The sequence below is a fragment of the Burkholderia sp. AcTa6-5 genome (genome assembly GCF_017815075.1).
GTDB lineage: Bacteria > Pseudomonadota > Gammaproteobacteria > Burkholderiales > Burkholderiaceae > Burkholderia > Burkholderia sola.
Window position 1 is genome coordinate 1 of sequence record NZ_JAGIQE010000014.1, and the last position, 56,680, is coordinate 56,680.

At 68.3% G+C, this 56,680-nt stretch carries 56 protein-coding genes (1 of these 56 cut by a window edge); 39 read left to right on the top strand and 17 right to left on the bottom strand.

The annotated features are described in order from the left end of the window. Positions 1-192 precede the first annotated feature (192 nt). From moaD to fdhD, 5 genes are all read right to left on the bottom strand, one after another. Positions 193-450, bottom strand: coding sequence for a molybdopterin converting factor subunit 1 (gene moaD / locus J8I33_RS19335; RefSeq protein WP_050014048.1), 258 nt, complete (start codon positions 448-450; stop codon positions 193-195). Between the two features lie 51 nt (positions 451-501). Beyond that, the gene (locus J8I33_RS19340; protein ID WP_050014047.1) at positions 502-1,074 is read right to left on the bottom strand and encodes a molybdenum cofactor biosynthesis protein MoaE; all 573 of its coding nucleotides are present in this window, start codon (positions 1,072-1,074) and stop codon (positions 502-504) included. A gap of 47 nt (positions 1,075-1,121) precedes the next feature. Then, positions 1,122-2,246 (bottom strand): GTP 3',8-cyclase MoaA, encoded by a 1,125-nt coding sequence (moaA, locus tag J8I33_RS19345; protein ID WP_209938736.1) that lies wholly within the window; start codon positions 2,244-2,246, stop codon positions 1,122-1,124. A gap of 217 nt (positions 2,247-2,463) precedes the next feature. Then, a complete protein-coding gene (gene glp / locus J8I33_RS19350) occupies positions 2,464-3,678 on the bottom strand; it encodes a gephyrin-like molybdotransferase Glp (protein WP_209938738.1) in 1,215 nt (404 codons plus the stop codon). Next, the gene (fdhD, locus tag J8I33_RS19355; protein WP_209938740.1) at positions 3,675-4,547 is read right to left on the bottom strand and encodes a formate dehydrogenase accessory sulfurtransferase FdhD; all 873 of its coding nucleotides are present in this window, start codon (positions 4,545-4,547) and stop codon (positions 3,675-3,677) included. Before fdhD ends, glp begins: the two co-directional genes overlap by 4 nt. 423 nt (positions 4,548-4,970) lie before the next feature. Here fdhD and J8I33_RS19360 point away from each other — a divergent pair, with 423 nt between their 5' ends. From J8I33_RS19360 to J8I33_RS19375, 4 genes are all read left to right on the top strand, one after another. Next, positions 4,971-6,371 (top strand): cytochrome ubiquinol oxidase subunit I, encoded by a 1,401-nt coding sequence (locus tag J8I33_RS19360; protein ID WP_050014043.1) that lies wholly within the window; start codon positions 4,971-4,973, stop codon positions 6,369-6,371. 2 nt (positions 6,372-6,373) lie between these two features. Then, on the top strand, positions 6,374-7,381 hold the full coding sequence (gene cydB, locus J8I33_RS19365; RefSeq protein ID WP_050014042.1) for a cytochrome d ubiquinol oxidase subunit II: 1,008 nt from the start codon (positions 6,374-6,376) through the stop codon (positions 7,379-7,381). Between the two features lie 117 nt (positions 7,382-7,498). Continuing rightward, positions 7,499-8,419 carry a bestrophin family ion channel gene (locus J8I33_RS19370; protein WP_089490307.1) on the top strand — a complete coding sequence of 307 codons (921 nt, stop codon included), beginning with the start codon at positions 7,499-7,501 and terminating at the stop codon, positions 8,417-8,419. A gap of 93 nt (positions 8,420-8,512) precedes the next feature. Further along, positions 8,513-8,926: a VOC family protein gene (locus J8I33_RS19375; protein ID WP_209938742.1), complete on the top strand. Its 414-nt coding sequence runs from the start codon at positions 8,513-8,515 to the stop codon at positions 8,924-8,926. 9 nt (positions 8,927-8,935) lie between these two features. Here the strand turns inward: J8I33_RS19375 and trpS are convergent, their stop codons facing one another. Together trpS and J8I33_RS19385 are read right to left on the bottom strand one after the other, a co-directional pair. Next, positions 8,936-9,949, bottom strand: coding sequence for a tryptophan--tRNA ligase (trpS, locus tag J8I33_RS19380; protein ID WP_209938749.1), 1,014 nt, complete (start codon positions 9,947-9,949; stop codon positions 8,936-8,938). A 209-nt stretch (positions 9,950-10,158) separates the two neighbouring features. Next, complete coding sequence (locus J8I33_RS19385) at positions 10,159-10,314, bottom strand: hypothetical protein (RefSeq protein ID WP_162838121.1); 156 nt, start codon at positions 10,312-10,314, stop codon at positions 10,159-10,161. Positions 10,315-10,529: 215 nt separating this feature from the next. Between J8I33_RS19385 and J8I33_RS19390 the strand changes: the two genes are divergently transcribed. The 5 genes from J8I33_RS19390 (at position 10,530) to J8I33_RS19410 (ending at position 13,881) form a co-directional block, all read left to right on the top strand. Continuing rightward, a complete protein-coding gene (locus J8I33_RS19390; RefSeq protein WP_245172230.1) occupies positions 10,530-11,456 on the top strand; it encodes a DUF6396 domain-containing protein in 927 nt (308 codons plus the stop codon). A 344-nt stretch (positions 11,457-11,800) separates the two neighbouring features. Then, on the top strand, positions 11,801-12,442 hold the full coding sequence (locus J8I33_RS19395) for a hypothetical protein (protein ID WP_209938756.1): 642 nt from the start codon (positions 11,801-11,803) through the stop codon (positions 12,440-12,442). Between the two features lie 79 nt (positions 12,443-12,521). After that, a complete protein-coding gene (locus J8I33_RS19400) occupies positions 12,522-12,854 on the top strand; it encodes a RebB family R body protein (protein ID WP_050014037.1) in 333 nt (110 codons plus the stop codon). A gap of 148 nt (positions 12,855-13,002) precedes the next feature. Then, positions 13,003-13,377, top strand: a complete 375-nt coding sequence (locus J8I33_RS19405; RefSeq protein WP_089490310.1) for a RebB family R body protein — start codon at positions 13,003-13,005, stop codon at positions 13,375-13,377. Between the two features lie 177 nt (positions 13,378-13,554). Continuing rightward, entirely contained in the window at positions 13,555-13,881 is a 327-nt protein-coding gene (locus tag J8I33_RS19410) for a RebB family R body protein (RefSeq protein ID WP_050014036.1), read from the top strand. An 81-nt stretch (positions 13,882-13,962) separates the two neighbouring features. Here J8I33_RS19410 and J8I33_RS19415 read toward each other — a convergent pair whose 3' ends face one another. Next, on the bottom strand, positions 13,963-14,772 hold the full coding sequence (locus J8I33_RS19415; protein ID WP_245172232.1) for a Crp/Fnr family transcriptional regulator: 810 nt from the start codon (positions 14,770-14,772) through the stop codon (positions 13,963-13,965). A 272-nt stretch (positions 14,773-15,044) separates the two neighbouring features. Between J8I33_RS19415 and J8I33_RS19420 the strand changes: the two genes are divergently transcribed. The 8 genes from J8I33_RS19420 (at position 15,045) to argE (ending at position 21,171) form a co-directional block, all read left to right on the top strand. Beyond that, positions 15,045-15,602, top strand: coding sequence for a sigma-70 family RNA polymerase sigma factor (locus tag J8I33_RS19420; RefSeq protein ID WP_050014034.1), 558 nt, complete (start codon positions 15,045-15,047; stop codon positions 15,600-15,602). A 114-nt stretch (positions 15,603-15,716) separates the two neighbouring features. Next, entirely contained in the window at positions 15,717-16,010 is a 294-nt protein-coding gene (locus J8I33_RS19425) for a RebB family R body protein (protein WP_050014033.1), read from the top strand. A gap of 35 nt (positions 16,011-16,045) precedes the next feature. Then, positions 16,046-16,633 carry a hypothetical protein gene (locus J8I33_RS19430; RefSeq protein ID WP_235356219.1) on the top strand — a complete coding sequence of 196 codons (588 nt, stop codon included), beginning with the start codon at positions 16,046-16,048 and terminating at the stop codon, positions 16,631-16,633. A gap of 233 nt (positions 16,634-16,866) precedes the next feature. Then, positions 16,867-17,313, top strand: coding sequence for a hypothetical protein (locus J8I33_RS19435; RefSeq protein ID WP_050014031.1), 447 nt, complete (start codon positions 16,867-16,869; stop codon positions 17,311-17,313). Positions 17,314-17,499: 186 nt separating this feature from the next. Then, positions 17,500-18,822, top strand: coding sequence for an NAD(P)/FAD-dependent oxidoreductase (locus J8I33_RS19440; protein ID WP_209938759.1), 1,323 nt, complete (start codon positions 17,500-17,502; stop codon positions 18,820-18,822). 69 nt (positions 18,823-18,891) lie between these two features. After that, positions 18,892-19,341 carry a RidA family protein gene (locus tag J8I33_RS19445; protein WP_050014029.1) on the top strand — a complete coding sequence of 150 codons (450 nt, stop codon included), beginning with the start codon at positions 18,892-18,894 and terminating at the stop codon, positions 19,339-19,341. Continuing rightward, on the top strand, positions 19,338-20,015 hold the full coding sequence (locus tag J8I33_RS19450) for a DUF1028 domain-containing protein (RefSeq protein WP_050014028.1): 678 nt from the start codon (positions 19,338-19,340) through the stop codon (positions 20,013-20,015). The genes J8I33_RS19445 and J8I33_RS19450 overlap by 4 nt, the downstream gene beginning before the upstream one ends. Next, entirely contained in the window at positions 20,008-21,171 is a 1,164-nt protein-coding gene (gene argE, locus J8I33_RS19455; protein ID WP_209938761.1) for an acetylornithine deacetylase, read from the top strand. Before J8I33_RS19450 ends, argE begins: the two co-directional genes overlap by 8 nt. Before the next feature lie 66 nt (positions 21,172-21,237). Here argE and J8I33_RS19460 read toward each other — a convergent pair whose 3' ends face one another. Further along, positions 21,238-22,161, bottom strand: coding sequence for a LysR substrate-binding domain-containing protein (locus J8I33_RS19460; protein ID WP_124557616.1), 924 nt, complete (start codon positions 22,159-22,161; stop codon positions 21,238-21,240). A gap of 393 nt (positions 22,162-22,554) precedes the next feature. Between J8I33_RS19460 and J8I33_RS19465 the strand changes: the two genes are divergently transcribed. Beyond that, positions 22,555-23,976 carry a cytosine permease gene (locus J8I33_RS19465; protein WP_089490315.1) on the top strand — a complete coding sequence of 474 codons (1,422 nt, stop codon included), beginning with the start codon at positions 22,555-22,557 and terminating at the stop codon, positions 23,974-23,976. A 135-nt stretch (positions 23,977-24,111) separates the two neighbouring features. Here the strand turns inward: J8I33_RS19465 and J8I33_RS19470 are convergent, their stop codons facing one another. The 5 genes from J8I33_RS19470 to J8I33_RS19490 all read right to left on the bottom strand — a co-directional run bounded on the left by J8I33_RS19470 (position 24,112) and on the right by J8I33_RS19490 (position 32,133). Then, the gene (locus J8I33_RS19470) at positions 24,112-26,391 is read right to left on the bottom strand and encodes an FdhF/YdeP family oxidoreductase (protein ID WP_089490316.1); all 2,280 of its coding nucleotides are present in this window, start codon (positions 26,389-26,391) and stop codon (positions 24,112-24,114) included. Between the two features lie 122 nt (positions 26,392-26,513). Then, positions 26,514-29,357, bottom strand: coding sequence for an AAA family ATPase (locus J8I33_RS19475; RefSeq protein WP_089490317.1), 2,844 nt, complete (start codon positions 29,355-29,357; stop codon positions 26,514-26,516). A gap of 516 nt (positions 29,358-29,873) precedes the next feature. Beyond that, positions 29,874-30,143 (bottom strand): hypothetical protein, encoded by a 270-nt coding sequence (locus J8I33_RS19480; protein WP_050014023.1) that lies wholly within the window; start codon positions 30,141-30,143, stop codon positions 29,874-29,876. Between the two features lie 102 nt (positions 30,144-30,245). Next, entirely contained in the window at positions 30,246-31,061 is an 816-nt protein-coding gene (locus tag J8I33_RS19485; protein WP_209938767.1) for a family 1 encapsulin nanocompartment shell protein, read from the bottom strand. After that, positions 31,054-32,133 (bottom strand): Dyp-type peroxidase, encoded by a 1,080-nt coding sequence (locus J8I33_RS19490; protein WP_089490318.1) that lies wholly within the window; start codon positions 32,131-32,133, stop codon positions 31,054-31,056. Before J8I33_RS19490 ends, J8I33_RS19485 begins: the two co-directional genes overlap by 8 nt. Before the next feature lie 436 nt (positions 32,134-32,569). Between J8I33_RS19490 and J8I33_RS19495 the strand changes: the two genes are divergently transcribed. The 5 genes from J8I33_RS19495 to J8I33_RS19515 all read left to right on the top strand — a co-directional run bounded on the left by J8I33_RS19495 (position 32,570) and on the right by J8I33_RS19515 (position 36,009). Beyond that, complete coding sequence (locus J8I33_RS19495) at positions 32,570-32,947, top strand: LysR family transcriptional regulator (protein ID WP_089490319.1); 378 nt, start codon at positions 32,570-32,572, stop codon at positions 32,945-32,947. Beyond that, positions 32,944-33,396 (top strand): phosphate-starvation-inducible PsiE family protein, encoded by a 453-nt coding sequence (locus J8I33_RS19500; RefSeq protein ID WP_050014020.1) that lies wholly within the window; start codon positions 32,944-32,946, stop codon positions 33,394-33,396. The genes J8I33_RS19495 and J8I33_RS19500 overlap by 4 nt, the downstream gene beginning before the upstream one ends. Before the next feature lie 87 nt (positions 33,397-33,483). Next, positions 33,484-33,939, top strand: a complete 456-nt coding sequence (locus J8I33_RS19505; protein WP_089490320.1) for a DUF1269 domain-containing protein — start codon at positions 33,484-33,486, stop codon at positions 33,937-33,939. A 35-nt stretch (positions 33,940-33,974) separates the two neighbouring features. Continuing rightward, positions 33,975-34,223, top strand: a complete 249-nt coding sequence (locus J8I33_RS19510; protein WP_006498393.1) for a hypothetical protein — start codon at positions 33,975-33,977, stop codon at positions 34,221-34,223. A gap of 361 nt (positions 34,224-34,584) precedes the next feature. After that, entirely contained in the window at positions 34,585-36,009 is a 1,425-nt protein-coding gene (locus J8I33_RS19515; protein WP_209938770.1) for a PLP-dependent aminotransferase family protein, read from the top strand. 25 nt (positions 36,010-36,034) lie between these two features. Here J8I33_RS19515 and J8I33_RS19520 read toward each other — a convergent pair whose 3' ends face one another. Continuing rightward, a complete protein-coding gene (locus J8I33_RS19520) occupies positions 36,035-36,775 on the bottom strand; it encodes an NAD(P)-dependent oxidoreductase (protein ID WP_209938772.1) in 741 nt (246 codons plus the stop codon). 233 nt (positions 36,776-37,008) lie between these two features. On the opposite strand from J8I33_RS19520, the gene J8I33_RS19525 reads away from it, so the two are divergent. The 4 genes from J8I33_RS19525 to J8I33_RS19540 all read left to right on the top strand — a co-directional run bounded on the left by J8I33_RS19525 (position 37,009) and on the right by J8I33_RS19540 (position 40,739). After that, positions 37,009-38,538, top strand: coding sequence for an FAD-dependent oxidoreductase (locus tag J8I33_RS19525; protein WP_209938773.1), 1,530 nt, complete (start codon positions 37,009-37,011; stop codon positions 38,536-38,538). A gap of 262 nt (positions 38,539-38,800) precedes the next feature. Next, positions 38,801-39,022 carry a hypothetical protein gene (locus tag J8I33_RS34525; RefSeq protein WP_245170060.1) on the top strand — a complete coding sequence of 74 codons (222 nt, stop codon included), beginning with the start codon at positions 38,801-38,803 and terminating at the stop codon, positions 39,020-39,022. Positions 39,023-39,165: 143 nt separating this feature from the next. Further along, positions 39,166-40,371, top strand: coding sequence for a zinc-dependent alcohol dehydrogenase (locus J8I33_RS19535; protein ID WP_050014013.1), 1,206 nt, complete (start codon positions 39,166-39,168; stop codon positions 40,369-40,371). Between the two features lie 44 nt (positions 40,372-40,415). Continuing rightward, positions 40,416-40,739 carry a four-helix bundle copper-binding protein gene (locus J8I33_RS19540; protein WP_175975264.1) on the top strand — a complete coding sequence of 108 codons (324 nt, stop codon included), beginning with the start codon at positions 40,416-40,418 and terminating at the stop codon, positions 40,737-40,739. Between the two features lie 10 nt (positions 40,740-40,749). Here J8I33_RS19540 and J8I33_RS19545 read toward each other — a convergent pair whose 3' ends face one another. Then, positions 40,750-42,342: an ATP-binding protein gene (locus tag J8I33_RS19545; RefSeq protein WP_124653543.1), complete on the bottom strand. Its 1,593-nt coding sequence runs from the start codon at positions 42,340-42,342 to the stop codon at positions 40,750-40,752. A 268-nt stretch (positions 42,343-42,610) separates the two neighbouring features. Here J8I33_RS19545 and J8I33_RS19550 point away from each other — a divergent pair, with 268 nt between their 5' ends. From J8I33_RS19550 to J8I33_RS19600, 11 genes are all read left to right on the top strand, one after another. Then, positions 42,611-42,973, top strand: a complete 363-nt coding sequence (locus J8I33_RS19550) for a chemotaxis protein (protein ID WP_209938775.1) — start codon at positions 42,611-42,613, stop codon at positions 42,971-42,973. A gap of 184 nt (positions 42,974-43,157) precedes the next feature. Further along, entirely contained in the window at positions 43,158-44,021 is an 864-nt protein-coding gene (locus J8I33_RS19555; RefSeq protein WP_209938777.1) for a BON domain-containing protein, read from the top strand. 46 nt (positions 44,022-44,067) lie between these two features. Continuing rightward, positions 44,068-46,887 (top strand): ABC transporter transmembrane domain-containing protein, encoded by a 2,820-nt coding sequence (locus tag J8I33_RS19560; protein ID WP_245172235.1) that lies wholly within the window; start codon positions 44,068-44,070, stop codon positions 46,885-46,887. Next, the gene (locus J8I33_RS19565; RefSeq protein WP_034196537.1) at positions 46,829-47,356 is read left to right on the top strand and encodes a hypothetical protein; all 528 of its coding nucleotides are present in this window, start codon (positions 46,829-46,831) and stop codon (positions 47,354-47,356) included. Before J8I33_RS19560 ends, J8I33_RS19565 begins: the two co-directional genes overlap by 59 nt. A 226-nt stretch (positions 47,357-47,582) precedes the next feature. Beyond that, positions 47,583-48,332: an SDR family oxidoreductase gene (locus tag J8I33_RS19570; protein ID WP_124593727.1), complete on the top strand. Its 750-nt coding sequence runs from the start codon at positions 47,583-47,585 to the stop codon at positions 48,330-48,332. Further along, positions 48,323-48,934, top strand: a complete 612-nt coding sequence (locus J8I33_RS19575; RefSeq protein WP_050014010.1) for an HAD-IIIA family hydrolase — start codon at positions 48,323-48,325, stop codon at positions 48,932-48,934. Before J8I33_RS19570 ends, J8I33_RS19575 begins: the two co-directional genes overlap by 10 nt. Next, a complete protein-coding gene (locus tag J8I33_RS19580) occupies positions 48,931-50,133 on the top strand; it encodes a glycosyltransferase family 9 protein (RefSeq protein WP_209938779.1) in 1,203 nt (400 codons plus the stop codon). Before J8I33_RS19575 ends, J8I33_RS19580 begins: the two co-directional genes overlap by 4 nt. 3 nt (positions 50,134-50,136) lie before the next feature. After that, a complete protein-coding gene (locus tag J8I33_RS19585; protein WP_124653532.1) occupies positions 50,137-51,879 on the top strand; it encodes a carbamoyltransferase C-terminal domain-containing protein in 1,743 nt (580 codons plus the stop codon). Further along, positions 51,879-52,880, top strand: a complete 1,002-nt coding sequence (locus J8I33_RS19590; protein WP_209924469.1) for a glycosyltransferase — start codon at positions 51,879-51,881, stop codon at positions 52,878-52,880. Before J8I33_RS19585 ends, J8I33_RS19590 begins: the two co-directional genes overlap by 1 nt. Continuing rightward, entirely contained in the window at positions 52,877-53,965 is a 1,089-nt protein-coding gene (locus J8I33_RS19595; RefSeq protein WP_209938781.1) for a glycosyltransferase family 9 protein, read from the top strand. Before J8I33_RS19590 ends, J8I33_RS19595 begins: the two co-directional genes overlap by 4 nt. Further along, positions 53,955-54,905: a glycosyltransferase family 4 protein gene (locus tag J8I33_RS19600; RefSeq protein WP_050014005.1), complete on the top strand. Its 951-nt coding sequence runs from the start codon at positions 53,955-53,957 to the stop codon at positions 54,903-54,905. The genes J8I33_RS19595 and J8I33_RS19600 overlap by 11 nt, the downstream gene beginning before the upstream one ends. A 27-nt stretch (positions 54,906-54,932) precedes the next feature. Here the strand turns inward: J8I33_RS19600 and J8I33_RS19605 are convergent, their stop codons facing one another. Beyond that, complete coding sequence (locus J8I33_RS19605; protein WP_209938784.1) at positions 54,933-55,970, bottom strand: sigma-54 dependent transcriptional regulator; 1,038 nt, start codon at positions 55,968-55,970, stop codon at positions 54,933-54,935. A gap of 346 nt (positions 55,971-56,316) precedes the next feature. Here J8I33_RS19605 and J8I33_RS19610 point away from each other — a divergent pair, with 346 nt between their 5' ends. Then, positions 56,317-56,680, top strand: the 5' end (the start) of a protein-coding gene (locus J8I33_RS19610) for a sigma-54 dependent transcriptional regulator (protein ID WP_209938786.1). Its footprint extends 1,004 nt past the window's final position; only the first 364 of its 1,368 coding nucleotides appear in the window; it begins with the start codon at positions 56,317-56,319; the stop codon falls past the right edge of the window.

A 56,680-nucleotide genomic window follows, 5' to 3' on the forward strand; every position in this document is an offset into this window, starting at 1 on the left:
GATGAACCGCCGTATGCGGAACCGCACGTACGGTGGTGTGGGAGGGCTGAGGGGGTGACCCCTCTCCCTACCCGATGTTCTTCGTTGCGTTTTGGCGCACTTCGTTACCCACTCATGCTGCTTCCGTTACGCGCTCGATGCATCGAGCGCGGCGAAATGACTGCATGCGAGCCCACACCCCCGCGCGTCGCATCATCCCCCCGTCACCGGCGGAAAGAACGCGACCTCGCTATCCTCCCGCACGACGAAGTCCCCGGTCACCATTTCGAGGTTCACGGCCGCCCGTACGGGGCGGTCCATCCGCAGCGCGTCCGCACTGCGCGCGTCGCGGGCGGCCAGCGTGCCGCGTAGCGCGTCGACGGTGAGTTCGCGGGCATCGATCTCGACGGCTTCTTCATCGATTGCCAGTTGTTCGCGAATGCTTGCGAAGTATTTGATCGTCAGTTTCATTGGATTGTCTTCAGAAGGAACAGCGGAATCGGAGACACGAAGCGAACGCAATCACCCCCAGCGTCGCATCGCCTGGTCGTCGTGCGCCTTTGCCTCGACCCACCCGGATTCCCCGTCGTGCCGAATCTCCTTCTTCCAGAACGGCGCATGGGTCTTCAGGAAATCCATCAGGAATTCGCACGCATCGAACGCGGACGCGCGATGCGCGGCGGCCACCACGACCAGGACGACCGGCTGGCCGAGCGGAATGCGGCCGACGCGGTGCACGATCCTGACCGCTTCGAGCCGCCAGCGCGCGCTCGCCTCCTCGACGATGCTCCACAGCGCCTGTTCGGTCATCGTCGGGTAATGCTCGACTTCCAGTGCGACGACGTCGTCGACATCGCCTTCCTTGCGCACCACCCCAAGAAAATTCACGACAGCACCGACATTCGGATTGCGAACGATCGGTGCAAGCTCCGCGCCCGCGTCGATCGGCGCATGCTGCACGCGTACTTCGAAGCCGGCGGCAATCGCGGGCGCCGATTCGGGCTGAGTGCCGGCCGCATCGACGGGCGGCGCGGGGTTGCCGGCATGCAGCGGATCGTCCGGCAGCCCGGCGCGGGATTCGGTGAAAGTCGTCATGACAGGTTCTCCAGTAGGCGGCGCATCCGGTGTCGCGCGGCGGCCCTTCAGCCGCCGACGAGCGACATGCGCACGGTCGGATAGGTCTTGCCCGGCGCGCGGGCCGGCCGTGCGGCCCGGCGCTCGGAATAGCGGTCGTCGCGCCGCGTCCAGCGTTCGCGCACGGCGGTGGCGAGGTCGGCGATCGACGCCGCATCGTCGAGCCACGGCCGCAGGTCGGCACCCTGCGTCGCGAACAGGCACGTATAAAGCTGGCCGTCGGCCGACACGCGGGCGCGCGAGCACGTGCCGCAGAACGGATGCGACACGCTCGCGATGAAGCCGACTTCGCCTGCTCCATCGATGTGCGCGCAACGAATCGCGGTGGCGTCGTGCCCCGGCTCGCCGACGAGCACGAGCGGATAGTGCGCGTCGATCAGTTCGCGCATCCGCGCGGCCGGCACGACCTTGTCGCCGGACCAGAAGCTGGCGCCGCCGACGTCCATGTATTCGATGAAACGCACGGCCACGCCCGTGTGCCGGAAGTGCCGCACGAGCGGCAGGATCTGGTCGTCGTTCACGCCGCGCTCGATCACCGCATTGACCTTGACCGGCGCGAGCCCGGCCGCGTGCGCGGCCTCGATGCCGGCCAGCACGCGCGACACCGGCACGTCGGCGTCGCTCATCCGGCGGAACACAGTGTCGTCGAGCGCATCGAGGCTCACGGTCACGCGCGACAGCCCCGCGTCGCGCAGCGTGCGCGCCTTCGCGGCGAGCAGCGAGCCGTTGGTCGTCAGTGCGATTTCGACGGGCTTGCCGTCGACGGTCGTCAGCGCGGCGAGCCGTTCGATCAGCGCTTCGAGGTGACGGCGCAGCAGCGGCTCGCCGCCCGTGATGCGGATCTTCTCGATGCCGAGCGATGTGAACGCGCGGGCGATCTTTTCCAGTTGCGCGAACGACAAGCGCTCGGACGACGGCATGAACGCGTAGTCGGCGCCGAAGCTTTCGCGCGGCATGCAGTAGCCGCAGCGGAAATTGCACTGGTCGATGACGGACAGGCGCAGGTCGCGCAGCGGACGGCCGAGCGTGTCGGACGGGCGGAGGAAAGCACCGGGCGATGCGTCGCCGGATGAAACGGCGGCGGCCGGCGCGGCGGAAACGATGGCATTCACGATCGGGTCGTCGGCCTGCATGTAGTAAGCGGAGGGGCGTCGCCGCTCGGCCGTGCGTGTGCCGACGTATCGGCGCACAGGTCGTGACGAGCCTCATCGTGAGCATAGTCCGCCGGGTTGGGCCGGCAGAGACACAATCGCGCCCGAATCGCAGGAATACAGTTCGCCGCCCGGGACGCGCGACAGGCGCGGCGAGCGAGGCGAACGCGCCGTATCGGGTGGAGAGTCGACTTCACGCTCATGCGAGCCAGCGCGCGAATTCGTAGTACGGAACCGCGTCGCCGCGCGCGATGGTGCGCCCGGCCGGCAGCCGCGCGAGCCCGCTTGCCTGCACCAGCGACTGCAGCGTGCCGGCGCCTTGCTGACGCAGCGTATCGAGCACGGGCGCACCGTTTGCGTCCACCGTACAGCGCACGCGCACGAAGCGCTCGCGCTGCGCATCCGGCTCGAAGCCGGTGTCGATCGGCAGCGACGGCACGACCGGCACGCACGCGTCGCGCCCCTGCAGGCGGCGGATCAGCGGCGCGACGAACAGTGCGAACGTCGTCATCGCGGCGCCCGGATTGCCGGGCAGCAGCACGACGGGCCGCGTATCGAGCCGTGCGAGCGCGACCGGCTTGCCGGGCTTCATGCGCACGCCGGCGACGACGAACGACGCGCCGAGCGCGGCCAGCGTGGGGCGCAGCAGGTCCTTGTCGCCGACCGACGCGCCGCCGACGCAGATCACGAGGTCGCACTGCGCGTGCAGGTCGCGCAGCGCCCGATCGACGGCGGCCGCCGTATCGGCCGCGTGCACGCTCATCGCGACGTTGGCGCCGGTTCCCGCGACCAGCGCGGCGAGCATCGGCGCATTGCTGTTGTAGATCTGCTGCGGCGCGCGCGGCTCGCCGCACGCGACCAGCTCGTCGCCGGTCGTCAGGATGCCGACGCGCAACGCCGCGCGCACGTCGATCCGCGCGAACCCCTGCGCGGCGGCCACGCCGACGTGCATCGCGCCCATCCGCACGCCGGCCGGCACGAGCAGCTCGCCGGCACGCACTTCCTCGCCGCGGCGGCGAATGTGCGACCCGCTGCGCTGGGGCACGTCGAACGTGACACCGCCGTCCTGTTCGTGCGCATGCTCCTGCATCACGACGGTGTCGGCGCCGGGCGGAATCAGGCTGCCGGTGAAGAGGCGCGCAGCCGTGCGCGGCGCGAGCGGCGCCGGCGTATCGCCTGCATAGCAGCGCTGCGCGACACGCAGCGGCTCGCCGTGCGCGAGGTCCGTATGACGCACGGCGTAGCCGTCCATCGCGCTATGGTCGGCCGGCGGCTGGTCGAGCACGGCCGTCAGCGGCGCGGCCAGCACGTGGCCGGCCGCTTGCGCGATCGGCACGGACCGGGTGCGATCGAGCGTCGCGAACGCGCCGGCGAATTGCTGCTGCGCGGTATCGAAATCGGACAGGTGCTTCATGACGAATGGGCCGGGTGCGCCGGTGCAGGCGCCGGTGAGTTGAAGGAAGCGACCGCGGGCGACACGTATTCGACGAAGCCGTCGTTGCGGCAGAAACCGAGCAGCCGCACGCCGGCTTCGCGGGCGACGTCGATCGCGAGCGCCGTCGGCGCCGAGATCGTCGCGATCATCGGGATGCCGACCCGCGCGGCCTTGCGCACCAGTTCGTAGCTCGCGCGGCTCGACAGGAACACGAAACCCGCGTGCAGGTCGGCGCGGCGGCGCGCGCGCTGCCCGATCAGCTTGTCGAGTGCGTTGTGGCGGCCGACGTCCTCGCACACGTCGAGCACGGCGCCGTTGTTATCGCACCACGCGGCCGCGTGGATGCCGCCGGTCTCGCGCATCAGCGTCTGCCGCGCCGGCAACGCACGCGCGGCGCGCGCGATCGCGTCGCCGCCGATGCCCGCGGCCGTGCCGGCGGCTGCGATACGCGGCGGGTGCAGGTCGAGCTGCGCGATGCTTTCGATGCCGCACACGCCGCAGCCGGTGCGGCCGGCGAGCGCGCGGCGGTGGGCCTTCAGCGCCATGAACGCCTGCTGCGACACGGTCAGCCGCACTTCGGCGCTGCCGGACCGGCACTCGCTTTCGATGTCGAAGACGTCCGACGCGCGCTCGACGATGCCTTCGCTCAGCGCGAAGCCGAGGCCGAACGCGTCGAGGTCGATCGGCGTCGCCATCATGACCGTGTGCGAGATGCCGTTGAACACGAGCGCAACCGGGGTTTCGTCGACGACGCGATCGACGGTGTCGAGCGCGTCGCCGGCGCGATGGCGCGTCACCCGACACGCGGTGCTGCCGGTCGGATCGTCGCGGCGGATGCAGGACTCCATGCAGGTTTCTCCAGGGCGGGGCGGCCGGCGGGCCGGCCGGGCCCGGCGTGTGCGCCGAACCACGGGAATCGACGCCGCCGGGCGGGCGGCGAAGGGCGCGCGACCGCCGCGGGCAGGCGTTGGACAACATGTTAAGTGGAGTGAACAGTGCGCCCGGGATACAGCGCCGCCACACGAAAAGCAGTACAGCTGAGCGTCCCGTCGGCATGGTAACTATTTTCCGTGCACACATCTTCGGCGGTGCAAGCAGCACAGTTTCAGCGCACGTTCGATTGATTGCGAGTATCGTTGCAAACGCGATATCGTCGTCCACGCTTCGATGCCGTGCGAGCCGCCGTTCGGGTTCGCATGTGTCGTCGCCAAGCCGTCGCGCGATTTCCTGCTTCGAGCGTACGTCCTCACAACCACGAGCAAATTACGGTCATGGAAATCTTCGATGCGTTCCATCTCGCCCGATTGCAATTCGCATTCACGGTGTCGTTCCACATCGTGTTCCCCGCGATCAGCATCGGCATGGCGAGCTTCCTGGCGGTGCTGGAATGGCGCTACCTCGTCACCGGCGACGCCGCCTACAAGTCCATGTTTCAGTTCTGGTCGAAGATCTTCGCGATCGGCTTCGGGATGGGCGTGGTCTCCGGCGTCGTGATGGCGTACGAGTTCGGCACCAACTGGTCCGGGTTCTCGCGCGTCGCGGGCAACATCACCGGGCCGCTGCTCACGTACGAAGTGCTGACGGCGTTCTTCCTCGAAGCCGGCTTCCTCGGCGTGATGCTGTTCGGCTGGCAGCGCGTGAGCCCGCGCGCGCACTTCTTCGCGACGCTGATGGTCGCGGTCGGCACGCTGATCTCGACGTTCTGGATTCTCGCGTCGAACAGTTTCATGCAGACGCCGCAAGGCTACAAGATCGAGAACGGCCTCATCGTGCCGGTCGACTGGTTCAAGATCATCTTCAATCCGTCGTTTCCGTATCGTCTCGCGCACATGACGATCGCGGCGTTCATCGTCGCGGGCTTCATCGTCGCCGCCTGCGGTGCGTGGCACCTGCTGAAGGGGCGCCGCGACGAGCCGGTGAAGCGCAGCTTCTCGATGGCGCTGTGGATGCTGCTGGTGCTCGCGCCGATCCAGATCTTCGTCGGCGACGCACACGGGCTGAACACGCGCGAATACCAGCCGGCGAAGATCGCGGCGATCGAAGGGTTGTGGGAAACGGAGAAGGGCGGCACCGCGCTGAACCTCGTCGGGCTGCCCGACATGCAGGCCGAAACCACGCGCTATGCGATCCAGGTGCCGCACCTCGGCAGCCTGATCCTCACGCACAGCTGGGACGGCGAGATCCGCGGGCTGAAGGAATTCGCGCCGCAGGACCGCCCGTATTCGCCGATCATCTTCTGGACCTTCCGGATCATGGCCGGCCTCGGGATGCTGATGCTGCTGACCGCGCTGCTTGGGCTGCTGCTGAGAAAGGGCGGACGCCTGTACGAGACGCGCTGGTTCCAGTGGTTCGTGGTCGCGATGGGGCCGTCGGGCATCGTCGCGCTGCTGGCCGGCTGGATCACGACCGAGGTCGGGCGGCAGCCGTGGACCGTGTACGGCGTGCTGCGCACCGTCGATTCGGTCGCGCCGCTCACCGCGCAACAGGTCGGCGTGTCGCTGCTGATCTTCGTGGTCGTGTATTTCCTCGTATTCGGAACGGGTATCTACTACATGATGAAACTGATGAAGCGCGGGCCGGCTGCGCAGGCCGGCTACATCGAGCTGCACCGGCATCCGGGGCTGCGCAAGAGCGCGCTGTCCACGCCGCTGAACGTGACGGAGGCGGAGTAATCATGCATATCGATCTTCCTGTCGTGTGGGCCGCGATCATCGGCCTCGGCGTATTCATCTACGTGATGCTGGACGGCTTCGATCTCGGCATCGGGCTGCTGTTTCCGTTCTTCGATGCGAAGGCCGAGCGCCAGGTGATGCTCGACACCGTCGCGCCGGTGTGGGACGGCAACGAGACGTTCCTCGTGCTCGGCGGCGCGGGCCTCTATGGCGCGTTCCCGGTCGTGTATTCGACGCTGCTGCCGGCGAACTACCTGCCGCTGGTGCTGATGCTGGTCGGGCTGATCTTCCGCGGCGCGGCGTTCGAGCTGCGTGCGAAAGCGACCCGCACGCAGCACATGTGGGATCTCGCGTTCATCGGCGGCTCGGCGCTCGCCGCGTTCTGCCAGGGGATCGTGCTCGGTTCGCTGCTGCAGGGCATCAAGATCGAGAACAACCAGTTCGCGGGCGGGCCGTTCGACTGGCTGTCGCCGTTCAGCATGATGTGCGGGATCGGCGTGCTCGTCACCTATGCGACGCTCGGTTGCGGCTGGCTGATCCTGAAGGTCGACGGCGAACTGCAGCGCAAGATGCGGTTGCTGATGAAGCCGCTCACGGGCGTGCTGCTCGCGGTGATGGGCGTGGTCAGCCTGTGGACCGTGATCGGGCTGCCGGCCGTCGCGCACCGCTGGTTCGGCAGCGGCAACCTCGGCTGGTTCCTGCCGGTGCCGATCCTCGTCGTCGCATGCGTATGGGGCATCTTCTACGCGGTGAAGCGTGCGCACGAGGCCACGCCGTTCCTGCTGACGCTCGCGCTCGTGTTCCTCGGCTACACGGGGCTCGTGATCAGTATCTGGCCGAACATCGTGCCGCCGTCGCTGTCGATCTGGGATGCGTCGTCGAGCCATTCGAGCCAGTTGTTCGCGCTCGTCGGCACCGTGATCGTGCTGCCGATCATCCTTGTGTACAACGCGATGCAGTACCGCGTGTTCCGCGGCAAGGTGCGCGAGGGCGACATCGGCTATCACTGAGCGGCACGGCACTCGATGCGAAAGCGGCCCGCCACGCGCGGGCCGTTGCACATCAGGTGCGGGCGCAACGGGTTGCGTATTCCGGTTCCCTATTCCTTTGCCAGTCGAGAAAACATCATGATCGTCCGACCCCGACAGAACTGGCTCCGGATGCTGTTCGTATGGAACGGCTCCGTGCTGCAGTCGATCATTCCGCAGCTCGTGTTCATGGCGATCGTCAGCACGCTGGCGGTCTTCACGAACGGCCGAATCTTCGGCGAGAAGATTCCGCTGAACACCGCGCCGTTCACGCTGTTCGGGCTCGCGCTCGCGATCTTCCTCGGGTTTCGCAACAACGCGAGCTTCGAGCGCTTCAAGGAGGCGCGGCATCTGTGGGGCAACCTGCTGATCGCCGCACGCGCCGTGACGTCGCAACTGCATCGCTACCTGCCCGACAGCGTGAGCGACGCCGAGCGCAACCGGCTCGCCGATCTGCTGATCGCGCTCGCGTATGCGCTGAAGCATCAACTGCGCCATACCGATCCGAGCGCGGACCTGCAGCGCATTCTCGGCGCGGAGCGCACGGCCGCGCTCGGCGGCAAATGCTACAAGCCGGTCGCGATCCTCGACGAACTGCGCGGCGGCATCGTGCGTGCGCTGGGGCGCGCGCCCGGCAGCGACGCGACCTGCTGGATGTTCGAGACGCAACTCGACGCACTCGGCAAGTCGGTCGGCGGTTGCGAGCGCATCCAGTCGACGCCGATCCCGTTTTCGTACAGCGTACTGCTCCATCGCACCGTGTATGCGTATTGCGTGCTGCTGCCGTTCGGGCTCGTCGATTCGACGGAGTTCTTCACGCCGCTGATCTGCGTGTTCATTTCCTACACGCTGATCGCGCTCGAGGCGATCGCGAACGAAGTGGCCGAGCCGTTCGGCCTTGCGCCGAATGCGCTCGCGCTCGATGCGATCACGCGCACGATCGAGCGGTCGGTGCTCGAACTCGGCGATCGGCCGATGCCCGAGGAATTCGTGCCGGCGTCGACGTATCAGATCACGTAGGCGGCGGGGTCGGTAGTGTAGTCGTCGGTAAGGTTGCTCGGCCCGAGCGGGGGCGGTTGTGTAGACTCGTGCTCGTTCAATGGAGCCCGCACCATGCAATTGCTTGATCACGTGTCGATCGGCGTGCCGGATATCGACCAGGCACGCCCCTTCTACGATGCCGTCATGGCTGCGCTGGGCGCAGCCAAGGTCTATGACCGGCCCAATGCGCTCGGCTATGGCGAACGTTGCAGCGCGAATGACCCGGAGTCGACCTTTCTCGCGGTGTATCTGGATCCCGCCGATGTTACGGCGAGCAAGCGGCACTGGTGTTTCAAGGCCGCTTCCCGCGAGCAGGTGCATGCGTTTTTCGAGGCAGGGCTTGCGACGGGCGGCCAGTCCGACGGTGAACCCGGATTGCGGCCGCAGTACCACGGCGACTACTACGCGGCTTTTCTGGTCGATCCGGCCGGCAACCGGGTGGAGGCCGTGTGTCACGCGGCGGCCGCGGAGCGGGAGCGGTCGTGACGGCGCCGCTCAATCGAAATACGTCAGCCCCATCGCCCCCTTCACCTCCGCGAGCGTCGCCCCCGCCACTTCCCGCGCATGCAGCGTGCCGCGCTTCAGGATCGCCATCACTTCGGCCTTGTCCGCTTCGAACTCGCGGCGGCGCGCGCGGATCGGCTCGATCAGCGCCTGCAGCCGCTCGTTCAGCACGCGCTTGACGACGCTGTCGCCGAGGCCGCCGCGGCGATAGTGGGCCTTCAACTCGTCGACCTTCGCCACGTCCGGCTCGAACGCATCGAGGAACGTGAACACGACGTTGCCCTCGATCTGGCCGGGGTCGCTCACGCGCAGGTGGTTCGGGTCCGTGTACATGTCCTTCACGGCCTGCGCGATCTCGTCGGGCGTCGAGCCGAGCGTGATCGCGTTGCCGAGCGACTTGCTCATCTTCGCCTTGCCGTCGATGCCCGGCAGCCGCGTGACCGCCGACAGCACGGCCTCGCATTCGACCAGCACCGGCTTATCGACGGTCGCGTTGAAGCGGCGCACGAGTTCGTTGGTCTGCTCGATCATCGGCAACTGATCGTCGCCGACCGGCACGTGGGTCGCCTTGAACGCGGTGATGTCGGCCGCCTGGCTCACCGGGTAGGTCAGGAAGCCGGCCGGGATGTCGCGCTCGAAGCCGCGCAGGCGGATTTCTTCCTTGATGGTCGGATTGCGTTCGAGGCGCGCGACCGTGACGAGGTTGAGCAGGTATTGCGACAGTTCTGCAAGCTCGGGCACCTGCGACTGCACGACGATCGTCGAGATCGCCGGATCGATGCCGACGGCGAGATAGTCGAGCGCGACCTCGATCACGTTCTCGGTGACGCGCTGGCGGCGGCCCATGTTGTCGGTCAGCGCCTGCGTATCGGCGAGCAGCAGGAATTGCGTCGCGTCGTGCTGCATCTGCACGCGCGCGCGCAGCGAGCCGATGTAGTGGCCGAGATGCAGCGGGCCGGTCGTGCGGTCGCCAGTGAGGATGGTCGGGCGGGTGGGGCGTGTCATGGTCGTCGTTGGCTCCGGGTTATCGAAGCCGCCAGCCATGATGTCATCGCAGAAACGCAAATGCCGCCATCGCTGGCGGCATCACGTTTGGGACATGCAAAAGGAAACGGGCCGCCTGGGTCAGGCGCGCCACCAGCAATGCACGATCGGCGAGGCGGGTTTCGTTTCCATCGCGGCAGTATAGCGTAGTGCGCGGGCGGACGTGCGCGTCAGCGGATCACCGACTCCATCGCGAGGTACGCGGTTTCGGCGGACGGCCACAACAGATACAGCAGGCCGGCCATCAGCAGTAACGCACCGGCGCGTACGAGCGGCGTGCGGTCCTTGTCGCGAGGGGGATGGGTGGGCTGCTTCGATTTCTTCATGCTTGCAGGCGCGGGTGCGCCACTCCAACGGTTACTGCAACGGGTCGCGCGAGGCGAGCCGGGGTGTTGCGGGAATGGGTCAACGAGACTTCCCGTGGGCAGGGTGTCAGGAATCTCAAAAAGGGTTCGATCGTATATTCTGAAACGCACGTCTCGTGCGAAGCGATGCGCATGCTACCAGTTCGGGGCGGTATGCATGGTCAAGGATTGTAGGGATGTCGCTGACTGCCTTCAATCCGCATCGCGGGGCATTTGAGTGCAGGCATGAAGCTGCCGTGGTTCCTCCTGTCGTTCCAGACGCCGATCGCTGGAATCGGCAGGCCATGGCGCTGACCAGTTCGCTGTTGTGGCCGAACGAGCGCGATTACAAGGGCGCTGTCGATTTGTGGACGAAAGCGGCCGAGCGCAAGCACTGGAAGGCCATGCTGAATCTGGCGAATGCGTACGCGCAGGGGCAGGGCGTGGAGCGTGATTCGGAACATGCGATTCAGATCACCGAACAGGCGATGAAGCTGGGTATTCCGGCCGCCTACGATCTGATGGGCACGTATCATATGGACGGAATGGGCGTGAAGCAGGATGCCAGCCGCGCCTACGCATTCTGGCAACTGGCCGCCGATATGGGCAGTCCGAGTTCGATGGCGTATCTGGGCGGCAAGATGGATGCGCTCTATGACGACCCGAAGGCGGGCTTCTGGGGCAACCGCAAGATCGCCCTGCGGATGCTTGAATGTGCGGTCGCGCAAGGCAACGGACTTGCTGCATATGAATTGGGAACGACGATCGCGGGCGATCGAGCCGAATTGAGCGAGAACAACGAACGCGCGCTCAAGACGCTGCATGAAGGCGTGAAATTCGGCAATGCCCAAAGTGCGGCCTATCTGTTCGGTGCGTTCGACGATGGCGATCCCGTGGTCGGCAATGTGAAGGATCGGGCCCGTGCCGAGCGCTACAGTGTCCTTGCCGATCGCCTCGACCGAGACCCCGACCTGCGTCTGCCGAATCTGGACAAGGTCGTGCCGCTGCCGCCCGCCAAGCTGCCCAAGTGGGACGGGAACAAGGAGACGTTGATCGACGCGGCGAAAGCAGTGACTTTCGTGCCGGTGTCGCCGGTCAAACCCGCGCCGCATCCCGTGTCGTAGCGTACGGGCGGCGCACATGTGCCCGGTGGCCAGACGCTGCCGGAGAAGCCGCAGGTCGCCGTTCCTCCGCAGATGGGAACGACGGCCGCCCCTGTCGGTGGTTGCCCGCTCACCTGACACCCGCCGCCCTCGCGCGGTGCCGCCCAACTTCACATCTCCCTCGCACGGTTCGTCCTTGCTGCAGTCCTGCCGAATTTCCGGCAAGGCCGTCGCACATCCCTTTCCCGGAGAACCTCATGCGATATCCGTTGCAGCACGCCGACCAAGCCGCCGTGGCGCGGCGTCCATCCAACCCCGAACCGCACGTACCCGTGTCGCACGTGAACCTCGAGGAGGTGTGAGCCATGAGCAACGAAGCACTCGACCCGCTGCTGCGGCAGCTCGCGGAGAAGCGACTCGGACGGCCTCTCGAGCCCGCCGACGAACAGGCGCTGCTGGAGCGGCTGTCGGGCCGGCAAGGAAACGCGTCGGCGCCCGCTGCCGGCCCGGCCGCGCAGGCGCGCACCGCGAACGCGCCCTTGCCGCAGTTCAAAACCCGGCAAGAGGCGCGCCAACAGATCAAGCATTTTCTGCAGCTCAACCAGCAAAAGGCGTACGAGAAGATGCGCGGCATCCTGCAGACGATCGACACGCAGAACGAGACGACGCTCGGCATGCTGGCGTCGGAGCAACGGAAAGTATCGGGCGTACTCGACGCGCACGAGCCGGCCGGCGACGCGCAGGCATCCGGCGCAGCCGAGATCCAGGACAGCACCCGCGAGGCGCTGGCGATGATCGGCGAACAACTGACGGGCCTGATCCGCCAGGAAATCGAAACATGCTTCCGGCAATACGGCGATGCGCTCGCCGAAGGGCTCGCCGAAGGGCTCGCCGTCAGGCTCGACGCGATGGAGGACCGGTTGCGCAGCATCGTCGCCGGCCCGGTCGAACCCACCGAACCCACCGCTGCCGTTCACGATACGCGCGGCCAAGCGTCCATGGATTAGCACGCGGGTCATTCGGCCGACAGCGAAACCGGCCGGCCCCGTGTGCGACCTCTCAACTACGTGAACCAAGGAGCAACAAATGGCTGAAACGTGTCAAGTGTGCCAGGTCAATCCCGCGATTACCGATGCGGTCACACAGGTCAACGTCAAGGTGGTCGCGGAAGCGCCGGCAATGGCGATGGGCTCGCTGTACCAGGCCCAGAGCCATTCGCTCAGCATCCTGTTCGAGAACGCGGTGCAGCAGCAGTCGCAGGCCGCGATCCAGTCGCAAACGTCGACGAACGTGGGGACGATGCAGCTCTACACGATCGGGCCGGAAAGCGCGGGCGCGGCCGCCACGGAAATCGGCGCGAACGGGATCATTTCCATTCTGGCCGACGTGATCGCGATCGGGAAGGCAGTCAAGGGCTGACGCACGATCGCAACGCCGTGGTTGAGCGGCGGCGCAAGCGGTGCGAGCCGCCGATGCCGCCGCCGTGCCGCGCGGTGTTCCGGAGCAATCGACAGAACGGGCAGCGCCGATTCGATGCGGCGCCCGTTCGCAAATCAGGAGAAATACGATGCCTATCGGTGTAGACGACCCGAAAGACGAGAAGGACCCGAAAGACCCCTGCAACTGCACGACATGCGCGGTCAACGCCGCGATCACCGACGCGGTCACGCAGACCAACGTCAAGGTGGTCGGCGAAGCGCCTGCGATGGCAACGGGCTCGCTGTACCAGGCCCAGAGCCATTCGCTGAGCGTGTTGTTCGAGAACGCGGTGCAGCAGCAGTCGCAGGCCGCGGTGCAACTGCCGACCTCGACGAACGTTGGCACGATGCAGCTGTACACGCTCGGGCCGGCGAGCGCCGGCGCGTCCGCGACGGAAATCGGCTCGAACGGCGTGCTGTCCGTGCTGGCCGACGTGCTCGCGCTCGGCAAGGCGCTGGCCTGACGCGTCACTGGCGCGGACGCCGGGCGGTGGCTCCCATCGGGCGCTGCCGCCCGGCGTCGGACGCCGTGTCGACCCGCCCGCGCAAGCGGGCCCCGGTGCCGCGTATCGGCGCCGACCGACCTATTCATGCTTTCGCCGTGACAGCGCCGCAGCGGCGAGCCAACCAGGAGCAACGACATGCCGGAACAGGTTTCTCCCGCGATGACCGACGCGGTCACGCAAGCCAACGTCAAGGTGGTGGGCGAAGCGCCCGCCGTGGCCTTGGGCACGCTCATGCAGTCGAACAGTCATGCGTCCGCGATCCTGCTGCACAACGCCGTGCAGATGCAGGCGAACCAGGCGATGTCCAACCTTGCCGCGACGACCGTCGGCGTCATGCAGCTCTATGCCGGGTCGCCGGCGGCAGCGGCGGCTGGCGCGGCGCGCTCGGCGAACGACAGCGTTGCGTCGCAACTGGCCGCGGTCGCGCAGTTGATGAACGCCATCGGCCACTGGCGCGGCTGACCTGCGCGACGCGCGGCCCCCACCCGCGCAGGCGGCTTTCGTCCGCCGACGGCACCGCCCGGCTCACGGGCGTGCCGGCCTTCAATTGGCATCGACGATCGTCCGGAGCTGCTCCGGTTTCTCGATCGTCACACCATGCTCGTGCAGCCGGATCAGGCCGTCGCGCTGCATCTTCTGCAGGCTGCTGTTCAGTCGCGGCCGGCTGACGTTGAGCATCGCCGCGAGGATGCTCTGGTTCTCCGGCAGCGGCACCTCGAGACCGTCCCCTTGCATGCGGTTCAGCAGATGGCGCGCGAGCCGGGCTTCGACGCGGTACAGGCATGCCGATTCGACGAAATCGCTCAACTGCTGGATATGCCGGCACAGCTGCTCATGGATGCGTCCCATGAATTCCGCGTTCGCCAGCAGCGGCGTGAAGTACTGGCGATGCAACACCGAAATGCGGCAGTCGGGGCTCAACTGGGCGGTGAAGTTGCGCCGGTGTGCGCGAATCAGCGTGTTTTCGCCGATGAGTTCGCCGGGCATCGAGTGGCCGAGAATGATCTCGCGCCCGCCGGGTTCGTGCAGCGTCTTGTAGACGCGGCCGCGATGCACGAACGCGACGAAATCCCCCGGATCGCCCTTGAAGAACAACAGGCGATTGCCGTGTTCGGGCCAGGGCGTGGCATGCCGCTCGATATGGACGATCAGACTTTCCGGGAGACCGGCGAGTATCGGTATGTTGCGCAACGTTGGAGCGTGGGCAAGGGCAGGCATGTTTTCCGCGCGAGGTTGTTTGACGATGCGGCCACCTAGCGAAAAACGCTGCCTTCGGCATGGCGTGAAGAATGCAGAACGAAAATATCGGGATAATCGGCGGGCCGTCCCGATATGGCGGCACGTCGGCGACAACGGCGCATGGCTGCGCGACGTGGACTGCCTTGTGCCGGCTCGCGAACGCTGCGCGACGGCAGTCGTTTTCTTTCATCGCAATGCCGTAATTCAGGCCGGGCGACGCACCTGAAACGACGGATCGGAGTATGCCGGGGGATTAATGTTTCTGTTCACAATAATCAAGAAAATTTACCGGTTCCGATTATCGTTATAGCGGTGTTACGCGGGTAACAGCGCCATTCCCGGGATCGAATCGATTCTGTGTTTTCCATAAAAAAGGAAGACACGGGATGACAACCTCGAACCAGCACGCTGCCGCCGCGCCCGAGTCTCCGGCGCAGCAGCTCGATCGCACGTGGCGCGAAATGCAGGGGAAATTGCGGCGTCGCGCGCGCCTGTTGTGCAAGGGCGATATTCACCGCGCCGACGAATTGCTGTCCGACACCGCCCTCAAGGTCCACATTTACCTGCAGCGTTCGCCCGGGCGCGTTCAGAACCTGGCCGGGTTTCTCTTCCTGGTGCTGAACCACGCGTTCCTCGATGGCGCGCGCCGCCGCCTGCGCGAAAGCGGCATGCTCGAATTCGACCCGGCGTGGGACGACGATCACGCCGTCGAGCTGGCCGGCCACGCGCCGTCGGTCGAGCAGCAACTGCTGCTGCGGCAACAGCTGCTGCGTCTCGAACAGGCGCTGTCGGTGCTCTCGCCGCAGCAGCAGATGCTGTTCACGCTGAAGTTCGAGGAGGACCGGCCGTATTTCCACATCGCCGCGACGCTCGGGATCAACGAGCCGCTGGCCAGAAAGCGCGTCGAGCTGCTGCGCAAGAAGTTGCGCGAGGAACTCGCGTGAGCGCGTTCACGAATGCCGGCACGCAGCGTTCCTAACGGCATGCGCGGGGTCGATGGCCTGCCGGCCCGCCCGTTCCTTCAATCGCATGCCGGAGCCGAGATCCGAGGAGGCCTCGTGGCAGACAAAGTCAATGAGCAGATTACCGATGCGCTGACGCAGACCAACGTCAACGTCGTCGCGGGCTCGCCGGCCCAGGCGCTGGGCATGCTTTACCAGATGTTCAGCCAGGCCGTCGGCATCTCGGCGCAGAACATGACCCAGCAGCAGGCGGCGTTGAACCAGATTTCGAACGCCGTCGTGTCGAAGGCCGTGGCGATGATCCTGTCCGTCGAGGCATCGCCGAAGCCGGCATCGGGCGGCGCGTCGCTGCCCGCGGCGGGCGGGTCGCCGACGGGTTCCACGCACTAGGACACGACGACTATCGGGACACCTGAACCATGAACATGAAAGGTCTTTTGGATGGACGCGGAGAAGGCGCGACGCAAGCACCGGACGACGTCGCGGACGCCGCGGCCGAAGCTGCGCCGCACGACGCGACGTCGACAGCCCGCAAGCGCGCGTGGCCGGTCAACCGGTTGCGCAGGTTCACCGACGCGCTGAAGGCGCCGGACCAGATCGCGGGGACGACCGGGGCCGCCCCATCGGCGTTGAAGACGGTGCAGGCGATCAACGCGGAGGCGGCGTCCTACGCGACGACGCAGATATCCGTCGGCCCGAACATGATGATCACGCAGGCCGGCGGCATGGTCGCGCAGGCGGCGGCCAACTACTTCGAGGCGTCGACGTCGCTGGCGATCGCGGGCAAGAGCGTGCTGATGAAGGATCTCGCGCAGAAGACCATCGACGAGGACGTGAAAGGCATGGCGATGGATGCGGTGGGCCTGCTGTTGACGGACCTGTTCGTCGCGACCGCGGCGGTCGTCGCGGGCGCCGCGGAGGCGATCGAAGGGGAGGCCGCGAGCGTCGCGCTCGACCGGATCGACGAGAGCCTGCAGAAGTATCAGGCGCTGCTCGACAAGAAGGGCACCTGAGACACGTCACGCACGTCGGGCGCGGCGTCGATAGGAACGTCGCGGGCGATCATGCGTCGAGAACCGCGGCGCAATCGCGGGCCACGCGTGCAGCGGGCGAAACAGTCTCCATCGACACGACCCGCCGGGCCGTCAGGCCCGATGCGGGATGTGAGCGGCGGGCGCGATGCACGTTCGTGGTCGAACGCGTCGCGCCTGCTACCGGCAGTCCAGTCCAATCATGTGAGGAACCCATGTCTTACATCATTCAGAACGCACACGGTGCCGCGCCGCTGCGGGTTGGCGAGCGCAAATGGGGCGATGCGACGGAAATCGATTTCGGCGCGATGACGAGCTGCATCGCGCTCGTCGAGCAGACGCCGGGCCAGCCGACGTTGGTGCGCGGCATCCATCTGTCGATCGTCGGCGACGGCGGCACGAAGGTCTACGACACGGCGGCGGATGTCGCCGGACAGGTCGAGACGATCATGCAGCAGAGCGGCAACATGCGTGCGTGCCTCGGGCGCATCGACGTCTGGCAGGCCAACGTGTCGCCGGAGGTGCAGGATTTCTTCGTCGCGCTGATGATGAGCCTCGGCATGACCAATTGGGTGCAGGTGCCCGACGGCAACCTGCGGGTGCGGCTCGACGGCGGCGTGATGCAGTATCAGAAGGGCACCGCCGCGTGGACCAACGTGTAGCCGGCACGATCCGTCGAAACCGGTGCCCGCGATGCGCGCGGGCGCCGGCCCCGTCCCAGCTTTTTGTTCGTCAACGCCAACAAAAAACCTCGTTTCGCGCCACGCGGCCTGTCAGCAGAATGTCTCCATTCCAGCTCACGCGGCGACACAAGCGTCGCATGAGCCGCACTTCCGAAGGAGACAGCCGTGGCAGTCGAAACAACCTCGATCGATACGCTCGTCGTCGGCGCCGGGCAGGCCGGCGTGGCGATGAGCGAGCACCTGGGCAAGCTGGGCGTGCCCCATCTCGTGCTGGAGCGTGACCGCATCGCCGAACGCTGGCGCACCGGGCGCTGGGATTCGCTGGTCGCGAACGGCCCCGCGTGGCACGACCGTTTCCCCGGCCTCGAATTCGACGGGCTCGATCCCGATGCGTTCGCCACGAAGGACCAGGTCGCGAACTACTTCGAAGCGTATGCGCGCAAGTTCGACGCGCCGATCCGCACCGGCGTCGAAGTGAAGCATGTCGTGCGCAACACGGGCAAGCCGGGCTTCGTCGTCGAGACGTCCGACGGCACGATCGAGGCGAACCGCGTGGTGGTCGCGACGGGCCCGTTCCAGCGCCCGGTGATTCCGCCGATCGCGCCGGACGACGCGCGCGTCGTGCAGATCCATTCCGCCGACTATCGCAACCCGGGCCAGCTCCCGGCAGGCGCGGTGCTGGTGGTCGGCGCCGGTTCGTCGGGCGTGCAGATCGCCGATGAGCTGCGGCGCGCGGGCCGGCAGGTTTACCTGTCGGTCGGGCCGCACGACCGTCCGCCGCGCGCGTATCGCGGCCGCGACTTCTGCTGGTGGCTTGGCGTGCTCGGCGAATGGGACAAGGAAGTCGCGACGCCCGGCCGCGAACACGTGACGATCGCGGTGAGCGGCGCGCGCGGCGGCCATACGGTCGATTTCCGCGCGCTCGCGAATCAGGGCGTGACGCTGGTCGGGTTGACGAAGTCGTTCGACGGCGGCGTGGCCGTGTTCGAACCCGATCTCGCGACCCATCTCGCGCGCGGTGACGAGAACTACCTGTCGCTGCTCGACGCGGCCGACGCGTATGCGGCGCGCAACGGCCTCGACCTGCCGGAAGAACCGGCCGCGCGACGCATCCTGCCGGATCCCGACTGCGTCGCGCATCCGATCCTCTCGCTCGATCTCGCCGGCGCGGGCGTCACGTCGATCGTCTGGGCGACCGGCTATGCGGTCGACTACGGCTGGCTGAACGTCGACGCGTTCGCGCCGAACGGCAAGCCGCAGCACCAGCGCGGCGTGTCGAAGGAGCCGGGCATCTATTTCCTCGGGCTGCCGTGGCTGTCGCGGCGCGGCTCCAGCTTCATCTGGGGCGTGTGGCACGACGCGAAGCACATCGCCGATCACATCGTCACGCAGCGCAAGTACCTCGCATACCACGACGCGGCGCAGCACCGCGCGGCCGCCCAAGCGGCGCAGCCCGACGCGCGCCCGCTCGCCGAAGCGGCGAACTGACGACCTGACGACCCCGCCGCGACCGCTTCCCGCGCGGCGGGCGACCACACCGACACTCGAAGGACCTCGATGAGCCAGCCTACCCATACGCGTATCCGCATGTTCAACACGAAGGATACCTACCCGAACCAGACGCTCGACAACGACCTGTGCCAGGCCGTGCGGGCCGGCAACACCGTCTACGTGCGCGGCCAGGTCGGCACCGATTTCGACGGCAACCTGATCGGCCTCGGCGACCCGCGTGCACAGGCCGAGCAGGCGATGAAGAACGTCAAGCAGTTGCTCGAGGAAGCCGGCAGCGACATCACGCATATCGTGAAGACGACGACCTACCTGATCGATCCGCGTTATCGCGAACCCGTGTACCAGGAAGTCGGCAAGTGGCTGAAGGGCGTCTACCCGATCTCGACGGGGCTCGTCGTTTCCGCGCTCGGTCAGCCGCAGTGGCTGATGGAGATCGACGTGATCGCGGTGATTCCCGACAACTGGCAGCCGAACCGCGCACGGGAGGCGACATGACGTTCTCCATCGTCGGACGCTGCCCGGAGACGGGGCAGCTCGGGATCGCGATCAGCTCGTCGAGCATCGCGGTGGGCGCGCGCTGCCCGTGGGTGCGTGCGGGCGTCGGCGCCGTCGCGACGCAGAACATCACGCTGCCGGCGCTTGGGCCGCAGATTCTCGACCTGATCGAGCACGACCAGCTCGCGCCGGCCGCGGCGCTCGACCGGGCGTTGAGCGCGAACGGCTGGAGCCAGTACCGGCAGGTCACGGCGATCGACGGGCAGGGGCAGACCGCATGCTTCACCGGCAAGGAGGCGCTCGGCACGCATCGCGCGGTGCAGGGCGAGCAATGCGTGGCGGCCGGCAATTTGCTGGCCGCGCCGGCCGTGATCGATGCGATGGTGCGGGCCTTCGAGCACGCGCCCGGGCTGCTCGCCGATCGCCTGCTGGCCGCGATGCACGCGGCGATGACGGCCGGCGGCGAGGCCGGACCCGTGCATTCGGCCGCGCTGAAGGTGGCCGGCGACGTGACCTGGCCGATCGTCGACCTGCGCGTCGACTGGGCCGATACCGATCCGATCGGGCAACTCGATGCGCTGTGGCGCGCATATCGGCCGCAGATGCAGGACTACCAGACGCGCGCGCTGAATCCGACCGCCGCACCGAGTTACGGAGTACCGGGCGATGAGTGATCCGTCGAGCCGCGCGCTGCTCCAACGGCTGATCGGCTTCGCGACGGTCAGCCGCGACTCGAACCTCGAGATGATCGGTTTCATCCGCAACTATCTCGCGGGTTTCGGTGTGGAAAGCGAACTGTTCTATAACGCGGAACGCACGAAGGCGAGCCTGTACGCGACGATCGGCCCGCGCGATCGCGGCGGCGTCGCGCTGTCGGGCCATACCGACGTGGTGCCGGTCGACGGGCAGGCATGGACGGTCGAGCCGTTCCGGCTGACCGAGCGCGACGGCCGCCTGTACGGTCGCGGCGCGGCCGACATGAAGGGCTTCATCGCATCGGTGCTCGCGGCCGTGCCGGCGTTCGTCGCGCGGCCGCTGAGCGTGCCCGTGCATCTCGCGTTCTCGTACGACGAGGAAGTCGGTTGCGTCGGCGTGCGGCCGATGCTCGAACAACTGGCCGCGCGCGCACATCGTCCGCGGCTGTGCGTGATCGGCGAGCCGACCGAACTGAAGCCGGTGCTCGGTCACAAGGGCAAGCTCGCGATGCGCTGCCACGTGAAGGGCGCCGCGTGTCACTCGGCTTACGCGCCGTCGGGCGTCAACGCGATCGACTATGCGGCGAAGCTGATCGGCCGGCTCGGCGAGATCGGCGCGGCGCTCGCACGCCCCGAGCGGCACGACAGCCGCTTCGATCCGCCGTTCTCGACCGTGCAGACGGGCTTGATCAAGGGTGGCCGCGCGCTGAACATCGTGCCGGCCGAATGCGAGTTCGATTTCGAGGTGCGCGCGCTGCCGGATTTCGATGCGCACGACGTGCCGAGAAAGCTGCAGGACTATGCGGAATCCGAACTGTTGCCGCGGATGCGCGCGGTGCAGCCCGATACCGACATTCAACTGAAACCGCTCGGCGCGTATCCGGGGCTGGCGACCGCGCCGGACGGCGAGGCCGCGCGGCTGATCGCGTGGCTGAGCGGGTCCGACGCGTTCGGCACGGTGGCGTTCGGCACCGAGGGCGGGCTGTTCGGGCAGGCCGGTATTCCGACCGTCGTGTGCGGTCCCGGCAGCATGGACCAGGGGCACAAGCCCGACGAGTTCGTCACGCTCGAACAACTGCACGGATGCGACGCGATGCTCGGTCGTCTGGCCGCGTATCTTTCTTCAGCCGACTGAGCTGGCCACCGACACGCACGCTCCGCACCGGGCGGCGCGTGCGTTTTTTTGTTCTCTATCGCGATCTCATCGCGCCGCTTCCGCGACGATCTGCGCAAGCCGCTCGCGGCAGAAATCGACGAACGACTGCGCCTGCTTCGTGAGCTGCCCGCGCTTCAGCCGCGCGCTCACGAGCCCGGACGGGCTGACCGTTTCGCTGAGGGATATCGTCACGACACGCTGGCCGTCGTACGTATAGTCGGAATGCGGGCGCGTGACGAGCAGCGAGAACCCGAAGCCCTGGCCGACCATCCCGCGCACCATCTCGATCGACGGCGAGCCGAACACGATGTTCGGCGTCAGCCCGAGTTCGTGAAACAGACTGACGAAATACGTGCGGCTCGGCTGCACGTCGAGCAGGATCATCGGCTCGACGCACAGGTCGCGCAGCGACACGTGCGTCTGGCTCGCGAACCGGTGGTTTTCGGGCAGCAGCACGTACGGCTGCTGCGGCGGCATCAGCGGCTCGGTTTCGATCGTGCCGTCGAGATCGTGGTCGTACATCAGCGCGAGATCGAACGTGCCGGACGTCAGCCCCTGCACGAGTTCCTGCTGGTCGCCGTCGCGCAGCCGGATGTTCACGCCCGGGTAGCGCTCGCGAAAACCCGCGATCAGTTGCGGCAGATAGAGCGGCGCGACCGTCTCGAAACAGCCGATGTCGATCTGCCCGGCGATCACGTCGTTGTCGGCGAGCGCGTTCTGTTCGAACTCGTGCGCGATGCGCAGCAGTTCCTGCGCTTTCCGGTAGAAGCGCGTGCCGCTCGGCGTCAGCGACACGCCCTGCGCGTGATGGCGAATGAACAGCTTTACGCCGAAGCTCTCTTCGAGCCCCTTGATCGCGCTGGAAATCGACGGCTGCGCGATAAAGAGCTGACGCGATGCCTCGGCGACGCTGCCGGATTCGACCGTCGTGATGAAGTACTTCAGTTGCCGCAATGTGTAGTGAGCCACAAGCACCTCTGATGCCCGCCCCGGCGTGCCGCCGCGGGCGCGTGCGCGTTCCATGGGGAAACAGACCCTGGCACCTTACCTGAAGTCGATCGGCGCCGAAATTTCCGCTGCAGAGCTTTTTCGTATGTCGCGGAAATATTTTTAGTATTTTCCGGTCGCGATGCACGTGGCGCACCATCGTCTCCAACCTGGATCGCGACGGGGCCGCGTGCGCGCCGGCGGGACATGTCATCCGTCCCTGCTTGCCGCGCACGCGCCGCTTCGTTCGGCGCCGCCGCGCATGCACGCGGTGCTGCGTCGCCCGCGCATCCGGACCGATGGCCGGCGCGCACCCCGACGCGCGCCGGCGTGAACGGCACGCGCGCATTGCCGCGCAGGACTGGAGACTTCACCATGACGAACGCGGAACGCAATGCGTCCCCGATGATAGAGAAGCACACGATCGGCTATGTGCCGCCCGCCGAACGCCACGGCAAGGTGCGCGACTTGTTCACGCTCTGGTTCGGCGGCAACATCGCGCCGCTGCCGATCGTGACCGGCGCGCTCGGCGTGCAGATGTTCCACCTGAACCTGATGTGGGGGATCGTCGCGATCGTCGTCGGCCAGGCGGTCGGCGGCGTGCTGATGGCGCTGCATTCGGCGCAGGGCCCGCAGATGGGCATCCCGCAGATGATCCAGAGCCGCGCGCAGTTCGGCTCGTGGGGCGCGCTGCTCGTCACGGTGATCGCGGCCGTGATGTACGTCGGCTTCTTCGCGTCGAACATCGTGCTCGCCGGCAAGTCGGTGCACGGCATCGCGTCGTCGGTGCCGGTGCCCGTCGGCATCGTGATCGGCGCGGTGGGCTCCGGGCTGATCGGGATCGTCGGCTACCGGTTCATCCATATCCTGAACCGGATCGGCACGTGGGTGCTCGGCATCGGCATCGCCGTCGGCTTCTGGATGATCCTGTCGCACGTGAACACCGCCGATTTCCTGACGCGCGGCGGCTTCGACTTCGCGGGCTGGCTCGCGACGGTATCGCTGTCGGCGCTGTGGCAGATCGCGTTCGCGCCATACGTGTCGGACTATTCGCGCTATCTGCCGGAGGACGTCGGCGTTGCGTCCACGTTCTGGGCGACCTACCTCGGCTGCACGATCGGCTCGACGCTCGCGTTCATCTTCGGCGCGGTGGCCGTGCTCGCGGTGCCGGCCGGCGCGGACACGATGGACGCGGTCAAGCAGGCGACGGGCCCGCTCGGCCCGCTGATGCTCGTGCTGTTCCTGCTGAGCGTGATCAGCCACAACGCGCTGAACCTGTACGGCGCGGTGCTCGCGGTGATCACGTCGGTGCAGACGTTCGCGTACAAGTGGATTCCGACCGCGAAGGCGCGCGCGGTGGTGTCGGTCGTGATCTTCGTCGCATGCTGCTACGCGGCGATCGGCGCGTCGACGAACTTCGTCGGCAACCTCGTCGATCTCGTGCTCGCGCTGCTGGTCGTGCTGGTGCCGTGGACGGCGATCAACCTGATCGACTTCTACGTGATCCACAAGGGCAAGTACGACATCCAGTCGATCTTCATGGCGGACGGCGGAATCTACGGCCGCTTCAATCCGCAGGCGCTGCTCGCGTATGCGATCGGCATCGTGGTGCAGATTCCGTTCATGAACACGCCGATGTATGCGGGCCCGATTCCCGCGCATCTGGGCGGCGCGGATCTGTCTTGGCTCGTGGGCCTGCTGCTGACGTCGCCGCTGTACTACTGGCTCGCGACGCGCGACAGCGCGTATCGGCGTCGGCAGGGCGGCGCGCACCTGCCGCCGACGGCGGTGCGGTAAGCGCGGCGTCGTTCGACGCGCTCGAATGAAACGGCGGCCGCATCGGGGGCGATACGGCGGCCGCGAGCGGCAAGTGCAGGGCGGCAGGCGGGCCGAAGGGCGGGGCGTGTGCCGCGACCCTTGCCCACCCGCGGATCAGACCACCGCCGAGCGCGCGACGCGCACCGGCACCGACTTGTACGACGGCGTGCCGCTTTCCTTGTCGATGTAGTCGAGCGGCACGAGCACGTTCGCTTCCGGGTAGTACGCGCCGACCGAGCCCGGCGCGATGTCGTACTCGATCGCGGTGATCTTCTCGAGGCGCAGTGTGCGGCCCGACGCCGTGACCGTCTCGATGTCGACGAGGTCGCCGTGTTCGAGCCCGTACTTGTCGAGATCGGCCGCGTTCATGAACAGCACGTCGCGCCGGCCGAACACGCCGCGATAGCGGTCGTCGAGCCCGTAGATCGTCGTGTTGTACTGATCATGGCTGCGCAGCGTGATCAGCCGCAGCACCTGCTCGGCGCCGAGCGCGTCCGCGTCCTCCTTCACGCCCTTGTAGACCGAGAACATCGCCTTGCCGGTCGGCGTCGGCCACACGCGCTCGGTGGGCGGCAGCGGCAGGCGGAAGCCGCCCGGCGTGCGGATCCGCTCGTTGAACGCGTCGAAGCCGGCTACCGTCTTGTCGATCAGGTCGCGGATGCGGTCGTAGTCGGCGATCAGGTCGAGCCACGCGACCTTGCTGTTCGGCAGCGTCGCATGCGCGATGCCGGCGACGATCGCGGGCTCCGAGCGCAACTGGTCCGACGCCGGCTTCAGCTTGCCGGCCGACGCATGGACCATCGACATCGAATCCTCGACGGTGATCGATTGCCGGCCGGTGGCCTGCATGTCGAGCTCGGTGCGGCCGAGCACCGGCAGGATGAAGGTTTCCTTGCCGACCAGCAGGTGCGAACGGTTCAGCTTCGTGCCGAGATGCACGCTCAGGTCGAGCTTCGCCATCGCCGGGAACGACAGCTCCGGATCGGGCAGCGCGACCGCGAAGTTGCCGCCGAGGCACAGCAGCGCCTTCGCGGTGCCGTCGATCATCGCTTGCATCGCTTGCACCGCATCGTGCCCGTGTTTCGCGGGCGGCGTGAAGCCGCACACGTCCTCGATCTTCTTCAGGAATTCGGCCGACGGCTTCTCGGTGATGCCGACCGTGCGGTTGCCCTGCACGTTCGAATGGCCGCGCAGCGGGCACACGCCGGCGCCGGGCTTGCCGATGTTGCCGCGCATCAGCAGCAGGTCGGCGATCAGGCGCACGGTGGCCGTGCCCTTGTTGTGCTGCGTGACGCCCATCCCGTACGTGACGATCGTCGCGTTCGACTTCGCGTACGCGAGCGCGACCTCTTCGAGCTGCGCCTGGGCGAGGCCGCTCGCGCGTTCGATGTCGTCCCACGACGTGGCTTCGAGATCGGCCGAGAACGCGTCGAAGCCGTCGGTGTGCTGCGCGATGAAATCGCGGTCGAGCACGTCGCCGCGCTCGGCCTCGAGCTTCAGCAGCGCCTTCATGATGCCTTTCAGCGCGGCCGCGTCGCCGCCCGCGTCGACCTGGTAGTACGTCGACGCGATCCGCGTCGAGCCGAACGACGCCATCTCGATCATGTCCTGCGGATCGGCGAAGCGTTCGAGCGCGCGTTCGCGCAGCGGGTTGAACACGATGATCGGCACGTTGCGGCGCGAACACTCGTGCAGCGTGCCCATCATCCGCGGATGGTTCGTGCCGGGGTTGTGGCCGATCGAGATGATCAGCTCGCAGTGGTCGAAATCCTCGAGCGACACGGTGCCCTTGCCGATGCCGATCGACTGCGGCAGGCCGACGCTGGTCGGCTCGTGGCACATGTTCGAGCAGTCGGGGAAGTTGTTGGTGCCGAGCTCGCGCGCGAACAGCTGGTACAGGTACGCGGCTTCGTTCGACGCGCGGCCCGACGTGTAGAACTCGACCTGCTCGGGCGGCAGCGCGCGCAGCACTTCGCCGATGCGCGCGAACGCGTCGTCCCATTCGATCGCGTGGAACGTGTCGGTCGCGCGGTCGTAGACGAGCGGATGCGTGAGCCGGCCCATGTTCTCCAGTTCGTAGTCCGACATGCGCAGCAGCGACGACACGGTGTTCGCCGCGAAGAACTCCGGCGTCACGCGCTTGGTCGTCGCTTCCCACGTAACGGCCTTCGCGCCGTTCTCGCAGAACTGGAACGTCGACTTGTGCTCCTTGTCCGGCCACGCGCAGCCGGGGCAGTCGAAGCCGTCGGGCTGGTTGGTCCGCATCAGCACGATCGGCGCCTCGATGGTTTCCATTTGCGTGCGCACCGCATCGGCTGTCGCGCGAAGCGCGCCCCAACCGCCGGCGGGCCCGTCGTATTTCCTGATGCCTGGCACTTCGCGTCGATTTGTCATGTGAATCTCCAATAGCCGGGCCCGATGCGGGTGGCTCGGTTGCGCCGTGTCGCGGCGTGGGGCGGCTCCGTCCGCGGACGGAGCCGGTCATGCGTGCCCCGGGTTGCGGGGCATGCGTTGTTTTAGTGCGCGTCCTTCTTCGCGCCGGACGACTTCTTGCCCGACGGCTTCGCGGCGGGCGGCGGGGCGTCGGCACGCGTGTCGTCCGCCTTCGCGTCCGCTGCTGCGTTGGCGGCCTTGCCGGTCGGTTTGGCCTTGCCGTCGGCGTCCTGCTTTGTGTCCTTCGCCTCCTTCGCGTCAGGCGCGGCGAGCTTGTTGAACTTCACTTCGTCGCTGTCCTTGTCGTAGTCGACCTCGCACTTGTCGCCGGACTTCAGCCGATCGGCGAGGATTTCCTTCGCGAGCCGCGTCTCGATGGTCTGCCGGATCTGGCGCTTCAGCTCGCGCGCGCCGAATTCAGGCTGGTAGCCGGCTTCGGTCAGGTGTGCGACGAGCGAATCGCCCATCACGAGCGTGATGTCCTGCGCGGCGGCGGTACGCACCACGCGATCGAGCTGGATCTGCACGATCGCGCGGATGTTGTCCTTCGACAGCGCGTGGAAGACGATCACCTCGTCGATCCGGTTCAGGAACTCGGGCCGGAAATGCCCCTTCAGCACCTGCATCAGTTCCTCGCGGATCGCCTTGTCGGTCTTGCGCGCGGCTTCCGGCTGCGTGAGGTTGTCCATGATGATCGCCGCGCCGAGGTTGCTGGTCGCGATGATGATCGTGTTGCTGAAATCGACCACGCGACCCTTGCCGTCGGTGAGACGCCCGTCGTCGAACACCTGCAGCAGCACGTTGTAGACGTCCGGATGCGCCTTCTCGATCTCGTCGAGCAGGATCACGCTGTACGGGCGACGCCGCACGCGCTCGGTGAGCTGGCCGCCTTCGTCGTAGCCGACGTAGCCGGGCGGCGCGCCGATCAGACGCGCGACCGCGTGGCGTTCCATGTATTCCGACATGTCGATGCGGATGATCGCCTGCTCGTCGCCGAATACGGTCTCGGCCAGCGCCTTCGCGAGCTCGGTCTTGCCGACGCCCGTCGGCCCGAGGAACAGGAACGTCGCGATCGGCCGGTGCGTCTGGCCGAGCCCCGCGCGCGACAGCCGTACCGCATCGCTGACGGCGACCACCGCATCGGCCTGGCCGACCACGCGCTCGCGCAACTGCTCCTCCATCTTCAGCAGCTTCTGGCGCTCTTCCTGCGTGAGTTCGGACACGGGGATGCCGGTCAGCCGCGACACGACCTCGGCCACCGATTCAACGGTCACCTCGAGCGTCTCCGAACCGGTCTTGCGCTGCCACGCCTCCATCATCTCGTCGACGGCCTTCTGCTTCGCGCTGATCTGCTCTTCGAACTGCTTCGCTTCGTCGAAGCGCTTGCGCGACGTCGCGTAGTCCTGCTCGCGCTTCAGTTGCGCGATCTGCGCTTCGCCTTCCTGAATGTCGACCGGGCGCGACGTCGCGCCGATCCGCACGCGCGCGGCGGCCTGGTCGATCAGGTCGATCGCCTTGTCGGGCAGGAAGCGCGACGTGATATAGCGGTCGGCGAACTCGGCGGCCGCGACGAACGCGTCGTCGGCGAACGTCACCTGGTGGTGCGCCTCGAGACTGTCGCGCAGCCCGCGCAGGATCACGATCGTCTGCTCGACGCTCGGCTCCGGCACGAACACGGGCTGGAAGCGGCGTTCGAGCGCGGCGTCCTTCTCGATGTACTTCTGGTATTCGTTGAGCGTCGTCGCGCCGATCAGGCTCAGCTCGCCGCGCGCGAGCGCGGGCTTCAGCACGTTCGCGATGTCGAGGCCGCCTTCGCCGCCGCCCTGGCCCGCGCCGACGATCGTATGCAGCTCGTCGATGAACAGGATCAGTTCGTCCTGCTTCGCGGTCACTTCGTCGATCAGCTGTTTCGCGCGTTCCTCGAATTCGCCGCGATACTTCGCGCCGGCCACCATCGAGTTGATGTTGACCTCGACGAGCCGCTTGTCGCGCAGCACTTCGGGCACGTCGCCGTTGACGATCCGCTGCGCGAGCCCCTCGACGATCGCGGTCTTGCCGACGCCCGGCTCGCCGATCAGCACCGGATTGTTCTTCTTGCGGCGCGCGAGCACCTCGATCGTGCTCTCGATTTCCTGCGCGCGGCCCAGCACCGGATCGAGCTTGCCCTGGCGCGCGATCGCGGTGAGGTCGCGGCCGAACTTGTCGAGGTTCGGCGTGCCGGTCGGCGCATCGACGCGGCCGTCCTCGGCGCCCTTGCCGACCACCTTCACGACCTTCTGGCGCAGCGCCTCGGGCGTCACGCCGTATTTCTTCAGCAGCGTGCCGGCGACGCTGTCAGGCACCGATGCGAGCCCGATCAACAAGTGCTCGGGGCCGATGTACGAGTGGCCGAGATCGCGCGACGCCTGAAACGCGTACTGCACGGCCTTCTTCACGCGCGGCGAGATCGACAGCTTGTCGAGCGGCGCGTCGGGAGCGGCCGTGCCGGTGTGCGCGTGCGCGTCGATGTACGTCTTGATGTCCTCCGGCGACAGCTTCAGTTCCTTCAGCAGCGCGGCACATACGTCGGTGTCCGCGAGCGCGTACAGCAGGTGTTCGGAATCGAGCTCGCTGCGGCGCAGCTCGTGCGCCTTCTCGGCCGCGCGCTGCAGCAGTTCGAGCGTCTGTTCGCTGAACGCGTCGGTCGGATCGACCGATTCGCGCGGAATCTCGGCGGCGAGCGGCGATTCGTCGCCGAGCCCGCCGAACAGCGACGACGGTCCACCACCGCCGAGCAGCGAATCGAACGGATTCAGCATGCTCTGATGCCGCATCAGCTGGCGGAAGTGGTAATCGCAGATCGAGATCGTCTTGCGCTCGCCGTCCTGCATCACGGTGGCGCGTGCAACGGCCGGCCGCGCGTGGCAGATATCGCAAAGTGCGGGCATGGTGGTCTGGCTCCTGTCGGTGAAGGTGGGTCGAAGCGTGACGCCCGATGCGGTGCGGCGCTCGCGCGTCCCGATCGCGGTCGGGGCGGGAAGCGCGAGTGCCGCAAGGAGCCCACGGCATCGCTTCGACTGCGTTCAAAATAACGAATCGACGCGGCCCGTCCAAGACACAGTTCCATGCCGGACCGGCCGTGAATTGCACCCTCACATGGACGCGGGCCGGGGCGGCAAGGAGTACAGACGCGCAAGCGGGCGGCGGCGCGGGCGTGTGCGGCGCGTACGGCTTGCGGTGGAAGGCGCGGGAAAGGGCGGCGCCCGAACGACGCGCGGTGCGACATCGGCGCGCAGTGCGCCGGCAGCGGCCGAACGGGGGCCAGACGGGACGCGACGCGCGAGCGCGAACCGGTGGCGTCCGGCCATGCGTGCACCGCAGCCGAGACGCGCGGTGCGGCCGGGGAAGGCGAAGGCGGGTGACACCGCACGCGCCGGCCATCGCGCAACCGCGGTGCACCACGATCAGTCGGAGAGTGTCATCGCGAGCCGTTGCCGCGCGATCTGCTTGACGTCGGCCGACAGTGCCGCATTCTGCAGACCATTGGCCCAGACGGAGAACGAATCCTCGATCAGGTTGCGCGTGTCGGGCGGCAGCTCGGCCAGCATCAGCGACACGACGGTAAACAGCACGGCGGTGTCGCCGGCCTGGCGGCTGGCATTCGCGTCGACCGTCTGTTTCAGGGTCGCGACCGACGCCTGCAGCGCCTGTAATGCATCATTCGATTCGCTCATGAAATCCTCCATGCAAGATGGGCTGGAGCGGCGACGAACCCGTGGCCGGCGGCGCGGCCGGCGCGCGACGCCCGGGCGGACATCGCGCGCCCGCAATCGCACTCAGGCGGCCGCGTTACCCTGCGGCGCCACGGCCACCGATGCCTCGCTCGTCAACATCAGGAACGTGAACGTTTCGCGCAGGTACAGGCGGACGCCCTTGTCGGTGTGGCTCGTGTAGCCGATCGACAGGTCTTCCCCGAGGTGCAGCTCGTAATCGCCGCCGCGCGTGGACAGCACGCAGCCGCCGCTGATCGCCGGCGCCCAGATGATCTCGCCGCTGACGATGCGTTTGATATGGCCGAGGACCGGATAGCCCTGGTCGCGCGCTTCGCTGAGCGCGGTGTACGCGTCCGACCCGAGCACGACCGAGTACGGACCGTCGACGCCGGCGAGGCGCAGCGCTTCCAGCGCGTCGCTGATCGCGTCCGGGTACGCGCCGACGTCCGCCGGCAGCGTGAGCCGGCGGTTCGACGTGCCTTCGCGGATGCCGATGATGCCGGCCGCGCGGTAGCCGTCGAAGATCGCGCTGTCTTCGGCGAACGCGAGCCGTTGCGCGGCTTCCTTCGCCGGCTGCCAGTCGGCGTCGCGCGCGCCGCGCTCGACGCTGTCGATCGCGTCGCGGCTCAGCTCGAACGGCACCGTCAGCTCGACGATCGTGCGTACTTCGCGCAGCCGCGCGTTCACGAGTTCGCGCGGCGCGGCCACGTCGAGCAGGTGCCCGGTGCCGACGGCCGACAGCTCGGAGCCTGCGGGCCCCTCGACGTCGACGACGCGGCGGCCGGCCACCGATCGTTTGAAGGTGCGCGCCACTTCCTCCTCGATTTGTTCCCAGGCGGACGACGAGATCGGGGCGAGTTCGCGATGCAGGTTATTCATAGGTCGGGGTTCCTTTCAGCGAGCCGATGTTCAGCGAGCCGTCGCGCCGCGGTGCGGCAGGCGCGGACGGCGTGGATTCCGGTTGGGCGGCTTCGGCGGCCGGCGCGGGGCGGTCGGCGAGCGCTTCGAGCAGGTCGGCCGACGGCACGAAGAACAGCGAGCCGGTGACCGCGCGGCTGTAGTCGAGCAGGCGGTCGTAGTTGCCGGGCGGGCGGCCGACGAACATGTTCTCGAGCATCTGCTCGATCGGCGCCGGCGAGCGCGCATAGCCGATGAAATAGGTGCCGAATTCGCCGGCGCCCGGACGCCCGAACGGCATGTTGTCGCGCAGGATCTTCACTTCCTGGCCGCCCTCGTCGAGCGTGGTCAGCGAGCTGTGCGAGCACGACGGCTTCACGTCCGGCGCGAGCTCGATGTCGGACAGCTTGGTGCGGCCGATGATGCGCTCCTGCGTCTCGACCGCGAGCGCGTTCCAGCCGGCCATGTCGTGCAGGTACTTCTGCACGAGCACGTAGCTGCCGCCCGCGAATTCCGCGTCTTCGTCGCCGATCACCGTGAAGTCGACCGCTTCGCGGCCTTCCGGATTCTCGGTGCCGTCGACGAAGCCGATCATCGCGCGCTGGTCGAAATTGCGGAAGCCGTGCACCTCGTCGACGACCGTGACCGCGTCGCCGAGCGCATTGAGCAATTGCGTCGCCAATTCGAAGCACAGGTCCATCGCTTCCGCGCGGATGTGCAGCAGGATGTCGCCGGGCGTCGCCACTGCGACGCGCTGGCCGGCGCCGAATTCGCGGAACGGATGCAGCGACGCGGGGCGCGGCTCGCCGAACAGCGCATCCCATGCGTCGGAGCCGAAGCCGCAGACGCACGTGAGGTTGCCGCCCGGCACGCGCTTGCCGACCGAGCGCACGAGCGCGGCGATGTCGCCGCACCATGAACGGATCGTGTCGGCGTGATCGGCGCCGGGATTGATCGTCGCCACGAGAAAGATCGCGCTGCGCGTGATCGGGCTGTGGACGGCCTGGGAGAGCGGGGGAGGGGTAGTCTGCATCGCGGCCTGCCGGTCAGTCATGTCGGGACGGACGGGCCGCGGCAGCCGCGGCGCGCGAACGCGAACGGTTGAACTGTGTCATGCGACGGTTCTCTTTGTGACGTGCGGATGAAGGACGTTGCGCGGGCATCGCGCAACGGGCCGCAGCGGCGGCGGCCGGCCCCCGGCGCGAAGGGGAGGCGGACGTGGCGGCCGCGCGTTCGCCCGGCGCGTGAGCTGTCCGCACCGCGTAACGGCGTCGAGCCTGCAATCTAGCAGCTTCGACGGGTCTTTGGAACACGTATCGATGATCTGTCATTCGAATGGATCAAACAGGGCCCGGTTTTGTGCGGCGCCCGCGCAGCTGTACTCCTGGCGCGCGCGGCGCTGTGCTCTTGAGCGTGCGTGTCGCGTGCAGTAGATTAGGTCCCGCTACGGTCCCGCCACGGTTCCGCTCCGCCCGACGACGACCATCATGATGAACCTTTTGGAAGCGATGCGTATTTTCGGTGCAATCGTCGAGCACGGCGGGCTGTCCGGCGCGGCGTCCGACCTGAAGCTCGACGTCGCGCAGGTGAGCGCGCGGCTCGATGGCCTCGAACGCTATCTCGGTTGCCGCTTGCTGCTGGACCGCTCGGGCGACGACGTCATATGCACCGAGGCCGGCGTCGCGTTTCATGCGTGTTGCCGGCGCACGCTGTCCGCGGTCGCGCAGGCGACCGGCGCGATCGGAACCGGTGCGTGCGCAACGGTCTCCCGTCCGCCCGTCGCAGGCTTTCCGTTTCCCGACACCCCCCGCCGCAGCGATGGCGCATCGATCGCGGCACCGACGACACTGCACCGGACAACGCGTTGAATATTTCCACTGCATCCGCCGATACGACCGCCGAGCGCATTCGTCGCCGCTTCGGCCATTTCCTTCACGCGGCCGAGCTGGCCGGGCTGGTCGTGATCGGGCTGGCGACCGCGTTCGCGATGACGCAGGAGGCGTGGAAGGTCGTGCTCGCGGGCGAAGTGTCGCTGACGGACCTGCTGCTGATGTTCCTGTATCTGGAAGTGCTCGCGATGGACCTGCGCTACCTGCGGCTCGGCCGGCTGCCGGTGCGGTTTCCGCTGTTCATCGCGATGACGTCGCTCGCGCGCGACCTGATCCTGCGCGGCGCGACCGACAGCCCCGAGCGGATGCTGATGACGACTTTCGGGATCGTGCTGCTCGCGGTCGGCGTGCTGATCCTGAGCTTCGGCCAGCATCGCTTTCCGGCGGACGTCGACGATGTCGAGGACGACGTGCATGTGCGCAAGTAACGCGGCCCGGGCGGCATTCGAAGCGAACCCCGGCGCGCCGTGCGACGTGCGGCGGCCCCATTCTCATCCCAACACGCGAGGTGTCGCATGACCAGGCAATTGATCGTCGCCGTATTCGGCAGCGTCGACACGGCCCGCCGGGCCGCGAACGATTTCGATGCGCTGTCGGAGAAGAACGAAGGATTCCATATCGAGAATGGCGTCGTCGTCGAGAAGGACGCGAACGGCAAGCTCGCGGTGCTCGACGCCGAATCGCGGCCGTTCAGGGGCGGCGTGATCGGCGCGATCGCGGGCGGCTTGCTCGGCCTGCTGGCCGGACCGCTCGGCGTGGTGACCGGCATGGCGGCCGGCGCGGGCGCCGGCATTCTCGCGCAAGCGGCCGGCAACGCGCTGCTCGACGGCACGTTCGTCGAGACGGTCGCGGCGCGGCTCGTGCCCGGCAGCGTCGCGGTCATTCTCGAAGCGAAGGAGGACACGCCGTTCTCGGTCGACAACGTCGTCACGGGATTCGGCGGCAAGGTGTTTCGCCAGACGCTCGACTGAGCCCGCCCCTTTTCGAACCGAGTCGGGAGAACCGCATGCGTATCGATCAATCGTACCGCCGCTTCGACATCGCGGCGACGCTGTCGCCGCTGCCCGGCAACCGCGCGATCGCGAGCGTCGACGTGACGACCGACGATCCGGGCCGCCTCGCCGATCTCGGCACGAGCCAGTTCCTGCAGATCCGCAAGTGGCTCGAGTCGAACGACGTCGCGCTGCTGACTGTGGTGTTCGACGAGTGCAAGGTCGCGATCGACCACTACGCGGACAACGTCGACGACGCGTGAGGGCGAGCGGGCCCCCGCATGGCCGGGCTTCGCAACACCGCCGGCCGCTCCGCCATCCTCGGGACATCATGACGTGCGCGCGGCGAACGGCGGTCGCGACGTCGCATGCGCATCTGTTCACCACGCCGGCCTGATTTGACGTTTCCTCGCCAAACTGTCACTTACATTCGCCGAAATGACGCAGTAGGATGCCGAACCTTGTCTTGATGAGATTCGCATTGCTATCCGCCTTCAATTTCGATAACGGACGAGGTTCCAGCCGGGACACCCGCGCCCGGCGACGGCTATCCGGCTTCATGCGTCGGCGCGGCCGTGCCGCCCATGCGGCGCAAGCCGGTTCATCGCGGCCGGGGCGAGGCGGATGAAGCTCTACGAGAAGTTTGCGAACGACGTAGAGCGACTCATTCGGCAAGGCGTATATCGACACGGCGACCGTGTGCCGTCGGTGCGGCAGGCGAGCCAGCAGCACCGGATCAGCATCACGACGGTGCTGCATGCGTATCTGCTGCTGGAAAGCCGCGGGCTGCTCGAAAGCCGGCCGCAGTCGGGCTATTTCGTGAACCTGCGGCGCGACGACGGGCACGCGCCGGTGCGCGAACTGCGGCCGTCGAAGCCGATCGCGATCTCGTCGTCGGTCGACGTGAGCCGGCTCGTGCTGTCGACGCTGCGCTCGATCGGCACGGACGACGCGGTGCCGCTCGGCTCGCCGTATCCGGACCCGAGCCTGTTCCCGTTCGAGAAACTGAACCGCTACGCGTATGCGGCCGGCCGCGACAAGTCGCTGTGGGGCGTGACCGACGGGCTGCCGCCCGGCCATCCGCGACTGATCCGGCAGATCGCGCGCCGCTACCTGGAGAACGGGATGTCGGTGGACCCGAACGAGATCATTGTGACGGTCGGCGCGACGGAGGCGATCAACCTGTGCCTGCAGGCGGTCGCGAAACCGGGCGACACGATCGCGGTGGAGTCGCCGACGTTCTACGCGATGCTGCACGCGATCGAGCGGATGGGGATGAAGGCGATCGAGGTGGCCACGCATCCGGAATACGGGATCGACATCGCGGCGCTGGCCGCGATCGCGAAGTCGCAGCCGATCGCCGCGTGCATGGTGATGCCGAATTTCCAGAATCCGCTGGGTTTCCAGATGCCAGACGAGCGCAAGCGCGAACTGGTTGAGTTCGCAACGAAGGCCGGCATGCCGATCATCGAGAACGGCGTCTACAACGAACTGTATTTCGGCGATACGCATCCGAGTTCGCTGAAATCCTACGACCGGACCGGGATCGTGCTGCATTGCTCGTCGTTCTCGAAGAGCCTGACGGCCGCGTACCGGATCGGCTGGGCGCTGCCGGGCCGTTATCGCGATCAGGTCGAGAAGCTGAAGTTCCTGAATACGCTCGCGACGCCGTCGTTGCCGCAACTGGCGATCGCGGAGTTTCTCGAGCGCGACGGCTACGAACATCACCTGCGGCGAATTCGCAAGGCGTATGCGCAGCAGGCGAACCTGATGCGCGCGATGGTGTCGCGGTTTTTTCCGGAGGGCACGCGCATGTCGAGCCCGGCGGGCGGGTATGTGCTGTGGGTCGAGCTGCCCGCGCAGGTCGATGCGATGCGGTTGTACCAGCTTGCGCTGGAGCAGGGGATCACGATCGGGCCGGGCTACATGTTTTCGATCGCGGACACCTATCGAAACTTCATCCGCCTGAACTACAGCAGCCCGTGGTCGCCGGAGATCGAGCAGGCGGTGATCACGGTCGGCAAGCTGGCCGCCGCCTGCGTCGGCTGAGCGCGCCGCCGCGCGCGGTGCGACGTCATGTCAGCCGATACGACTGCGCGCCGGTGCCCGCGAGCGTGCCGCCGTCGACGATCAGGTATTCGTTGCGGATCGGCCTGCCGTCGAACCAGCATTGCAGGATCTCCAGCGTGCCGGCCGCATAGCGCGCCTGCGCGGACAACGACGTGCGCGAGATATGCGGCGTCATTCCGTTGAACGGCATCGTGCGCCACGGGTGATCGGCGGGCGCCGGCTGCGGAAACCACACGTCGCCGCCATAGCCGGCGAGATGGCCGGACGTGAGCGCATTCACGACCGCGTCGCGGTCGACCAGCTTCGCGCGTGCGGTGTTGATCAGGTACGCGCCGCGCTTCATCCGCGCGATCATCGCCGCGTCGAACAGGTGCTCGGTCGACGGGTACAGCGGAATCTGCAGGTTGACGATATCGACGGCGCTTGCGAGCGATGCCGCGTCGGCGTGATACGTGAGCGCGAGCGCCTGCTCGATCGACGCATCGAGCCGGTGGCGCTGCGTGTAATGCAGAGGCAGGCCGAACGGGTGCAGCCGGCGCAGCACGGCCAGACCGATGCGCCCTGCGCCGACCGTGCCGGACACCGAGCCGACGAGTTCGCCGGGCCGGAAGCCGGGCGGGCCGGCCGGCGTCGGCGCGGTTTGGCCGTCCGCATAGCGCGTGATGACCGGCATCGCATCGCGCACGTAGCGCGGCGGATAGCCGTCGACGGGATCGGGGTAGAGCACGCACAGCACGGTGGCCATCGGGTAGCGCTCCTGTGACAGGGGGAAGGCGGCACGCGGATTGCGCGGGTCGCGCGGGCGCTCGCAGCGCGGCCGGCGTGTTGCGCCGCAACGTCGATCACGTTCTACGCCGGTCGTGGATCGCGTACAAGCTACAGTCCGCGTTTCTCGTGCGCTGCGGGGCGTCTGTACCTGTTCTTTTCAGGAGGGATGTCGATAATGGGATCGTTACCTGACTTTTCGGGAGCCACGTCATGACTGGAAGCGATGCTGCGTCCTCACCCGATCTCACGCAAGGGATCGCGCTCGACGATCTCGCCGACGGCGCGATGATCGAAGGCCATGTCGGCGATGCGGCGGTGCTGCTCGTGCGCCGCGGCGACGAACTGTTCGCGGTGGGCGCGCAATGCCCGCACTACGGCGGCCCGCTGGCCAAGGGCCTGCTGGTCGGCGACACGATTCGATGCCCGTGGCATCACGCGGCGTTCTGCCTGCGCACCGGCGAGATGGAGCGTGCACCGGCGCTCGACGGGCTGCCGTGCTGGCACGTCGAGCGGCGCGACGGCCGCGCAGTCGTTATCGATGCGCGACCGGCCGCCGTGCCGCCCGCGCTGAAGGCGGCCGGGCTGCCGGCCTCGGTCGTGATCGTCGGCGGCGGCGCGGCCGCGATCGCGGCAGCCGTCACGCTGCGGCAGGAAGGCTATCCGCATCCGATCACGCTGCTGAGCGCCGATGCCGATCCGCCGTACGACCGGCCGAACCTGTCGAAGGATTACCTCGCGGGCACGGCTCAGGCCGACTGGCTGCCGCTGCGCGCACCGTCGTTTTATACCGAGCAGCGGATCGACGTACGCTGCAACACGCGGGTCGCGCGCATCGATCCCGCGCAGCGGGCGGTCGAGCTCGCCGACGGCAGTCGTATCGAATACGGCGCGCTGCTGCTCGCCACGGGCGCCGAGCCGAACCGGCTGAACGTGCCCGGCGCCGATCTGCCGCACGTCTGTGTGCTGCGCTCGCGCGCCGATTGCGATGCGCTGATCGCCAGGCTGAAAACGGCGCGCCGCTGCGTGGTGGTCGGCGCGAGCTTCATCGGGCTCGAAGCCGCCGCCGCGTTGCGCACGCGCGGGCTCGACGTGCAGGTGGTCGCGCCCGATCCGCATCCGATGGGCCGCGTGCTCGGCGACGCGCTCGGCGACACGATCAAGGCGCTGCACGAAGCGCACGGCGTCGTGTTCCACCTCGGCGCGACGCCCGCGCGGATCGGACCGGACAGCGTGACGCTGTCGAACGGCGACGTGCTGCCGGCCGACGTCGTGCTGGTCGGCATCGGCGTGCATCCGAACGTCGCGCTCGCGCAGGACGCGGGGCTCGCCGTCGAGCGCGGCGTGACGGTCGACCGCTTCCTGCAGACGAGCGCGCCCGGCATCTACGCGGCCGGCGACATCGCGCGCTGGCCCGATCCGCTGACGGGCGAGCGGATTCGCGTCGAGCACTGGGTCGTCGCCGAACGGCAGGGCATCGTCGCCGCGCGCAACATGCTCGGCCAGCAGCGGCCGTTCGACGCGGTGCCGTTTTTCTGGAGCCAGCATTACGACCTGACGCTCCGCTATGTCGGGCATGCGGAGCAATGGGATCGCGTCGAGATCGACGGCGACCTCGGCGCGCACGACTGCTCGATCGCATACTGGCGCGGCAACACGCGGCGCGCGGTCGTGACGATCGCCCGCGATCTCGACAGCCTGAAGGCCGAAGCGGCGCTCGAGCGGCAGATCGTGCCCGCCTGAAAGCAGCATGACGCCCCCCACCGAACCTTGAAGGGAGACGAGATGAACCCCGACGTCCGTGCACGTTTCGAAACCGAGTTCGCGCCGCGCTGGCCGAACTCGGCACGTTGCGCGACCGGCACGTCGTCGCGCTCGCGGGTGTCGTGATCGTCGCCTGCTCGACCGACGGACAGTTGCGCACGCATGCAGTCGACCCGGGCCGCGTGTCGTCCGGCGTGCTGCTCGACAATGTGGTCGCGCACATCGAATCGTCGCTCGACGCGTGGCGCGCAAGGCGCGTCCCGGCACGGTGTCGCTCGGGCTGGCCGCGACGCAGGTCGACATCTACGCGCTGAGCGCGGCGCTCGCGCCGCTGGGCGGCGCAGTGGCCGACACGACGCTGTCGGTCGACGACGAACTGAAGCTCGTCGAAGCGATCTCGAACGCACGCGACGACAACGACGGCAACAGCGGTAACGACGGCAACGACTCGCCGACGAACTGACACACCGACACGGTCTTTCCCCGAAATCGCCGCGCTTCCCGCCCGCGCATCACGGCGCCGCGCGCGCTGCACAGGCGCACCCCTTGCTCGATCGGCTCGACGGTCACATTCACCGTTTCCGCTTTCGACAAGGAGGGCCTGACATGAAAGCAGTCGTATTTCACGGCATCGGCGACATTCGCATCGACACGGTGCCCGATCCGGAAGTCTCCGCGCCGACCGACGCGGTCGTGCGCCTGACCGCCAGCGCGATCTGCGGCACCGATCTGCACATGGTGCGCGGCACGCTCGGCGGGATGAAGCCCGGCACGATCCTGGGCCACGAAGGCGTCGGCATCGTCGAGGCGGTCGGGCGCGACGTACGCAACCTGCGGCGCGGCGATCGCGTGCTGATTCCGTCGACGATCGCGTGCGGCAGCTGCGCGTACTGCCGCGCCGGCTACACAGCGCAATGCGACGTCGCGAACCCCGGCGGCCCGCGCGCGGGCACTTCGTTCTTCGGCGGGCCGGCGGAAACGGGCCCGTTCGACGGGCTGCAGGCCGAATACGCACGCACGCCGCTTGCGCATGCGAGCCTGATCCGGCTGCCCGATGCGATCGACGACGATCGCGCGATCCTGATGTCGGACATCTTCCCCACCGGCTATTTCGGCGCGCAGCTCGCGGAAGTGAAGCCGGGCGATACGGTCGCCGTGTTTGGCGCGGGGCCGGTCGGGCAGTTCGCGATCGCGAGCGCGAAGCTGATGGGCGCCGGACGCGTGATCGCGGTCGACCGCATCGCGTCGCGGCTCGAGATGGCGTGCGCGCAGGGCGCCGAGATCGTCGATTTTTCCGAGGACGATCCGGTCGACACGATATTGCGGCTGACGGGCGGGATCGGCGTCGATCGCGTGATCGACGCGGTGGGCGTCGATGCGATGCGCGCGACGCACGGGCCTGCCGCCGCCGATCGCGACGCCGCGCGCGCGTTCGATGCGGAAGTCGACGCGATCGCGCCGCACCGCAAGCCGGACGGCCGCAACTGGGTGCCGGGCGACGGGCCGTCGCAGGTGCTGCAATGGGCGGTGCGCGCGGTCGCGAAGGCCGGCACGATCTCGGTGATCGGCGTGTATCCGCAGGCGGCGCGCGTGTTTCCGATCGGCGAGGCGATGAACCGGAACCTCACGATCAAGATGGGCAACTGCAATCACCGGACGGTGACGCCGCCGCTCGTCGAGCTGGTGCGCAGCGGCGCGTTCGATCCGCTGTCGGTGCTCACGCGCAGCGAGCCGCTGACGAACGCGATCGATGCGTATCGCGCGTTCGACGTGCGCGAGCCCGGCTGGATGAAAGTGAAGCTGACGCCGTGACGACACGAACCGAAACGATGCAAACCGAAACCGGGAGAACTGCGATGAGCGATCAATACGACAACTGCATGGCCGCGTGCGACGCGTGCGCGCACGCGTGCGACACCTGTGCGGCCGCCTGCCTCGCCGAGCGCGACGTGCACGCGCTGGCCGGCTGCATCGCGCTCGACATCGAATGCGCGCAGCTGTGCCGCTTCGCGTCGGGCGCGATGGCGCGCCGCAGCGGGCTCGCACCGCGCATTTGCGCGCTGTGCGCACACGCGTGCGACTTGTGCGCGGCCGAGTGTTCGCGGCATGCGCACGAGCATTGCCGCCGCTGCGCGCTCGCGTGCGAGGCGTGCGCGGCGATGTGCCGCGCGATGGCCTGAGTACGGGCGCTTACGGCGTGTCCTGAACCTGGCGCGCGACGCGCTGCAGCAGCGCGTCGAGGACGGCCATCTCGACGGGCTTCACGAGATGGTCGTCGAAGCCCGCGCGTTCGGTGCGCGCGAGGTCGGACGCGCGCGCATGGCCGGACAGCGCGACGCAGGTCGTGTCGCGCAGCGCGTCGATCGCGCGCAGTTCCTGCAGCAGCGTGAAGCCGTCGACGTCCGGCATCGTCAGGTCGAGCAGCATCAGGTGCGGCGCATAGTCGCGCGCGAGGGCCAGCGCGTCGGCCGCGTTGTACGCGACGCGCGGCGCATGCCCTTTCATTTGCAGCAGCACCGCGAGCGTATCGGCCGAATCGCGGTTGTCGTCGACGACGACGATGCGCAGCGGCGCGTCGGCCGGCGGTTCGAGCGCGGCTGGCGCGGGCGGTGCGGAAGGGGCGTTGCGGGTCGTTTGCGCGATCGGTAGCCATATCGTGAACGTTGCGCCGTGGCCGGGCCCGTCGCTTTCCGCGACGATCCGCCCGCCGTGCAGTTCGACGAACGACCGGCAGATCGCGAGCCCGAGCCCGAACCCGTCGGACGGGGAGCGACCCGATGCGCCTTCCTGCTGGAACAGGTCGAAGATCGTTTCGAGCGCGCCCGGTGCGATGCCAACGCCGTGATCGACGACGCGGATCGCAACCGACGGCCCCTCGATCCGCGCGCCGACGTCGATCCGGCCGCCGTGCGGCGAGAATTTCGACGCGTTGTCGAGCAGGTTGTGCAGCACCTGGACGAGCCGTGCGTCGTCGCCGTGCAGGACCACGGAATCGGTCGGCAGGTCGACGCGGATCCACTGCCCGCGCGCGGCCAGCTTCGGCTGGATGCTTTCGACGCCGCGGCACACGATGTCGCGCACGGTGATGGGGCGCGCGTCGAGTTCGACCTTGCCGGCCGTGATCCGCCCGACGTCGAGCAGATCGTCGACGAGCCGCGTCAGTTGCCCGACCTGGCGATGCACGGCGTCGCGACACTGCACGAGCGCGGGCGCGGGATCGGGCAGGCTCTGCAGCACGCCGACCGAATTGCGCAGCGGCGCCAGATGATTGCGCAGCTCGTGCGCGAGCATCGCGATGAACACGCTGAGTCGATGCGTCGACGCTTCGAGCTCCTCGAGCCGCTTGCGCTCGGTCATGTCGCGCGTGATCTTGATGAAGCCGCACAGCTGGTGTGTCGCGTCGTGCACCGGCGTGATCGTCACGCTCGCCCAGAACTGCGTGCCGTCCTTGCGCACGCGCCAGCCTTCGTCCTCGAAGTGGCCGTGCGCGGCGGCCAGCGCGAGCCCGTGCGCCGGCCGGCCGGCCGCGATCGCGTCGGACGGATAGAACAGCGAGAAATGGTGGCCGACGATCTCGGCGGCGGCGTAACCCTTGATGCGCTGGGCGCCGGCGTTCCACGTCGCGACATTGCCGTGCGGGTCGAGCATGAATACCGCGTAGTCGGTGATCGACTCCACCACGGTCTGAAACCGGAATTCGGCGAAGCGGTGCAGCAGGTCGCGCGCGTCGGGCGAACCGGGCGGCGGCGGATGCGGTTGGAGATCGGCGTCGTCTTTCTTCATCGGAGCGGCAAGTTGAACATGCGGGCGGCCGCAGGTCGCCGGCCCGCTGCCGGGCGCGCCGGCGGCGGCCATACGGAGCGAATTGGCACGTCCGAAAGCATAAAGGAACTCGATTCAGCTGATCAATGGGTGCGCATGGGCCGTGCCGTCCGCAGGGCCCGCCGTCCGCGCCGGGCGCGGCATGCCGATTGCACCAACGTGCAGTCCGCCTGCCGTGCGGCGGCCGTCCGGCCGATCGCGCGGCGGCAAGCCAGGCAAGGAGACCGACATGAACAGCACGCTGAATCCCGATAACGAACCGGCCGGCCCGGACGACGACAACGCCAGCCGCGGCCGCGACGGCCGGGCGCTCGGCCCGAGCGACTCGTCCGACAGCGGCAGCGACACGGCGGGCGCGCGGCGCCATCCGTTCGACGTCGATTCGCCGCTGGACGACCACGCGCTCGAACGCGGCGACGCGGCGCTCGACAGCGATACGGACCGCGCGGGGACCGGCGAGCGCGCGTCGGCGGACGGCGATTCGACGCTCGAGGAGGGCGCCGATATCGAGCCGGACCGCACCGAGCGGCTGAGCGAACCCGGCCGCACGGACGACGCGGACGACCCGGACGAATCCGGCGCCGCGCGGTGACGCCCGGCACGCAAAAACTGCAATCGCGTTGCAGATTGGGGCGCCTGACGGCTTCCCGGCGCTGCGGCGCGCAACCGTCGCGGCCCGGCCACGGCGCCGGCACGCGATTTGCATTCACCCGACCGACGCGCGCCGCGACGCGGCACGGTGCCGTGTGCGGCGCAGGCGATCAAGGAGAGACACGATGCAACGACGATATCCCGGACGGTCCGGCGAGCGCGGCGGCCCGCCCGACTGGCACGAGCGCAACGAACGCGCGTACCGGGGCGCTGGCGAGCGCGGCATCCCGGACGACCCGGCCCGATGGCCGGAAGAAGATGACGAATCGGCTTACCGCCGCTTCGCGAGCGAGGACGTGGGCCCGGAAGACTGGGGCAGCGAATGGACCGAGCGCGCCGCGCGGCCGGCCGACCAGCGGCGCGGCGCAGGCGACCCGGACTGGCCGGGCGGCGCGCGCCAGCCGGCGCGCGACGCCGAGCGCGGCTACGGCGAACCGGGTCGCCGTGCGGAGGGTCGCGAAGGCCGGTACGGCGGCGAGTGCCCCGAATTCCGCAGCCCGCACCGGATGCGCGCATCCGGCGGCGAGCGCGACATAGGCGACCCGCGCGGCGACCCGCGCTACGGCGGCAGCGCCCCCGACCTGTCGCGCTTCGGCCGAGACACCGAACGCGACGCACTGCGCCATCGCCGCGGGCCGAAAGGCTATACGCGCTCGGACGAGCGGATTCGCGAGGACGTCTGCGAGCGGCTCGCGCACGCGCTCGAGATCGACGTGAGCGACGTCGCCGTGCAGGTGAAGGAAGGTCGCGTCGAGCTGGACGGCACGGTGCCGGCGCGCTGGATGAAGCACGACATCGAGGATCTGGCCGACGGCTGCCTGGGCGTGCGCGACGTCGAGAATCGCGTGCGCGTGCGCCGCGACGACGAACACGATACGGGCATGGTGCTGCATCCGGACCAGCGGACCGTCACGCCGACCCAGCCTGCCGCACGCGACCCCGAACCGGGCACCGTGGTGGGCGGCCGCGAGCGCGAACCGCGCCATTGAGCCCCGTGCGTGAGACGCCGCGCCCCCGACCGCGAGTAATGCGTGCATGACGACCGGAATCGACGAAACGCCCGTCAACGAACGTGATGCGGCGGCAGGCCGCGACCCGCGCGACCACCGCCATCGCCGCCACCGCCACGACAGGCGCGGCCTGCGCGTCCGGATCGCGGTCGAACTGTGGCGCGCGATCTGGCATTACCGCGCACGCGTGCTCGCGGCGATCGTGCTGCTGGTGCTCGCGAAAGCGGCGGCCGTGTCGGTGCCGCTCCTGCTCAAGGACATCGTCGACGGTTTCGGCCGCGCGGCCGGCCAGCCGATGGCGTGGCCGGTGCTGCTGCTGTTCGCGTACGCGGTCGTGCGCTTCGCGTCGAACGCGCTGAACGAAGTCCGCGACATGACCTTCGTGCAGGTCACGCAGCATACGGTCGCGTCGTTTACCGTGCGCACGTTCGGCCATCTGCATCGCCTCGGCGCGCGCTTTCATGCGCAGCGCGAGACGGGTGCCGTCGTGCGCGACCTCGAGAAAGGCACGGCCGGCATCGGCTACCTGCTCGGCGTCGCGGTGTTCACGATCGTGCCGACGGCGATCGAGATCGGCTCGGTGCTCGTGATCGTGATCGGCAAGTACGGCGGCGGCTTCACCGCGATCATCGTCGTCACGTTTGCCGTCTACGCGGCGTATACGGTGGTGTTCACGCGCCGGCGCATGCGTTACCAGCGGCGCGTGAACGCATTGGAGGCCGAGTCGAATTCGCGCGTGGTCGACAGCCTGCTGAACGTCGATACGGTCAAGTACTTCGCGCGCGAGGACGTCGAGCGCGACCGCCTCGACCGCGTGCTCGACGCATGGCGCGAGGCCGGCGTCGACAACCAGTACGCGCTGTCGACGCTGCATATCGGGCAGAGCGCGTGCATCGGCGCGGGAATCGCGGCGGTGATGCTGCTCGCCGGGCAGCAGGTCGCGCGCGGCGCGATGACGATCGGCGATCTCGTGCTGATCAACGCATACATCATCCAGATCAGCCTGCCGCTGAATGCGCTCGGCTTCGTGTTCCGCGAGGCGAACGACGCGATGACGAACATCGAGCGGCTGTTCGGGCTGCTCGATGCGCGAGGCAAGCCCGGCGAGGACGGCGATGCGCCCGGCGCGCAGCCGCTCGTCGTGCGCGGCGGCGCGATCGAGTTCGAGCATGTCGACTTCGGCTACGAGCCGAGCCGGCAGATCCTGTTCGACGTGCCGTTCCGCATCGAGCCCGGGCAGACGATCGCCGTGGTCGGCGGCAGCGGCTCGGGCAAGTCGACGCTCGCGCGGCTGCTGTTCCGGCTGTACCAGCCCGACGCGGGCACGATCCGGATCGACGGCCAGGATTTACGGCTCGTTACCGAGCGCAGCCTGCGCGACGCGCTCGGCATCGTCCCGCAGGACACCATCCTGTTCAACGACACGCTCGCGTACAACATCGCGTACGGCAAGCGCGACGCGACCCGCGGCGAGGTGATCGCGGCCGCGCGCGGCGCGCAGCTCGACGCGTTCATCGAGCGGCTGCCCGATGCGTACGACACGCGCGTCGGCGAGCGCGGCGTGCGGCTGTCGGGCGGCGAGCGGCAGCGGGTCGCGATCGCGCGCGCATTGCTGAAGGCGCCGCCGATCGTCGTGTTCGACGAGGCGACGTCGGCGCTCGACACGCGCTCGGAGCGCGCGATCCAGCAGGAGCTGATGCGCGTCGCGCAGCATCGCACGAGCCTCATCATCGCGCACCGGCTGTCGACGATCGTCGATGCCAACCGCATCCTCGTGATGGAGTACGGCCGGCTCGTCGAGCAGGGCACCCACGACGAGCTGCTGGAAAGCGGCGGCGTGTATGCGCAGATGTGGTCGCTGCAGGCGAAGCAGCGCGAACTGGAACGCACGGAGGCGAAGTTCGCGCGGCAGCCGGTGCGGATCAACCCGCTCGTGTCGCAGGTGCTCGATTCGCTGGCGGAGGCGGCCGCGCTGCGCGGCGTGCCGGTGTTCCGCCATGTGTCGGACGAGGATCTCGTCGTCAACGCCGATCCGGCCGCGCTGCGGCGCTTCGTGTGGGAACTGTGTCGCGGCGCGATCGAAGCGAGCAGCGGCGGGCAGCTCGAGGTGCGCACCGCGCGCCACGACCCCGAAGCGCGGATCACGATCGCGTGCGCGGGCGTCGACGCCACCGAACTGTCGCTGATCGATCTCGAACGATTGCAGGACGCGATCGAGGAGGCCGGCGGCTACGTCGTGCGCGAACGCGACGATACCGGCGTGACGCTGCACCTGTCGCTGCCGATGTACGCGGTGGCGCCGGCGTCGATGCAGCCCGACGGCGCGTTGCCGCATCCGGAGGCCGGCAAGGCGGCCACGGCGAAGCCGCTCGACGGGCTGCGCATCGCGTGCGTGGACGACCACGACGAGGCGCGCGAGGCCCTCACCGCGCTCTTGAAGGTGGCCGGCGCCGACGTGCACGCGTATGCGTCGGGCCAGGCGCTGCTGGACGACCTGTGGCGCGCGCGCCGGGCCGACTGGCCGGCGCTGCTCGTCTGCGACATCGATCTCGGCGACGACGAGGAGGACGGCTACGCGGTGATGGCGCGCGTGCGCCAGCTCGATGCCGCGCGCGACCGCGACGGCCGTGCGCCGCTCGAAGCGCTGGCGTTGTCCGGCCATGCGCGCGATCGCGACCGCACGCGTGCGGTCGAAGCCGGTTTCCATGCGTACCTGACCAAGCCCGCGGTAGCGGCCGACCTGATCGCGGCGTTGCGTGCGCTCGCGTTTTCCTCCGGAGAAATCCATGCCGAACCTTCTGAATCCGACGACACCCGAAGCCCTGAACGCACGTCGCGGCGGTAGCGCGTTCGCGGACCGCCAGGCCGCGGTGGCGGCCGTCGAGCTGCTGTTGCCGACCCTGTCCGCCGCGCTGCAGAGCGATTTCGTCGGCGACAGCGGTTGCCTGCACATCGTGATCATGGACCCGGCGCTCGGGCCGCACGATGCGGCGTTCGAGGACGCGATCCTGTATGAGTTTTCGCTGCCCGACCCGAAGGACTGGGACGCCGACTATCGCGCGTATGCACGGGCCAAGGCGCGGCTGTCGTGGGAAACGGGCCGCGACGGCCACGTCGTACAGGCGCTGGAGCCGTACCGGCTGCGCGCGGGCGACACGAACCTGTGGGGCGGCGTCGCGCTCGGCGGCATCGTGGTCGGCGTGTCGGGCGCGCAGCCGTGGTTCGACGAGGCGTTCGCGGGCTGCATCGCGCACTGCCTGCGCGCGCTCGCGAAGCACCGCGCGCAGGCCACGCCCGACGGGCTCGCGATCTGAGGGGGCCGCCCAGGTGGGGCCGCCTAGGTGGGGCCGCCCAGGCGCGGCCGCCCGGGCCGGTTTTTACAGCAGGTTATAAAAAAGCCAGCGAGCGTGTGCCTCCGGCCCGATGCGGCGCGGGCCCGCGCAGGCCGGCACGGTTTTAGCTGTACCTCCTGGACGGACGGTTGTCGCGACAAGTGTCGCCGTCAGCCGGATTGCTTTCCGACATCGACAGGAGGTGCAGGTGAACGCGACTCACGATCCAGCCAAACCGCCGCTCGCCGGCCGGACCGCACTCGTGACCGGGGGCGGCCGCGGTCTCGGCGAGGCCATTTGCGAAGAGTTGGCGCAGCACGGCGCGCATGTGGTCGTCGCCGATCTCGACGGGGACCGCGCGGCAGCCGTCGCGCAGCGGCTCGAACGGCACGGCGGGCAGGCGGTGGGCCGGCCGCTCGACGTGCGCGACGAAGCATCGGTGCTGCAGGTCGTGCACGATGCGCGCGAATCGCTCGGCGACCTCGACGTGATCGTCAACAACGCGGCGATCGACGTGACCGCGCCGATCGACGACGTGAGCGTCGACGCGTGGCAGCAGGTGCTGATGACGAACCTGTTCGGCCCGTACCTGATGTGTCACGCGGCCGTGCCGATGATGAAGGCGCGCGGCGACGGCCATATCGTGAACATCGCGTCGACCGCGTCCAAGCGTGCGTGGCCGAACGCGTCCGCGTATCACGCGACGAAGTGGGGGCTGCTCGGCCTGTCGCACGCACTGCATGCCGAGCTGCGGCCGAGCGGCGTGCGCGTGTCGGCGATCGTCGCGGGCGGGATGCGCACGCCGTTCCTGCTCGACCGTTTTCCCGACATCGACGAGGACACGCTGCAGCCGCCGGAGCACGTGGCGGCCGCCGTGCGTTTCGTGCTGACGCAGCCGCCGGGCACCGTGGTGCCGGAGCTGATGGTGCTGCCGATGAAGGAGACGTCATGGCCCTGAAGCGCGAACGCCGGCTGCCCGGCGCGGTGCTGCTCGACAAGGACGGCACGCTGCTCGACGACGTGCCGTACAACGTCGACCCCGCGCGCATGCGCCTCGCGCCGGGCGCCGCGCGCGCGCTGCGCACGCTCGGCGCGACCGGGATGCCGCTGGCGGTCGTGTCGAACCAGCCGGGCGTCGCGCTCGGCCGCTTTACCGAACACGAGCTTGGCGCGGTCCGCCAGCGCCTCGCCGAATTGTTCGAAGCGAACGGCGCGACGCTGGCGGATTTTTTTTACTGCCCGCATCACCCGAGGGGCAGCGTGCCGCGCTACACCTGCGACTGCATCTGCCGCAAGCCGCGCCCCGGCATGCTGCGCCGCGCGCTGGCCGCGCTCGGCGCCGCGCCCGAATGGAGCTGGATGATCGGCGACATCCTCGACGACGTCGAGGCCGGCCGCACCGCGCGCTGCGGCACGATCCTGGTCGACTGCGGCAACGAGACCGAGTGGCGGCTCAACGCCGCGCGCACGCCGCATCACGTCGTCGATCGCATCGACCTCGCCGCCGACATCGTCGTGCGCGAAGCCGCGCGTCGGCACGGCTCGTGGGTGCGGCAATGAGCACGGCCTGGAGCCGCGCCCGGCGCATCCTGTGCGTGCGGCTCGACAGCATCGGCGACGTGCTGATGACCACGCCCGCGCTGCGCGCGCTGAAGGAGAGCGGCGCCGATCGCCAGCTGACGCTGCTGACGTCGCGCACGGGCGCCGCGCTCGCGCAGCATCTGCCGATGGTCGACGACGTGTGGAGCTACGACGCGCCGTGGGTCAAGCATCCCGACGTGCGCGGCGATCCGGTGGCCGATCTCGACATGATCGACCGGCTGCTGGCGGGCCGTTTCGACGCGGCCGTGATCTTCACCGTCTACAGCCAGAATCCGCTGCCCGCCGCGATGATGTGCTGGCTCGCCGGCATCCCGCTGCGGCTCGCGCATTGCCGCGAGAATCCGTATGAATTGCTGACCGACCGCGTGCCGGAAACCGAGCCGGCATCGCACGTGCGCCACGAGGTCGCGCGCCAGCTCGCGCTGGTGCGTGCCGTCGGCGCGAAGACGGCGGACTGGCGGATGGCGTTCGAGCCGGGCGACGCGGCGCGGCGTGCGGTGCATGAGCGCCTGCAGGCCGCGTTGCAGCGCTTCGGCGGTGCGCGCCGGCCGGCGGCGGAGCGCCCGCGTTGGCTCGTCGTCCATCCGGGCGCGACCGCCGCGTCGCGGCGCTGGCCGGCCGAGCGTTTCGGCGAAGCGGCCGCCGCGGTCGCGCCGCTGTTCGACGGCATCGCGGTGACGGGCAGCGCGGACGAACGCGCGCTGGTCGACGCGGTGTGCGAACGGGCGGGCCCGCGCGCGGTGCCGCTCGCGGGCGTGCTGCCGCTCGGCGAACTCGGCGCGCTGATCGAGACGGCCGACCTGCTGCTGTCGAACAACAGCGGCCCCGTGCATCTCGCGGCCGCGCTCGGCACGCCGGTGGTCGACCTGTATGCATTGACCAATCCGCAGCACACGCCGTGGCGTGTGCCGCACCGTGTGCTGAACGTCGACGTGCCGTGCCGCAACTGCTATCGCAGCGTGTGCAACCAGCCCGGCCATCCGTGCCTGCGCGGCGTGAGCGTCGACGACGTCGCCGCCGCCGCGCACGCGTTGCTGCGGGGCAGCGCGCGCCATGCGCAACGCACGGCCGCGCGGGCTGCCTCGCACGACGACGAGCCGGTCGCGGCGCACGCATCGAACGTGATTCCGTTCGCGCACGTCATCACGAGGAACTGACGCATGCCTGATCCGATCCATACGCTCGGCATCAACGCCGCCTTCCACGACAGCGCCGCGTGCATCGTGCGCGACGGCGTCGTGATCGCGGCGGCCGAGGACGAACGCTTCACGCACGTGAAGCACGCGAAGCGCCCGGTGCCGTTCTCGACCTGGGAGCTGCCTTTCCACGCGATCGACTATTGCCTCGCGGAAGCGGGCATCACGCTCGCGGACGTCGACCACGTCGCGTATTCGTACGACCCGTGGTTCGAACTCGACCGCGAAGGCACGGCGCCGGCGCTGACCCTGCCGCTGTCGCCGTCCGCGCATGCGCCGCGCGAGGACGGCGCGTCGCCGTGGCATCCGCTGTTCCTGTCGTCGATCGTCAACGCGCCGCGCCAGCTCGCGGGCGGCGTGCCGCATCATCTGCAGCGGCGCTTTCGCGGCGTCACGCACGACGGGCCGTTCCGCTGGCATTTCATCGAGCACCATCTCGCGCACGAGGCGAGCGCGTTTCTCGCCGCGCCGTTCGAACGCTGCGCGGTGATGACGATGGACGGGCGCGGCGAACGGGCGACGACGAGCTACGGCGTGTTCGACGGCCGATCGTACCGGCGGCTCGGGCAGGTCAATCTGCCGCATTCGCTCGGGCTGCTGTACGAGCGCTTGACCCGCTATCTCGGCTTCCTGCACTCGTCCGACGAATACAAGGTGATGGCGCTCGCGTCGTACGGCAAGCCGGTGTTCGCCGACGAGATGCGCAAGCTCGTGCAGTATCGCGGCGAAGGGCGCTACGACGTGCGCGACGCGGATCTCGCGGCACTGTTCGGCCCGCCGCGCGAACGCGGCGGCCCGATCGAGCCGCATCACTGCGACATCGCGCATGCGCTGCAACGGGTGCTCGAGGAGACGACGCTGCAGGCGGTCGACTGGCTCGCCGCCGAGACCGGCGAGCGGCAGCTCGCGATGGCGGGCGGCGTCGCGCTGAACTGCGTGATGAACGCGAAGATCCGCGATCGCGGCCCGTTCGACGACGTGTGGGTGCAGCCGGCCGCCGGCGACGCGGGCACCGCGCTCGGCGCCGCGCTGTGGACCGACTTCCGGATGCGCGGCGCGCGCGGCGGCTGGCGGATGGATCATGCGTACCTGGGGCCGGCCTACGACGACGACGCGATCGAGGCGTTCCTGAAGGAAGCGCAGCTGCCGTACCGGCGGCTCGCCGACGTCGCCGCGCAGACGGCCGCGCTGCTCGCGGCGAACCGCGTGATCGGCTGGTTCCAGGGGCGCATGGAGTTCGGCCCGCGCGCGCTCGGCGCACGGTCGATCCTCGCGTCGCCGATCGATCCGGACATGCAGCGCAAGCTGAACCGGATCAAGGATCGCGAGGATTTCCGGCCGGTCGCGCCGGTCGTGCTCGAGGATCGCGCGCATCACTGGTTCAGCGGCGGCCGGCGCACGCCGCTGCGCGCGCCGTTCATGCTGTTCGTGTACGACGTCCTGCCCGAGCGCGCCGAGAAAATTCCGGCCGTGCGCCACATCGACGGCACCGCGCGCGTGCAGACCGTCGACGCGACGCAGCATCCGCTGCTGCATGCGCTGTTGACCGAGTTCGACGCGCTCACCGGCGTGCCGGTGCTCGTCAACACGTCGTTCAACACGCGCGGCGAACCGATCGTGTGCTCGCCGCGCGACGCGATCGAATGCTTCTGGACGTCGCCGCTCGACGCGCTCGTGATCGGCCCGTTCCTGCTGGAGAAGCCGTGATGAACATGCGCGACACGCAGCTGCCGCCGGTCGTGTCGGTCGTCGTGCCGACCTACCGGCGGCCCGATCTGCTCGAACGCTGCCTCGACGCGCTGTGCGTGCAGGTGTTCGACCCGACCACCTACGAGATCGTCGTCGTGGACGACGACCCGGCCGGCAGTGCGCGCGCTGTCGTCGATGCGTGCCGCGCGCGCGTGACCGACGTGCCGGTGATCCGCTACATGACCGCGCCCGACACGCAAGGCCCGGCCGGCGCACGCAACGTCGGCTGGCGCAGCGCGGGCGGCGCGCTGATCGCGTTCACCGACGACGACACGATCCCCGATCCGGACTGGTTGCGCAACGGCGCGGCCGCGCTGCAGGCCGCGCCGTCGGCGGCGGCGGCCGCCGGCCGGATCGACGTGCCGTTGCGGCCGCGCCCGACCGACTACGAACGCGACGCGGCGGGGCTCGCGCATGCGGAATTCGCAACCGCCAACTGCTTCGTGCGGCGCGCGGCGCTCGAACGCATCGGCGGCTTCGACGAACGCTTCACGCGCGCGTGGCGCGAGGACGCCGACCTGATGTTCGCGCTGCGCGAGCATGCGGGGCCGATCGTCGACGCCGACGCCGCGCGCATCGTGCATCCGGTGCGCCCCGCGCGCTGGGGATCGAGCATCGGCGCGCAGTCGAAGGTGTATTTCGATGCGCTGTTGTACAAGAAGCACCGCGCGACGTACCGGCGTCATATCCGGCCCGTGCCGCCGTGGCATTACTACGCGGCCGTGCTCGCCGCGCTCGGCGCGATCGGCTGTTTCGCCGCTGGCTGGCCGGCGCCGGCCATCGTGTGCGTCGCGGTGTGGGCCGCGATTACCGCGGGGTTCTGCGCGAAACGGTTGCGCGGCACGCAGCTCACGGCGTCGCACGTGGCAGAGATGATCGTTACCTCCATCGCGATTCCGCCCGTGTCGCTGTACTGGCGCATGCGCGGCGCGCTTCACTTCCGGGTGTTTTTCCTATGAAGCTCGATCCCAGCGTCGATTCAGACGGCCCGCGCGGCCCGAAGCGGATCGCGGTGTTCCGTGCGCTGCAGCTCGGCGACATGCTGTGCGCGGTGCCCGCGCTGCGCGCGCTGCGGCGCGGCGAACCCGATGCGCGCATCACGCTGATCGGCCTGCCGTGGGCGCGCGAGTTCGCGTCGCGATTTTCCGATTACATCGACAGCTTCATCGCGTTCCCCGGCGCGCCGGGGCTCAGCGAACAGCCCGAACCCGATGCGGCCACGCGCGAGGCGTTCATCGCCGAATGCCGCTCGCGCGACTTCGATCTCGCGATCCAGCTGCACGGCAGCGGCGTGCACACGAACGCGATCGTCGCGTCGCTCGGCGCGACGCGCACGGCCGGCTTCGTGCCGGCCGACGGCGGCACGACCACGCTCGACTACGCGCTGGTCTGGCGCGACGACGAACCGGAGGTGGCGCGCTATCTGGCGCTCACGCGCAAGCTCGGCTATGCGGACTGGGGCGACTACCTCGAATTTCCGCTCGGCGGCCTCGACTACGCGCTGTGGCACGTGCTCTGCGACGAACATGCGCTCGATCCCGGCCGCTACGTGATCGTCCACCCCGGCGCGCGGATGGCATCGCGGCGCTGGCCGGTCGAACGCTTCGCGCTGGCCGCGCGGCAGCTCGCGGACGACGGCTGGCAGATCGTGCTGACCGGCACGCGCGCGGAACTCGGGTTGGCGAGCGCGTTCGCCGAGCACCTCGGGCGGCCGTGCGTGAACCTGTGCGGCCGCACGCCGCTCGGCGCGCTGGCCGCGCTGATCGCCCGCGCGCGGCTGCTGTTGTGCAACGACACGGGCGTATCGCATGTCGCGGCGGCGCTCGGCACGCCGAGTATCGTCGTCGCGTGCGGCAGCGATACGGCCCGCTGGGCGCCGCTCGACGCCGAACGTCATCGCGTGCTCGCGAACTACCCGGCGTGCCGGCCGTGCATGTTCGATACCTGCCCGTACGGGCACGAGTGCGCGACCGCGATCGGCGTCGGCGACGTGATGGACCGGGCGGCCGAACTGCTCGCGGAGGAGAGACGTCATGTCTGTTAAGCGGTTGCGCGTGCTGACCTGGCACGTGCATGGCAACTATCTGTATTACCTGTCGCAGGCGCCGCACGATTTCTACATCGTGACGAAGCCGCAGCATCCGCCCGGCTATGCGGGCCGCGTCGGCCACCTGCCGTGGGGCGACAACGTGCACGAGGTGCCGGCCGAGTGCGTGCGCGACACCGAATTCGACTGCGTGCTGTATCAGCACGTGAAGCACTACCAGCATGACCGCCTGCGGCTGCTGAGCGAAGCGCAGCGCGCGCTGCCGACACTGTTCGTCGAGCACGATCCGCCGCGCGAGCATCCGACCGACACGCTGCATCCGGTGCAGGACCCGAACGTGTTGCTGGTGCACGTGACGCCGTTCAACGCGCTGATGTGGGACAACGGCGTGACGCCGACGCGCGTGATCGAGCACGGCGTGCTGGTGCCGGAAGGCGTCGAGTATCGCGGCACGCTGCCGAAGGGCGTGGCCGTCGTGAACAACCTCGCGCGCCGCGGCCGGCGCCTCGGCGCGGACTTGTTCGAGGTCGTGCGGCACAGCGTGCCGATCGACCTGGTCGGGATGGGCTCGACCGAACTCGGCGGGATCGGCGAAGTGCCGAACCCGGCGCTGCCGCAGTTCCTGTCGCACTACCGGTTCTTCTTCAATCCGATTCGCTACACGAGCCTCGGGCTCGCGGTGATCGAGGCGATGATGATCGGGCTGCCGATCGTCGCGCTCGCGACGACCGAGATGGCGCAACTCGTGAAGACCGGCAGCAACGGCGTGGCCGATACGCGGCCGGCCGTGCTGATCGACGCGATGCGGACGCTGATCCGCGATCAGGAACTCGCGCGCGAGTGGGGCGCGGCGGCCAAACGCGACGCGTGCGAGCGATTCGGCATCGAGCGCTTCGCGCGCGACTGGGACGCCGCGCTGCGGGACGTGACGGCGTGACGACGGCGGCGGCGTGGGCCGCCGCGCTCACGGAGGCGGCGCGGGCGGCGAACTCGGCGCGCCGTTGCCGTTCGACGCAGTCGCCGCCGCCGACGCGCTGCCGCTGGCCGCATTGCGCTCGCTTTCGGGCAGCAGCGCGAGGCGGTTGTACAGCGTTTTCAGGCTGATGCCGAGCGCTTTCGCGGTGCGCGGCTTGTCGCCGTTGAAATGCCGTAGCGACGCGACGATGAAGCGCTGCTGCGTATGCGCGAGCGTCGTGCCGATATGCAGCGTCATCGCGTTGTGACGCACTTCCTCGCGCGGCGGCGGGCGGCGCGGCAATTGCAGTTCGATCTGCTTGTCGGCGAGGATGAACGCGCGCTCCAGCGCATTGCGCAGTTCGCGCACGTTGCCGGGCCACGTGTAGGCGCGCAGCGCCTTCATCGCCTGCGTCGACAGGCGCTTCCTCGTGCGGTGCCGCGCGTTCAGCCGTTCGACGATCTGCAGCGCGATGTCGCCGACGTCGTCCTCGCGCTGCCTGAGCGCGGGCACGTGCAGCGCGATCGGCGCGATCCGGTAGAACAGGTCTTCGCGCAGCGTGCCGTTGCGCATGGCCTCGACCGGATCGTGATGCGTGGCCGCGACGATCCGCACGTCGAGCGGAATCGCGTCGTGGCCGCCCACGCGCACGATCGTGTTGGTTTCGAGCGTGCGCAGCAGCTTGACCTGCAATTCGAGGGGCATCTCGGCGATTTCGTCGAGAAACAGCGTGCCGCCGCGCGCGGCTTCGAACATGCCCACATGTTGTGCAACGGCGCCCGTGAAGCTGCCTTTTTCGTGACCGAACAAGTGCGACTCCGCAATGTCCTTCGGAATCGCGCCGCAGTTGACCGGAACGAACGGCCCGCGCCGGCGCGGGCTCATGTCGTGAATGAGCCGGGCGACGATATCCTTGCCCGCCCCGCTTTCGCCAACCACCAGCACACTCACGCGGGTGGCGGCGACGCGCGACACTTTCAGTAGCAGATCCTGAATGGTTCTCGAACGGCCGAATAGTCGCGTGCCGTCATCGTCGGATTTCGACATGGAGTATGACCGGGTTGGGAAGTTTTGACCGAATGGGTGGTGACCAGGTAAAAAGTGACGCGGCATACGTCGTTTTTTGACGTATTCAGGATACCTTTTATACCGCTTCATCGACATTGAATCTGGCAATGCGGTTCGCGCCGGAAGATAGATTTATTCGATGAGCGACGAATGCACGACACCCTTCTTCTATACTGCTAAGCACGCGTTTTCAGTGCAGGACAGCTTGTCTGCCCATTCGTGTGCAGCGTTGAAAATGCCGTCGAGGCCTTTGTGACGTGCATGACGCTGCACGTGTCGCGGTACCGGCCGACGCATGTGCCGGGCCGCATTAACAGGAGCCTCGATGCCTTACGTCCTGATCGTCGAAGACGACGCCGACACGCGAACGATGCTCGCCACGCTCGCACGCACGCAGCAGTTGACGTGCGATACGGCCGCGACGCTTGAAGAAGCGCGCACGCTCGTCTCGACGCATACCCCCGATCTCGTGCTGTGCGACCTCGTGCTGCCCGACGGCAACGGGATGGATCTGTTCGACGCGCTGCCCAAGCGCGCGCATTGCGAAATGGTGTTGACCACCGGCCACGCGAGCCTCGAAACCGCGATCGATGCGTTGCGGCGCGGCGCGACCGACTATCTGGTGAAACCGCTGAACATGCAGCGGCTGAACAGCATCTTCGCGCGCGTGCCGCGCACGAGCGCGCTGC

Coding starts and splice junctions, on each gene's coding strand:
- moaD (WP_050014048.1), bottom strand. CDS start 450: ATGAAACTGACGATCAAATACTTCGCAAGCATTCGCGAACAACTGGCA.
- J8I33_RS19420 (WP_050014034.1), top strand. CDS start 15,045: ATGACAACCTCGAACCAGCACGCTGCCGCCGCGCCCGAGTCTCCGGCG.
- J8I33_RS19480 (WP_050014023.1), bottom strand. CDS start 30,143: ATGAGCGAATCGAATGATGCATTACAGGCGCTGCAGGCGTCGGTCGCG.
- J8I33_RS19395 (WP_209938756.1), top strand. CDS start 11,801: ATGAGCAACGAAGCACTCGACCCGCTGCTGCGGCAGCTCGCGGAGAAG.
- J8I33_RS19470 (WP_089490316.1), bottom strand. CDS start 26,391: ATGACAAATCGACGCGAAGTGCCAGGCATCAGGAAATACGACGGGCCC.
- J8I33_RS19560 (WP_245172235.1), top strand. CDS start 44,068: ATGACGACCGGAATCGACGAAACGCCCGTCAACGAACGTGATGCGGCG.
- J8I33_RS19370 (WP_089490307.1), top strand. CDS start 7,499: ATGATCGTCCGACCCCGACAGAACTGGCTCCGGATGCTGTTCGTATGG.
- cydB (WP_050014042.1), top strand. CDS start 6,374: ATGCATATCGATCTTCCTGTCGTGTGGGCCGCGATCATCGGCCTCGGC.
- J8I33_RS19550 (WP_209938775.1), top strand. CDS start 42,611: ATGAACAGCACGCTGAATCCCGATAACGAACCGGCCGGCCCGGACGAC.
- J8I33_RS19595 (WP_209938781.1), top strand. CDS start 52,877: ATGAAGCTCGATCCCAGCGTCGATTCAGACGGCCCGCGCGGCCCGAAG.
- J8I33_RS19520 (WP_209938772.1), bottom strand. CDS start 36,775: ATGGCCACCGTGCTGTGCGTGCTCTACCCCGATCCCGTCGACGGCTAT.
- J8I33_RS19430 (WP_235356219.1), top strand. CDS start 16,046: ATGAAAGGTCTTTTGGATGGACGCGGAGAAGGCGCGACGCAAGCACCG.
- J8I33_RS19585 (WP_124653532.1), top strand. CDS start 50,137: ATGCCTGATCCGATCCATACGCTCGGCATCAACGCCGCCTTCCACGAC.
- moaA (WP_209938736.1), bottom strand. CDS start 2,246: ATGCAGGCCGACGACCCGATCGTGAATGCCATCGTTTCCGCCGCGCCG.
- J8I33_RS19565 (WP_034196537.1), top strand. CDS start 46,829: ATGCCGAACCTTCTGAATCCGACGACACCCGAAGCCCTGAACGCACGT.
- J8I33_RS19410 (WP_050014036.1), top strand. CDS start 13,555: ATGCCGGAACAGGTTTCTCCCGCGATGACCGACGCGGTCACGCAAGCC.
- J8I33_RS19490 (WP_089490318.1), bottom strand. CDS start 32,133: ATGACTGACCGGCAGGCCGCGATGCAGACTACCCCTCCCCCGCTCTCC.
- J8I33_RS19360 (WP_050014043.1), top strand. CDS start 4,971: ATGGAAATCTTCGATGCGTTCCATCTCGCCCGATTGCAATTCGCATTC.
- J8I33_RS19405 (WP_089490310.1), top strand. CDS start 13,003: ATGCCTATCGGTGTAGACGACCCGAAAGACGAGAAGGACCCGAAAGAC.
- J8I33_RS19450 (WP_050014028.1), top strand. CDS start 19,338: ATGACGTTCTCCATCGTCGGACGCTGCCCGGAGACGGGGCAGCTCGGG.
- J8I33_RS19485 (WP_209938767.1), bottom strand. CDS start 31,061: ATGAATAACCTGCATCGCGAACTCGCCCCGATCTCGTCGTCCGCCTGG.
- J8I33_RS19390 (WP_245172230.1), top strand. CDS start 10,530: ATGTCGCTGACTGCCTTCAATCCGCATCGCGGGGCATTTGAGTGCAGG.
- J8I33_RS19475 (WP_089490317.1), bottom strand. CDS start 29,357: ATGCCCGCACTTTGCGATATCTGCCACGCGCGGCCGGCCGTTGCACGC.
- J8I33_RS19505 (WP_089490320.1), top strand. CDS start 33,484: ATGACCAGGCAATTGATCGTCGCCGTATTCGGCAGCGTCGACACGGCC.
- J8I33_RS19435 (WP_050014031.1), top strand. CDS start 16,867: ATGTCTTACATCATTCAGAACGCACACGGTGCCGCGCCGCTGCGGGTT.
- J8I33_RS19515 (WP_209938770.1), top strand. CDS start 34,585: ATGAAGCTCTACGAGAAGTTTGCGAACGACGTAGAGCGACTCATTCGG.
- J8I33_RS19525 (WP_209938773.1), top strand. CDS start 37,009: ATGACTGGAAGCGATGCTGCGTCCTCACCCGATCTCACGCAAGGGATC.
- J8I33_RS19590 (WP_209924469.1), top strand. CDS start 51,879: ATGAACATGCGCGACACGCAGCTGCCGCCGGTCGTGTCGGTCGTCGTG.
- J8I33_RS19540 (WP_175975264.1), top strand. CDS start 40,416: ATGAGCGATCAATACGACAACTGCATGGCCGCGTGCGACGCGTGCGCG.
- J8I33_RS19375 (WP_209938742.1), top strand. CDS start 8,513: ATGCAATTGCTTGATCACGTGTCGATCGGCGTGCCGGATATCGACCAG.
- J8I33_RS19510 (WP_006498393.1), top strand. CDS start 33,975: ATGCGTATCGATCAATCGTACCGCCGCTTCGACATCGCGGCGACGCTG.
- J8I33_RS19600 (WP_050014005.1), top strand. CDS start 53,955: ATGTCTGTTAAGCGGTTGCGCGTGCTGACCTGGCACGTGCATGGCAAC.
- glp (WP_209938738.1), bottom strand. CDS start 3,678: ATGAAGCACCTGTCCGATTTCGATACCGCGCAGCAGCAATTCGCCGGC.
- J8I33_RS19535 (WP_050014013.1), top strand. CDS start 39,166: ATGAAAGCAGTCGTATTTCACGGCATCGGCGACATTCGCATCGACACG.
- J8I33_RS19545 (WP_124653543.1), bottom strand. CDS start 42,342: ATGAAGAAAGACGACGCCGATCTCCAACCGCATCCGCCGCCGCCCGGT.
- trpS (WP_209938749.1), bottom strand. CDS start 9,949: ATGACACGCCCCACCCGCCCGACCATCCTCACTGGCGACCGCACGACC.
- J8I33_RS19340 (WP_050014047.1), bottom strand. CDS start 1,074: ATGACGACTTTCACCGAATCCCGCGCCGGGCTGCCGGACGATCCGCTG.
- J8I33_RS19400 (WP_050014037.1), top strand. CDS start 12,522: ATGGCTGAAACGTGTCAAGTGTGCCAGGTCAATCCCGCGATTACCGAT.
- J8I33_RS19555 (WP_209938777.1), top strand. CDS start 43,158: ATGCAACGACGATATCCCGGACGGTCCGGCGAGCGCGGCGGCCCGCCC.
- J8I33_RS19580 (WP_209938779.1), top strand. CDS start 48,931: ATGAGCACGGCCTGGAGCCGCGCCCGGCGCATCCTGTGCGTGCGGCTC.
- fdhD (WP_209938740.1), bottom strand. CDS start 4,547: ATGGAGTCCTGCATCCGCCGCGACGATCCGACCGGCAGCACCGCGTGT.
- J8I33_RS19575 (WP_050014010.1), top strand. CDS start 48,323: ATGGCCCTGAAGCGCGAACGCCGGCTGCCCGGCGCGGTGCTGCTCGAC.
- J8I33_RS19445 (WP_050014029.1), top strand. CDS start 18,892: ATGAGCCAGCCTACCCATACGCGTATCCGCATGTTCAACACGAAGGAT.
- argE (WP_209938761.1), top strand. CDS start 20,008: ATGAGTGATCCGTCGAGCCGCGCGCTGCTCCAACGGCTGATCGGCTTC.
- J8I33_RS19465 (WP_089490315.1), top strand. CDS start 22,555: ATGACGAACGCGGAACGCAATGCGTCCCCGATGATAGAGAAGCACACG.
- J8I33_RS19495 (WP_089490319.1), top strand. CDS start 32,570: ATGAACCTTTTGGAAGCGATGCGTATTTTCGGTGCAATCGTCGAGCAC.
- J8I33_RS19605 (WP_209938784.1), bottom strand. CDS start 55,970: ATGTCGAAATCCGACGATGACGGCACGCGACTATTCGGCCGTTCGAGA.
- J8I33_RS19385 (WP_162838121.1), bottom strand. CDS start 10,314: ATGAAGAAATCGAAGCAGCCCACCCATCCCCCTCGCGACAAGGACCGC.